Genomic DNA, 57,028 nt, shown 5'->3' with positions numbered 1-57,028 from the left:
GGCACGCCCGGGGTCGGCGTCGTCGCCGTCGAGCACGCGGCCCACCTCGTCGACCGTGAGCGCGAGGTCGTCGCCCGTGAGCACGTCGACGTCGACGCGGACCCGGGCCGCGGGCGCCTCGAGGGGGCCGGCGGAGCGGGTGGCGGCGACGACCCGCAAGGCGGGCACGGCCTCGACGAGCCGCACGACCTCGGTGGCGGTGGGCCCGTCGAGCGTGTCGGCGCCGTCGAGCACGAGGACGAGCGGACCGAGCCGGGTGAACCCGCGCACCAGGTGACCGTGGGCGTCGTGCGCCTCGCGCAGGCTCGTCGTGCCGCCCGCGAACGGGTGGTCGGCGGGCAGGCCCGCGTCGACGACCGCCTGCACGACCCGCCCCCAGAACGCGCGTCCCCGCACGTCGTGCACCGGCACCCACACGCCGCGGTCCGCGGTCGCGCGCGCCCACTCGGCGGCCAGCACGGTCTTGCCGCCGCCGGCGGGAGCGCGCAGCACCACGACGGGCCCGCCGTCCTGGACCCGGGCGACGAGGTGCGGGCGCGGCACGAGCCAGGACGGCAGGCGCGGCGCGCCGTGCACCGTGACGCCGTGCGGGCCGGTCACGTCGTCACCCGCTCGGGCGTCGGCGAGGTGGGGGCCCGGCCGGCGCGCCGGCTCGCGACGAGCGCGGCCAGCGCGACGACGCCCGCGGCGACGAACAGCGTCGGGTAGCCGCCGGCCCGCAGCACCAGGAGCCCCGCGAGCGCGGGCGCGAGCGCCTGCGGCACGTTGGTCGCGACGTTGAACACGCCGAGGTCGGTGGCGGGCGACGTCCCCGCCGCGGGCAGCACCTCCGTGACGAACGTCGTCGCGGCCGCCAGGTGGGCGCCCGACGCGAGACCCTTGAGCACCGCGAACACGGCCATGCCGGGCACGGTGGGCCACGCGAGGGGCACGAGCACCGCGACCGCGAGCAGCGCGCACGCCCCGACGAGGAACGGCGTGCGGCGGCCGAGCCGGTCGCTGCCGACGCCGGTGACGGCGGCGCCGACGAGCACCGCGACGAGGCTCACCGCGGTGAGCGTGCCGAGCACGACGGACGCGCGCGCGTCCGTGAGGCCGACGTGGTCGGTGAGCACGTACAGCTGGTACGTGTAGACGAGCTGGTAGGCCAGCACGAACCCGAACCGCGACGCGAACACCCGCGCGAACGCGGGCTCGCGGCGCGGGTCGACGAGCAGGCGCCGCCACGGGCGCGGCGCACCGGCGCGGGGCCGGGGCCGGGCCACGCCCGCGACGACGACGAACACCGCCGTCGCGACGAGCACGCCCGCGCCGAGCGCCGCGTACGCGCCCGCGGTGCCGTCGGGAGCCGCGCCGATGCCGGTCACCGCGACCGCGGCGCCGACGACCGAGGCCGCGCCGAGCGCCGCGAACGTGCGTCCGCGCCGTGCGGGCGGCACCTCGTCGGGCACGACGGCCGCGGCGGCGACGTCGACGCCGTTGAGCGCGACCTGCGCGACGACCCACAGCGCGCCCAGCAGCAGCAACGACGACGCGCGGCCGAGCGCGAGCAGCGCGACCGAGGCGACGAGCGCGCTGCCGACCATCCAGGGCACGCGCGGGCCGAACCGGCCGCGCGTGCGGTCGCTCAGCGCACCGACCACGGGCTGCGCGGCCACCGTGAACGCGAACGACACGGTGCTGACGAGCGCGAGGTTCTCGACCTTCGACGCCGCGTCGAGCAGCGCGACCTGCCGCGGCAGCAGCACCACGACCACGCCGGCGTAGCACGCGGCGAGCGCGGCCTGCACGAGCGCCAGGGGTGCCACGACGCGCACCGTGCGGGCGATCGTCGTGGTCACGCACGCCACGCTAACCCGGACGCCGGTCCATGTCGGCGTGCCCGTGCGGGTGAACGCGGACCGGGGCGGGCTGTGCACGGCGCCCGGTTCGTCCGGTCGCTCTCACCGGTTCCCACGGGTTCCCACTACGCTCGCACCCGTGCTGCTCTCCGACCGCGACATCCGTGCCGAGCTCGAGCAGGGACGGGTCGTGCTCGACCCGTACGAGCCCGCGATGGTCCAGCCGTCGAGCATCGACGTGCGCCTCGACCGGTTCTTCCGGCTGTTCGACAACCACAAGTACCCGGTGATCGACCCGTCGGCCGAGCAGCCCGACCTCACGCGCCTCGTCGAGGCGGAGGCGGGCGAGCCGTTCGTGCTGCACCCGGGCGAGTTCGTGCTGGGTGCGACGTACGAGCAGGTGACGCTGCCGAACGACGTCGCGGCGCGCCTCGAGGGCAAGTCGTCGCTGGGCCGGCTGGGGCTGCTGACGCACTCGACCGCGGGGTTCATCGACCCGGGCTTCAGCGGGCACGTGACGCTCGAGCTGTCGAACGTCGCGACGCTGCCGATCCTGCTGTGGCCGGGCATGAAGATCGGCCAGCTGTGCTTCTTCCGCCTGTCGTCGCCGACCGAGCACCCGTACGGCTCGCAGGAGTACGGCTCGCGCTACCAGGGGCAGCGCGGCCCGACGGCGTCCCGGTCGTGGCAGAACTTCCACCGGTCGGACGTGTGATGGCCGAGGCCGAGGCGCCCGCGCTCCCCGTCGAGGACCCGACGCTCGCGGACCGTCACCTGCTCGCGCTGCCCGCGGGGGTCTCCCCCGAGGAGGTCGAGGTGCTGGCGGCGAGCCGGTTCCGCGGCGTGCGCTGGGAGGACGCGCCCGCGTCCGAGGCGCCGACGCGCACGGGCGTGCTGCCCGCGGTGACGGCGGCGCTCGGCATCCGCGCGGTCGGGCGGCAGGCGGCGCCCGTGCGGGCGCTGCGGCTCGCGCGCCTGTCGACGCTGGCCGGCCCGTACCGCACGGACGCGGCGGGCGCCGTCGCGCTCGGGCTGCCGGCGACCACGGTCATGGTGTGGGTGCTGCACACGCCGCGCGAGCGCGGCGAGCGGCCGTACCCGGGCGGCGACCGCGACGGCCTCAAGCGCGCCTTCCCGGACGGTCTGCCGGTCCGCGAGGAGGGCCGCGTGGTGCAGTGGCTCGTCGCGGCGGCCCGCCGGCTGGGTGGTGCGGTCCGCACGCAGACGGGCGCGGTGCTGACGCCCGACCCCGACGCGTCGACGGACCTCACGGTGCTCACCGACCGCTGGGTGGAGCCCGCGACGGTGCTCGAGCTGGTGCAGCGCGTGCAGCCGCGCGCGTACCTGTCGGAGGCGATCCCCGGGTCGTGGAAGGGCCCGACCCTGCTCGCGGGCCGCTCGTCGCAGGGTGCGGTGGGCGGCGCCCCGGAGTCGGGCGGGTCGGGTCTGCGCTCGGCGCTCGAGCAGCACGGCGTGCAGGACGACGACGAGCGGCAGCGCCTCATGGCCGAGGCCGACGCGTTCGACGAGCTGATGCTCGCGGCGCCGCCGCCGTCGGAGTCGTTCGGCGTGCTGGTGGACCTGGGCGTGGACGGCATGCTCGCGGTCGAGGTGGCCGCGTGCGAGCAGCTGCCGCCGCTCATGGAGGACCTGCCCTGGACCAAGGACGGCGTGGTCGCGTACCGCGTGCGGTGGGAGCCGTTCGAGATCGAGCAGATCGAGCAGGAGAAGCCGTCGCTGCCGCACCGCGTCGCGCGCTCGCGCTCGGCACCGCTCGTGGCGCAGGTCGCGAAGGTGCTGCAGGCCGCCGTGGGCGGCGAGGTCGCCGACGAGGCGGACTTCCTGGTGGACCCGGCGGACCTGTAGGCACCGCACCGGGACGGAGGCCGCTCGTCTCTCGCGACGGCTGAGAGGACGAGATGTCGATGGGTGTGCGACATGTCGTGGTCGACGAGTCCATGCGTCGCGGCTACCTGCTGGTGGCGGCGGTGGTGATGCCGGACGACGTCACAGCCACGCGCCGTGGCGTCAAGAGCCTCGTCGAGCCCGGCCAGCGTCGACTGCACATGGTCAAGGAGTCCGACTCTCGAAGGCGCTTGATCCTGCAGCGCATGGCTGATCTGGGGTGCAGCGCGACCTTGTACGAGGCCGGGGCCGGCCACAAGTCGAACATCACCCGCCGACGCGCGTGCCTCGAGCGGCTGGTCCACGATGTCGTCGACACGGGCGCGGGTACCCGCCTGTGCTTGGAGACCGCCGAGGGTGTGGACAGGCGGGACCAGCAACAGCTGCTCGAGCTCGTGCGGCGTCTTCAGTGCCGCGACATCCTCGCCTACGAGCACGCTCACGCGAGCGCGGAACCGCTGCTCGCCGTCCCGGACGCCATCGCGTGGGCGTGGACCAGGGGCGGGGAGTGGAGACGTCGCGCGCAACCCTTGGTCTCGTCGGTGGTCACCGTCTGACCCCAGACATGCGTCGACCCGAGCGCCACAACCGTCCGGAAGGGTCTCGGGTCTTCGTCTTCCACCGGGATCAACTCCCAGGGCGCTGCCCAGCATACATTTCCCGTCGCGCGACTGTCTACCCCCTGGGCACCGTCATCGACCGCCCTGACCTGCGGGTTTGTCACGTGCCGAGCTCCAGGCGCGCCCCCGTCGGGGCCGGTCCCGGCGACGACGGCCGGCGCACCCCTGCTCGGGTGCGCCGGCCGTCGTCGTCAGGGCGCGGTGCGGCCCGGGCTCAGCCCAGGACCTCGGGGTACGGGACCGCGTCGTCGCCCGTGCGGCCCAGGACGTGCTCGGCGAGGAACGCCTCGACGGCGCCGTACCAGACCTTGGCGTGCTGCGGCGTGAGCACCCAGTGGTTCTCGTCCGGGTAGTAGAGGAACCGGTGGGGCGTGCGGCCCTCGTCGTCGGCGGGCAGGCCCGACGCGGACAGCAGCTCGTACCAGAGGCGCAGGCCCTCGCCGATCGGCACGCGGTAGTCCTTGTCGCCGTGGATGACGAGCATGGGCGTGACGATGTCGCCGACGAACCGGTGCGGCGAGTTCTCGAGCGCCATCTCGGGGGTCATCTCGCGCTGCCAGTAGAACGACGCGTCGGTGGTGGGTCCGAACTGGTCGAGGGCCCACAGGCTCGCGTGCGTGACGATCGCGCGGAACCGGTCGGTGTGCCCGGCGACCCAGTTGGCCATGTACCCGCCGAACGAGCCGCCCATCGCGGCGGTGCGCTCGGGGTCGACGTCGTCGCGCTCGAGCGCGGCGTCGGTCGCGGCCATGAGGTCGGTGTACGGCGCCGCACCCCACGCGCCCCAGCCGCGCTGGATGAAGTCCTGGCCGTAGCCGGTCGACAGCGCGGGGTCGGGCAGCAGCACGGCGTAGCCGCGCGCGACGAGGATCCACGGGTTCCACCGCCACGACCACGCGTTCCACGAGCCGAGCGGGCCGCCGTGGATCCACAGCAGCAGCGGGGCCTTGGCGTCGGGGCCGGCGCCGTCGGGCAGCGCGAGCCACGACCGCACGCGCTGACCGTCGGCGGCCGTGGTGACGACCTCCTCGAGGCGGCCGGGCAGCGGCACGTCGGCGGCGGGCGACACGAGCGGCGTCGCGGCGACGGGGCCGCCCGCGAGCGCGGCGGCGAGGTCGATGCGCACGGGGTGCGCGGGCGCGGCGTACGACGTGCGCAGCGCGTAGGCCGTCGCACCGTCGGGTGCGACCTGCACGTCGGAGAACGCGGCGTCGTCGCTGGTGACGCGCGTGACGGCGCCCGAGGTCAGTTCCACGTGGAACACCGGCGCGCGGCCGTCGTCGTCGGCGACGACGAGCAGGCCGTCGGAGGACGGCAGCCACACGAAGTCGGCGGGCCAGCGGTCCCAGTCGGCGCCGAGCCGGCGGGGCTCGCCGCCCTCGGACGGCACGACCCACAGCTCGACCGTCGGGGCCTGGTGCGGGGACGACAGGCTCTCGCGCGCGTAGGCGACCCAGCGGCCGTCGGGCGAGACGCGCGGGTGGCCCAGGTCGGCGTCCGCGTCGTCGACGAGCGTGCGCCGCTCGCCCGTCGCGACGTCGACCGCGACGAGCAGCGAGCGCAGGTCGCCGCGCGCGGCCGGGCGGTTCCACGCAGTGACGACCGTGCGGCCGTCGGGGCTGAGCTCGGGCTGCGTCTCGCGCAGCGCGACGCCCGCGTCGGGCGTGACGTCGCCGAGCTCGACGCGCGGGTCGCGCTCGCCGGCGCGCGGCGCCGCGACGTCGGCACCGACCGTGCCGACGAACGCGTGCGGCACGGCCGGGCCCAGGTCGTGGTCCCAGTACCGCACCGGGTAGCCGGTGTGCAGGATCGCCGCGACCTTCTTGTCCTTGCGCTCCTTGCGCAGCCGCTCGTCGTCCGCGTCGTCCGTGGCGGACGGCAGCACGTCCGACACGACGAGCACGGTCGGCACGTCGGCCGCGACCTTGACGCCACCGACGCCCGCGCCGCGGTCCGCGACCACGCGGGCCTCCGCGCCGTCGGCCGGCAGCAGCCACAGCGCGGGCTTCGGGTCGTCGTCGCCGTCGGCGTCCGGGTCGGGGCGCGCGCTGGTGAACAGCAGGTCGCCCGCGGGCGTGAACGCGGCCGACGACTCGCTCTTCGCCGAGCGCGTCAGGCGGCGCGCGGGCCGCTCGCCGTGCGGGTCGACCTCCCACAGCGCGGTCACGTAGGACGTGCGCTTGCGGTCGAGGGTCTGGACGGCCGTCACCAGGCGCTCGCCGTCGGGCGACAGGACCAGCCCGGACAGGCGCGGCAGCGCGACGTACGCGTCGAGGTCGTGGAAGGGCGTGGGGGTGTCCCCGCCGGGGGTGGTGGTCATGGCTACCGTCCTACCATCCCGGTGCGACGCGGGGCTGGTGGATTGGGTAGCCGCAGGGGACTTGCGGCTACCCCAACAGCCCTGGCCGATACCCATGAGCCCCGGCCGCCTTCCGCCTCTCGAGTGACCTGCCGACCGGGGCTTGCGGTGACGACGTACCCGTCCGGTGGATACAGCATCCAATGCCCGGCTTCCGGCTCATTGAGCGGCGTAACAGTCAACCGAATTCCCCGGGTGAACGGACCGTCCGCTTCGGGAGCCTCACTGCTGCCGGTCGCCCTTCCGGTCGTCACGCTGAGGGGGCACGGCAGTGATGCCGCGCTCTCGCAGGCGTGCGCGGATCGCGCCGAGGCCGGACGGTGGCGTCGCTTCGCTTGGTCCGAGGCTGCGGTTGTACATCACCCGCATGGAGGCTGGCGCCCGTGGCATCCGCGGTGGGAAATTGTAGGCCACACTTTAGTCAAGGGGGAGCAACGTGACTTTCGACCATCGGCACTACGTGCCTGTCGTCCTGACGAAGCGCGGCGAGAGGCGCGCACTCGGGGATCTCTCGCCGAGCGTCAAGAGTCATCTCACACCGTTGTTCGAGGTCGCGCCGATCGACTGGAACTTCGATCTCGATGAGCCCTCCAAAACGATCGATGGGCATCTCAGCACTCTCGGACCCGATCTTGCAGCCTGTTGGGGACACGACCGAGCCTTCGTTGACATGCAGTTCATTGCGCCGACAGAGCGGATGGCGGACGGCTCGCACCCCCTGGACTGGCTGATCGCGCAGGCGAATGCTGCGGGCGTGACGCTACTGCCGTCCGTTTCTCCGGGCCGAGATGTGGCCTACCGCGCCGCCGCCGCTCGCGCTGTCGCTCGTGATCGGCGGGGTGCCTGCATCCGACTGACAACCGGAGAGTGGCCCTCGGCCACTGGGGTAGCGCGACTGGACGAACTCCTGAGAGAGCTCGCTATCGCCCCCGCTGACGTTGACCTGATCCTCGACCTCGCCGAGGATGTGGCTGCTTCATCGGAGCTGGCCCTGACTGCGGTGCGGAACGAGTTGAACGCGCTTCCCTACGCGGCCGACTGGCGAACTGTGACCGTCTCCGGCGCCGGGTTCCCGAAGGACCTCTCGGGTGTCGGACGGGGGCTGAGTGCCGTTGAGCGAACGGAGTGGGTCCTCTACCAGGACTTGCTGGCTGGCTCCACCACGTCGGTTGTTCCCCAGTTTGGGGACTACGGCGTCGCCCATCCAGACCCGATTCTTAACATCGACCCACGTCTACTCAGCATCAGCGCGGCCTTCCGCTACACCATCGATCTAGCGTGGCTGGTGGCCAAGGGTGAGTTGTTCAAGGGCGCTGGAGGCTCCGGGAAGGGTGGCGCCGCTGCCCTTCCCGTCGCAGCAGCGATCGCTGCCGACCCGCGGTTCGCGGGGGCATCGCACTGCGCCGGGGACGCGTGGATAGCAGCGGTGCCTGGGTCTGGTGGGAATCCTGAAGCCTGGCGGCGCGTCGCGACCACGCACCATCTCACTCATGTGGCGGAGGCTGTCTCCAGGTTGCCCTAGCCTTCAGCCGCTCGCGGACGACACTGCGGAGTTCGTCAAGCTCAAGAAGCCGGGCAAGTCGATCCGAGAGCAGGCGCCTCGGCTTAGACCTCATGCCGCCAGCAGCGTCGCGCTCGTCGAGCTCGGACAACACCTCATCTCGCCACAGAAGCTGAGCGATTGCGAACGGATCGAGGCGCTCGCTCATCTCCGCGGCTCGCACTTCCTCGAGATGAACATCGCTGAGCCGTGGCGAGGCGACAATAATGCCCCATGACAGCGGAAGGTTGGGCATGCCGTTGGTGCGAACGTAGTGCTCTTCACCCACGACCAGCGTGGCGTGATCGAGCACCTTCGAGTAGTACTCGATCTGTGTGGGCAGCCGTCGTAGGGTGTCGCGATCGCTCTTCAACTCGTATCCCGAAAGGGTCCCGTTCACCACAGCGACGTCGACGCGGACGGTCCCGCACAGGCCGAGTTCGTCGACGTAGCGCGTCCCCACTCCACTTCCATGCTCGCTGCGCAACCGAGCATGGAGTGCGGATCGAATATCGGCGTCTCGCACCCTCTGACTCTACCCGTCGACCGGTTCGCCGCCCCTCGACGCGCGTATCGCGGCTGGACGATCGGATGAGACTTGCTGGGATGCGACGACTCTCGTGGACGCCAGCCCGCGTAGCACGCCCCTGCCTCCGGTAACGACTCCTGTCCTCGCGCGACCCGCCGCGCGGACACATCGGGCCTGAACCACGCGCTGTCCAGGGACGACTCCCGCCCTTCTCAAGGGTGGAACCACCCCCCGATCGCACGTGGAGCGCTCCCGGCGGAGCATAGGCTCAGGGCCTCGAACGCCCGGACACCGCAGGGGCTGGGGAGGTACTGAGGTGGCGGGCCAGCACCAGCCGCACCGCACCATGGCCGAGCGGCGCGAGCAGCTGCTGGACGCCACGGTCGCGGTGATCCGCGAGGGCGGTCTCTCCGCCGTGACGACCCGCACCGTGACGGCGCGCGCGGGCGTGCGGCCGAGCGCGCTGTACTACTACTTCGAGGACCGGGACGCGCTGATCGGTGCGCTCATCGACCGCGAGCTGTCGATCACGCTGTGCCACGTGTGGGAGACGGTCGAGCAGGCGGCGGGCGTCCGGGAGGGCGTGGAGTCGGCGCTGCTGGCGTACCTGGCGCACGTGCAGCGCGACGAGGCGTACCAGCTCATGGTCGCGGAGCTGACCGTGACGGCGTTGCGCCGCGCGGGCCCCGCGGGGGTCCGGACGACGTACGAGCGCCTGCTGGCCTCGGCGACGGACCTGGTGGAGCGGTGGTCGGCCGCGCGCGGCTCGACGTGGGCGCTGCCCGTCGAGGTGGTCGCGCGGGCCCTGGTGTCGCAGGGCTCGGCGATCGTGTCGTCGTGGCTGTGCACGCGCGACGACGCGGGCGTGCGCGCCGAGATCGCGGCGATGGCGCTGGCCATGAGCAGTCTCGAGACCCGCGCCGCCTGACCCCTGGGGCCGGCGCGGCGCCCGGGACGCCCCGCACGGGGTGACGACGGTGCGAGAGCGCCCCGCGGGGGGACAGGTGCAGGCGCCCTCGCACCGTCGTCGGCTCAGTAGGTGAACCGTGCGGTGCGGGCCCGCAGGTCCGCCGCGATCCGGGCCAGCTCGGCGACGGCCGTCGCGACCTGGTCCATGGCCTCGTTGGTCGAGGACGCCTGCGTCGCGACGCCCGTGATGGTGCCGGCGATGTCACCGGACCCGGTGGCGGCCTCGGCGACCGAGCGGGACATCTCGGCGGTGGTCGCGGTCTGCTCCTCGACGGCCGAGGCGATGGTGAGCTGGTAGTCGTTGATCGCCGCGATGATGCGCGAGATGTCGCCGATCGCATCGACGGCGCCGGTCGTGTCGCCCTGGATGGCCTCGACGCGCCGCGCGATGTCCTCGGTGGCCTTCGCGGTCTCCTGCGCGAGCTCCTTGACCTCCCCCGCGACGACCGCGAACCCCTTGCCCGCCTCACCGGCACGCGCAGCCTCGATCGTCGCGTTGAGCGCCAGCAGGTTGGTCTGCTCGGCGATGCTCGTGATCATCTTGACGACGTTGCCGATCTCCTGGCTCGACTCGCCCAGCCGGCTGACCTGCTCGTTCGTCGTCTTCGCGGCGTCCGTGGCCTGCCCGGCGACGCGCGCGGCCTCGGACGCGTTCTGGGAGATCTCGCGGATCGACGCGCCCATCTCCTCCGCACCGGCGGCGACGGCCTGGACCGAGCGCGACACCTGCTCGGCCGCGGCCGCCACCGACCCGGCGCGCTCACCGGTCTCGCGGGACGCGGACGCGACCTGCGTCGAGGACGCCGAGAGCTGCTCGGTCGCCGCGGCGACGGTCTGCGCGCCCTCGACGACCCCGGCGAGCGTCTGCCGCAGCGCGCGCTGCGCCTCGGTCAGCGCCGCCGTCATGCGGCCCAGCTCGTCGTCGTCCCAGACGGTCGCCTCGACCGTGAGGTCGCCGGCCGCCATCGCGACGACCGCGTCCTGCACGCCGCGCACGGACCGCAGGACGCGCCGCACGGTGACGACCGCGACGACGCTCACCAGCAGCAGCGCTCCCGCGACGACGCCCCAGAGCACCAGCACCGAGGTCCGCACGAGCGCGACGTTGCGCGCGGTGCTCTCGACCGCGCCGGCGTTGAGCTCCTCGACGGCCGTCGCGATCTCGGCGTCCGCGGCCACGCCCTGCTGCGCGAGGTCCTGGTTGGCGTAGCCGCGCGCCCGCGGGTCGTCGGCGTCGACCATGTCGAGGTACCGGTCCGTGAGGACCATGTACGGCTCGGTGGCGGCGGTGAGGCGCTGCGCGAGGTCGGGGTTGGTCCGCGCGACGTCCGCCTGGACGGTCGCGACGGTCTCGCGCTCCTCGGCGATCTTGGCGCGGGTCGCGGGGCGCTCGTCGGCGGTGTTGATCTGCAGCCGGACGTTGGCGAGACGCACCGCGGTGAACGCGCGCTGCAGGTTCGACACGTCACGCAGCGGGTCGATCGACTCGGTCTCGAGCTCCGTCTGCGCGGCGGCGAGCGCCTGCATCCGCACGGTGGCGACGCCCGCCACCGCGACGACGACGAGCGCGAGGAGCGCGAGGCACGCGCCGATCTTGAGCCCGAGCGGACGGTCGACGAACCAGCTCCACGCCGTCTTCTTCTTCGTGGCGGGCAGGTCGGGCATCGGGTGCTCCTCGGTCGACGGCGGTTCTCCTTCACCATCGGGCGCCCGGCGCTTGATTTGAGCGTTCGATCAAAATCTCGTCCCACGACTGCTCCGTGAACGCGTCCTCCCAGGTCAGCGCCGCAGCGCGGGTGTCACACCCGGGCCGCCAGGCACGCCACCGCCCGCACGACGCGCCCGGCCGTGGCACCCTGACGCATGCCCGTCCCCCGGGCCGCCGGTGCGACGGAGCCCGCCGGCGGGCGCGGCGCGGGCCGTCGCCGCCCGCACGGGCCGCGCGACGTCCGCGCGACGACGCGCCCGGGACAGGGCAAGGGAGGACCAGTGCCGAAGACCCCCACGGTGTACGACGTCGCCCGGCACGTCGGGATGTCGACCGCGACGGTGTCACGCGTGCTGCGCCGCCCCGAGGACGTGCGACCCGAGACGCGTGCGCTCGTGCACGCCGCGATCCAGGAGCTGGGGTACGTGCCGTCGGGCGCGGCGCGCGGCCTCGCGGCCCGCCAGACGGGCGTGCTGGGCCTGTGCTTCCCCGACGTCGACGGCATCGACGACCCGGCGTCGGTCCCGGCGCCCGTGCCCGCGGGCCAGGCGGTCGAGGTGGTCGTCGACACGGGCCAGGCGCCCGACGTGCACCCGGGCAACCTGTACATGGGCGAGGTCATGCGCGGCGCCGAGCTCGAGGCGTGGCGCACCGGGCTCGCGGTGATGATCGCTGTCGCGCGCGGTCCCGCGTCGGCGGCGACGGTGTCGGACCTGGCCGGGCGCGTCGACGGGCTCGCGGTGCTGTCCGCGACGGTGCCGGACGACGTGCTGGCGCACATCGCGCGCCGCATCCCGGTGGTGGTCATGGCGGGGCCCGGCATCGACGGCGACCCGCACGACCACATCAGCGTCGACAACGCGGCGGGCATGCGCGCGCTGACCACGCACCTCGTGGCCGACCACGGGCTGCGCGACCTCGCGTTCGTCGGCGGCTCGGCGGACTCCCCCGACGACGCCGAGCGCTTCCTCGGGTTCCGCGCGGCGCTCGCCGAGGCGGGCCTGCCCGTGCCCGACGCGCCGGCGGCGCGCGGCGACTTCACGCGGACGACGGCGCGCACGCTCGCGCGGCGCCTGCTCGCCGCGGGCGACCTGCCGCGCGCGCTCGTGTGCTCGAACGACCAGACGGCGCTCGGGTTCCTGGACGAGCTCGCGGCCGCGGGCGTGGACGTGCCGGGCCGCGTCGCGCTGACCGGGTTCGACGGCATCGACGCGGGGCTGACCGCGTCGCCGCCGCTGACGACCGTGCGGCAGCCGATGGTCGAGCTGGGGCGCGCGGCGGTCGACCGGCTGCGGCGCCGGATGGCGGACCCGAGCCTGCCGACGGCGACGATGAACCTGCCGGTGCGGGTGCTGCTGCGCAGGTCGTGCGGGTGCGCTCCCACCGCGCGCGCGACCCCGGGCCCGGCCGCGGCCGTCGCTCCCCCGGCCGGCTGACGCCGCCGGGGTGCGCCGGCGGGAGGTGTTGCCGTGTCCGATGTAAGCGCATACAGTCGACCGCGCGCACCCCCGGCGCACGGCCCCCGGGCCGTCCTCGACGTGGAGGAGAACGACTCATGACCCGCTCGCGCTGGACCCAGGCCGCCACGGCCCTGGCGACCGCGGCCGTGCTGGTGACCGCGGGCTGTGCGGCCCCGGTCCAGACCTCGGGCGGCGGCAACGCCGCCGACGGCACCACCTCGATGCTCATCGGCGCCGACAACGGCTCGCCGACCTTCGAGCGGAACTTCAACCCGTACTCGTCGAACAAGCGCAACACCGCGAGCTACATCTACGAGCCGCTCGTGATCGTCAACGAGATGTCCGGCGACGAGACGCCCTGGCTCGCCGAGTCCTACGAGCAGCCCGACGCGAGCACCGTGGTCTTCCACCTGCGCGACGGCGTCACCTGGTCCGACGGCGAGGACTTCACCGCCGACGACGTGGTCTTCACGTTCGACCTGCTGCTGCAGCACCCGCAGCTCGACCTGCGCGGCGTCGGCGAGCACATCGCCTCGGTCGAGGCCGACGGGTCCGACGTGATCGTGCACCTGTCCAGCGAGGACGTGCCCGGCGCCGTCATCATCGCGCAGACCATGATCGTGCCCGAGCACCTGTGGGCCGACGTCGACGACCCCGTGACGTTCACCAACGAGGACCCGGTCGGCACCGGCCCGTACACGCTCGGCGAGTTCACGCCCAACCAGTACACGCTCGTGAAGAACGAGACCTACTGGCAGGCCGACAAGGTCGCCGCCGACCGGCTCGTGCAGCCCGCCGCGAACTCCGAGCTCGACATCGTCAACAAGGGCTACGACTGGGCCTACGCGTTCATGAGCGACGTCGAGGACACCTGGGTCACGGCCGACCCCGAGCACAACACCTACTGGTACCCGGCCGGCGCGACCATCGCGCTCATCCCCAACATGACGAAGGCGCCGTACGACAACCTCGACTTCCGCAAGGGGATCGCGGCCGCGCTCGACAAGCAGGCCATCGCCGACAAGGCCGAGCAGGGCTACGTCGACCAGGCCAGCCAGAGCGGCCTCATGCTCCCCGCGCAGGAGAAGCTGCTCGACCCCGACCTGCCGAACCAGGGCGTCGTCGAGCAGGACGCCGACGCGGCGCTCGCGCACTTCGCCGCCGCGGGCTACACGCAGTCCGGCGGCAAGATGGTCGACGCGAACGGCCAGCAGCTGACCATCCGGATCACGACCCCCAACGGCTGGTCCGACTGGCTGCAGGGCGTCCAGCAGGTCAAGACGCAGCTCGGCGCGCTCGGCATCGAGGTCGAGGTCGTGCAGCCGCAGCCCGCGGCGTACCAGCGCGAGATGCGCTCGGGCGAGTTCGACATGGTCATGGGCACGGTCGGCGGCACCGGCCAGCCGTACCAGGACTTCAGCGGCATGATGGGCGCGCGATTCTACCAGGACGTCGGCACCACCGCGTCGGGCAACTTCGGGCGCTTCCGGTCGCCCGAGGCCGACGCCCTGCTCGACGAGCTCAAGGTCACCGTCGACGACGCGCGGCAGGCCGAGATCGCGCAGGAGCTGCAGACCATCGCCTACGAGCAGCTGCCGATGATCTCCCTGTTCTACGGCGGGTCGTGGGGCCTGTTCTCCACCAAGTCGTTCACCGGCTGGCCCAGCGCCGACGACCCGTACGCGTCCCCCAAGACGTGGGACCAGACGCCGCTGCTCATCCTCACGAGCCTCGAGCCGGCCTCCTGACGGCGGTGCCCGGGCGCGGCCACGACGCGCCCGGGCACCCCCCGCACGACCCACCCGACCCGACACGAGGAGGCTCCGGTGCGCTACGCCCTGCGCAAGCTCGGTCTGCTCCTGCTGACGCTGTGGGCGGCGGTGACGCTGAACTTCGTGCTGCCGCGGCTCATGCCCGGCTCGCCCGCCGACGCCGCCATCGCCCGGCTGTCCCAGAACGGCCCCGTCTCCCCCGCCGTGCAGCGCGCCATCGAGGTGCAGCTCGGCCTGCCCGACGGCAACCTGTGGGACCAGTACGTCAGCTACCTGCACAACGTCCTGACCCTCGACTTCGGGGTCTCGTACACGTTCTTCCCGCAGCAGGTCTCCGAGCTGGTCGCGGCCGCCCTGCCCTGGACGCTCGTGATGGTCGGGCTCGTGACGGTCGTCGCGTTCGTGCTCGGCACGCTCATCGGGGTCGGCGCGGCCTGGCGGCGCGGCACCTGGATGGACTCGGTGCCGACCATGACCGGCAGCTTCCTGTCCGCGTTCCCCTACTTCTGGACCGCGCTGCTCATCCTGTTCTTCGCCGGCTACGTCGCCGGCTGGTTCCCGACGTCGGGCGCCTACTCGGCCACCGCCGTCCCCACGTTCTCCGCCGAGTTCGTCGGCGACGCGCTGTACCACGCGGCGCTGCCCGCGCTCACGATCCTGCTGACGTCCCTCGGCGGCTGGATCCTCGGCATGCGCAACACCATGATCACGACGCTCGGCGAGGACTACGTGACGTTCGCCGAGGCCAACGGCCTGCGCGGCCGCACCGTGGCGCTGCGCTACGCCGCCCGCAACGCGATCCTGCCGAACCTCACGGGCTTCGGCATGGCCCTCGGCGGCGTGGTCGGCGGGTCCCTGCTCGTCGAGCAGGTCTTCAACTACCCGGGCGTCGGGTACCTGCTGTTCAACGCCGTGACCAACCAGGACTTCCCCCTGATGCAGGCGCTGTTCCTCATGATCACGGTCAGCGTGCTCGTGGCGAACTTCCTGGTCGAGATCCTCTACGGCGTCCTCGACCCCCGGACGAGGCGGTGAGCGACATGACCGAACCGACAGCCGTGACCGCGGCGGGCACCGAGCCGCAGGTGGTCCCCGGGCCGCCGCGCCGCACGAGCCGCACCCGCACGGGGCGCTTCTTCCAGGTCGTGGGCCGCGGGTTCGCGACCGTGTGGGCCAACCCCAAGGCCCGCGTCGGGCTCGTCATGCTGGGCGCGTTCGTCCTCATGGCCGTCCTCGCGCCCGTGCTCGCGCCGTACGGCCCGCACGACGACTCGTTCGGCCGCAACGAGGCCGGGTCCGCCGCGCACTGGCTCGGCACCACCGGCAACGGCGAGGACGTGCTCTCGCAGGTCATCTACGGCGCGCGGATCTCGCTGCTCGTCGGCTTCGTCGCCGGCGGCCTGTCGACGCTCGTCGCGGTCGTCATCGGCCTGTCGTGGGGCTACCTGCGCGGCTGGGGCGACGACGTCGTCAACTTCCTGGTCAACCTGTTCCTCGTGATGCCGGGCCTGCCGCTCATGATCATCATCGCGGCGTACCTGCAGAACGGCGGGCTGCCGATGATCATCCTGGTCGTCGTGCTCACCGGGTGGGCGTGGGGTGCGCGCGTGCTGCGCTCGCAGACCCGGTCGCTGCGCTCGCGCGACTTCGTCACGGCCGCCGTGTTCTCGGGCGAGCGCCCGGCGCGCGTCGTGTTCCGGGAGATCCTGCCGAACATGACGTCGATGATCGCGGCGTCGTTCTTCGGCGCGGCGACCGCCGCGATCCTCGCGGAGTCCGGCCTGTCGTTCCTCGGCCTGGGCGACATGTCGACCGTGAGCTGGGGCTCGATGATCTTCTGGGCCCAGAACTCCATGGCGATCCTCACCGGCCAGTGGGTGCTGCTGTTCGCGCCCGGCCTGTGCATCGCGCTGCTCGCCACCTCCATGACCCTCGTGAACTTCGGCGTGGACGGCCTGTCCAACCCGCGCCTGCGGGAAGGGACCGGCCGATGAGCCTGCTGCAGATCGAGGACCTCACGGTCGTCTACGAGCCGCGCGGCGCGCAGCCCACGACCGCCGTCGACCGCGTCAGCCTCAGCCTCGAGCAGGGCGAGTTCGTCGGCCTGGTCGGCGAGTCCGGCTCGGGCAAGTCGACGCTCGGCTTCGCGATCACGCGGCTCGCCAAGGCGCCCGCGCGCATCGCGTCGGGGCGGATCGTGTTCGACGGCACCGACATCGCCGGCATGGGCGCCGAGGAGCTGCGCGCGCAGCGCCGCGGCGGGTTCGCGATGGTGCTGCAGTCCGGCATGAACGCGCTCAACCCCGTGCGGTCCGTCGGGCACCACTTCGCCGACGTGTTCGCGGCCCACGGCCACGTGCCGGCGCCCCGGCGGCGTGCGCGCGCGGTCGATCTGCTCGACAAGGTGCAGCTGCCCGCGACCGTCCTGGACCGGTACCCCGGCGAGCTGTCGGGCGGCATGCGGCAGCGCGTGTCCATCGCGCTGGCCCTGTCGCTCGAGCCGCGCCTCATGGTGTTCGACGAGCCGACCACCGCGCTCGACGTGCTCGTGCAGCACGCCGTCATGGACACGATCCGCGAGCTGCAGAAGGCCGAGGGCTTCACCGCGGTGCTCATCTCGCACGACCTCGGAGTCGTGCTGGAGTCCGCCGAGCGCGTCGCGGTCATGCACGACGGTCGCGTCGTCGAGGACGCCCCCGCGCGCGAGCTGTACCGCCACCCGCGGCACGAGTACACGCGCATGCTGCTCTCGCACTACGCGGACCCGCGCGCCGAGGTCGTCGAGCTGCCGGGCCTGAGCTCGCGCACGGTCGACGCGGCGGGCGGCACCGCGGCGTCCGTGCGCGGCACCGCGGCGGGGCCCGACGCCGGCGCCGCGCGCGACGCGGTCGTCGTCGAGCACGTGTCCAAGGTGTACCCGGCGCCGCGGCGCGGCGAGCAGCCCGTCACGGCCGTCGACGACGTGTCGTTCACGCTCGAGCCGGGCGGCGCGCTCGCGCTCGTCGGCCAGTCCGGGTCCGGCAAGTCGACCATCGCCAAGATGCTCACGGGCGTCGAGCGGCCCACGAGCGGCACCGTGCGGTTCGGCGACCAGCGGGTCGACCGGATGCGCCGCCGCCAGCTGCGCCGCCTGCACGCCGACGTCCAGATGGTGTTCCAGGACCCGTACTCGGCACTCAACCCGCTGAGCACGGTCGAGTACACGCTCACCCGGCCGGTCGAGAACTTCACCGACCTGCGCGGCGAGGCCGCGCGGGCCCGCGTGCTCGAGCTGCTGGAGACCGTGGGCCTGACCCCGGTCGAGCAGTTCGCCGCCAAGCTGCCGCACCAGCTGTCCGGCGGGCAGCGCCAGCGCGTCGTCATCGCGCGCGCGCTCGCGTCGAACCCGCAGGTGCTGGTCGCCGACGAGCCCGTGTCGATGCTCGACGTGTCGCTGCGCGCGGGCGTGCTCGCGCTGCTGCAGGAGCTGCGCCGCGAGACGGGCGTCTCGCTGCTCTACATCACGCACGACCTGCTCTCGGCGCGCGTCATCGCCGACCAGATCATGGTGCTGCACCACGGCACGGTCGTGGAGCGCGGCGAGACGGTGCGCGTGCTGCGGTTCCCCGAGGCGGACTACACGACCCGCCTGCTGGCCGCCGTGCCGCAGCCCGCCCGACGGTTCGAGGCGTCGTGACGGCCCCTGAGCAGGTCCGACCGGACGTCGTGCCCGGCACCGGCGTCGTCACGCCCGGGCGGCCGTTCGGCGGCCTGGCGCTGCCCGCGGGCGTCGAGCCGCTGCGGCTGCGGCTGTCCGAGGTCGAGCTGACCGCGCTGCGCGCGCGGCCGGCGGGCGAGGTCCGCGCCACGGCGCTGCTGGTGCCCGGGTTCACGGGGTCCAAGGAGGACCACCGCGTGCTGCTGCCGCTGCTCGCGGCGCAGGGCGTCGACGCGTGGGCGATCTCGCAGCGCGGGCAGGGCGACTCCGGCGCGCTCCCCCGCACGGCGGACCACGCGCTCGACCGCCTGGTCGAGGACGTGCACGAGGTCGCAGCGCTGCTCGGGACCCCGGTGCACCTGCTCGGCCACTCGTTCGGCGGGACCGTCGCGGCCGCCGCGGCCGTGCACCACCCGGGCGCGTTCCGGTCGCTCACGCTGCTGTGCTCGGGCCCGCACGGCTGGCCGGGCCGCAAGGCGGACCTGCGCGCGCGGCTGCTCGCCGCGGGCGGCGCCGCCGACCTGTGGACCCTCGACAACCCCGACCTCGCCTGGCGCCTCGCGCAGGGCGAACCGGTCGAGCTCGACCCCGAGGCCGCGTTCCACCGCGAGCGCTCACGGGCCACGAGCACCGCGCAGCTCGTCGCGGCGATCGACATCCTCGCCGACCCCGCCGACGTCACCCCCGCGCTGGCCGCCACCGGGCTCCCGGTGCTGGTCGCGCACGGCGAGCACGACGACGTCGCCTGGCCGCAGACGTGGCAGCGCCGCACCGCCGAGCAGGTGGGCGGGCGCTACGCGGTGCTGCCCGGCGCGGCGCACTCGCCGAACCTCGAGACCCCCGAGGCCACGGCCGACCTGCTGGTCGGCTTCTGGTCCTCCTGCCCTGCAACCGAGTGAAGGACAGCCCTGTGGCACACACCCTGCAGTTCCCCGACGGATTCCGCTGGGGCGCGGCGACCGCCGCGCACCAGATCGAGGGCAACAACGTCACCAGCGACTGGTGGGTGCGCGAGCACGCGCCCGGCACGACGATCGTCGAGCCGTCGGGCGACGCCGCGGACTCCTACCACCGCTACGCGCAGGACATGCGGCTCCTCAAGGACGCGGGCCTGGACACGTACCGGTTCAGCATCGAGTGGGCGCGCATCGAGCCCGAGAAGGGCTTCGTGTCCCGCGCCGAGGTCGCGCACTACCGGCGCATGGTGGAGACGGCGCTCGAGCTGGGCGTCACGCCCATGGTCACGCTCATGCACTTCACGGTGCCGCGCTGGTTCTACCAGGAGGGCATGTGGCGGGCCGCCGACGCGGCGGACCGCTTCGCACGGTACGTCGAGGCGGCGCTGCCCGTGCTGGGCGACGACGTCGAGTGGGTCTGCACGATCAACGAGCCGAACATCGCGGCGATGATCGCGGGGGGCGAGGACCCGGCGAACCTGGTCGCGTACGGGCTGCCCGCGCCGGACCTCGCGGTGGCCGACACGCTGCTCGAGTGCCACCACCGCGCGCAGGAGGTGCTGTCAGGCGTCGGTGGCGTGCGGTCGGGCTGGACGATCGCGACGCAGGCGTTCCAGGCGGAGCCGGGATGCGAGGACGTCAAGCACGCGTACGGCTACCCGCGCGACGACTGGTACCTGGAGATGTCGAAGGGCGACGACTGGGTCGGCGTGCAGGCGTACACGCGCACGATCATCGGCCCCGACGGCCCGCGGCAGGTGCCCGAGGGCGTCGAGACGACCCTCACGGGCTGGGAGTACTACCCGCCGGCGATGGCCGAGGGCGTGCGCTCGGCGTGGGAGCTCACGGGCGGCGTGCCGGTGTTCGTCACCGAGAACGGCATCGCGACGGCCGACGACGCGCGCCGCATCGACTACACCGAGGCCGCGCTCACGCACCTGCACGCGGCGATCGCCGACGGCGTCACGGTCGAGGGCTACCTGCACTGGAGCCTGCTCGACAACTACGAGTGGGCCAGCGGCTTCCGTCCCACGTTCGGCCTGGTCGGCTGGGACCCCGAGACGTTCGAGCGCCGCCCCAAGCCGAGTCTGGCGTGGCTCGGCGAGCAGGCGCGGGCGAACGCCCTGACCGTCCGCTGACGGTCGGGACGACGCCGGCGCACGGGCCACCCCTCCCGTGCGCCGGCGTCGGCGTCCCGCCTCCCGCGCTCACCGGCCGTCGACGTCGCCGCCCTCGCTCGCGCGCTTCCACCGCGCGAGGTGGTAGCGCCACCCCTCCTCGTGCTCGTCGGGCAGCGAGCGCGGGGTCCGTGCGCGGACGAACCCCGTCTCGGCCAGGTCGACCACGGTGGACGTCCCGTCCGCGGTCAGACGGACCACGACCTCGAGCGGACCTTCCCACGTCGGTTCGGCCCACACGAACGCGAGCAGCCGCGGTGGGTCGCACCTGGTCACGCGGCCCGTGGCCGTCGCCTCGACACCGCCCTCGGTCCAGGTCTCGACGAGCGGCGAGCCGACGACGGCGTCGAAGCGCATCTCGGGCCACCACGCGTCCCGCCCGACCGTCAGGAGTCGCCAGACGACGTCGAGGGACGCGTCGACCCTCGTCCCCACCGTCACCGAGTCGCGCAGCACGCGAGCACGCTACCGACCCGGGACCGTCGTCGGAGCACCCGAGTACGTGAACCGCTGGTACGTGAACCCCTAGTACGTGAACCGGGCCGTCCGGGCGCGCAGGTCGGCCGCGATCCGGGCCAGGTCGGCCACGGACGTCGTGACCTGGTCCATCGCCTCGTTGGTGGACGTCGCCTGGGTCGCGACGCCGGTGATGGTGCCGGCGATGTCGCCCGAGCCCGTCGCGGCCTCGGTGACGGACCGCGACATCTGGGTGGTCGTGGCGGTCTGCTCCTCGACGGCCGACGCGATGGTCAGCTGGAAGTCGTTGATCGCGGCGATGATGCGCGAGATGTCACCGATCGCAGCGACCGCGCCCGCGGTGTCGCCCTGGATGGCCTCGACGCGGCGCGCGATGTCCTCGGTGGCCTTCGCGGTCTCCTGCGCCAGCTCCTTGACCTCGCCGGCCACGACCGCGAACCCCTTGCCGGCCTCGCCGGCGCGGGCCGCCTCGATGGTCGCGTTGAGCGCGAGCAGGTTGGTCTGCTCGGCGATGCTCGTGATCATCTTGACGACGTTGCCGATCTCCTGGCTCGACTCGCCCAGGCGACTGACCTGCTCGTTCGTCGTCTTCGCGGCGTCCGTGGCCTGCCCCGCGACGCGCGCCGCCTCCGCGGCGTTCTGCGCGATCTCCCGGATCGACGCGCCCATCTCCTCGGTGCCCGCCGCGACGGCCTGCACGTTGCGCGACACCTGCTCGGCGGCCGCGGCCACCGACCCCGCGCGCTGCTCGGTCTCGCGCGACGCGGACGCCACCTGCGTCGACGACGCCGACAGCTGCTGCGTCGCCGCCGCGACCGTCTGCGCGCCCTCGACCACGCCCGCCAGCGTCTCGCGCAGCGACCGCTGCGCCTCGGTGAGCGCGGCCGTCATGCGCCCGATCTCGTCCCGCTCGCGCACCGTGGCCTCGACCGTGAGGTCGCCCGCGGCCATCGCGACCACCGCGTCCTGCACGCCGCGCACCGAGCGCAGGATGCGGCGCACCGTGACGACCGCGACGCCCGCCGCCAGCAGCAGCGCCCCCGCGACCACGACCCACAGCACCACGACCGACGTGCCCACGAGACGCGACGTCGCGGCGGTGGTGTCGCCCGCGAGCGCGTTGAGCTCCTCGACGACGGCCGCGATCTCCGCGTCGGCGTCGGTGCCGCGCACCACGAGGTCGTCGTTGAGGAACACCGGGGCGCGCGGGTCGTCCATCGCGACCATCTCGTGGTACCGGTCGGTGAGGTCGAGGTACGGCTGGATCGCGTCCGCGAGCCGCTGCCCCAGCTCCTCGTCGACCGCGGTGAGGTCGGCCGTGACCGTGCCGACCTGCTCGCGCTCGTCCGCGATCGTCGCGAGCGTCGCCGGGCGCTCGCCCTCCGTCACCGTCATGAGCCGCACGTTGCCGAGCCGCACGGCCGTGAACGCGCGCTGCAGGTCGGAGACACCGCGCAACGGGCCGATGGCCTCCTGCTCGAGCCGCGTCTGCGCACCGGCGAGCGCCTGCATCCGCACGGTCGCGACGCCCGCGACGGCGACAGCCACGAGCGCGAGCAGCGCGAGGCACGCGCCGATCTTCACGCCCAGCGACCGGTCGACGAACCAGCGCCACGGCGTCGTCGTCACCCTGGCCCGTGGGACACCGGCCATGAGAAACCCTCCTTGGTCTTGCGCACGACCGTCCTTGGTCGCCGACTCGCTGCCCTCAGCATCGGGTGTGATCGATACACCTTGAGGGACCGGGTGAAGGTGCACCCGTGTGCCACGGGGCGCGGCGTGCCCGATGAGTCCGCGCGGCCCGCCGGGTCGACACCTGCACCGGCACGCACCCCTCGGGAGGACCGACCATGACCGCACGCCTCAGCCCCTACCTGGGCTTCCGCGACCAGGCCCGCGCGGCGATGGACTTCTACGCCGACGTCTTCGGCGGTGCCGCGACGTCCAGCACGTTCGACGAGTTCGGCATGGCGTCGGACCCTGCCGACGCGGGCAAGATCATGCACTCGCAGCTCGAGCTGCCCGGCGGCGGGACGCTCATGGCGTCCGACACCCCGGCGTCGATGCCCGCACCGGAGCGACCCGGCGCGGTCGCGCTGTTCGGCGACGCGACGGACGCCGAGACGCTGCGCGCGGCGTTCGCGCGGCTCGCGGACGGCGGCACCGACGTCATGCCGATGGCGGTCGCCCCGTGGGGTGACGAGTTCGGGCAGGTCACGGACCGGTTCGGCACGACGTGGCTGGTCAACGTGGCGGGGCAGCCGCAGGGCTGAGCCGCGCGCGACCGACGCTCAGGCCGACGGCTCGGCGCCCGCACCGCCGCCGCGCAGCGCCGCGACGGCCGCGAGCCCGTCACGGGCGGCGGTCACGTCCGCCGCGACGCCGATGCGCGTCCCCACGTCGAGCGCGAACGCGAACCACGCCTCGGCGTCGTCCGCGCGGCCCGCGGCGAGGTCGAGCGTGCCGAGCGCGTGCGCGGCCGTGCCCTGCACGAGCAGCACGCGCGCCGCGCGGCCGGCAGCGAGGGCCGCGAGCAGCTCGCGACGGCCCGCGTCGACGTCCCCCGTGGCGACGAGCGCGCGCCCCAGCAGGGCGCGCGCCTCCGCACCGACCGCGGCCTCGAGGTCGGCGCGGCCCGCGAGCGCGGCCCGCACCTGCGCCACGGCGGCGTGCGGGTCGCCGGCCGTGAGGTCGACGCTCGCGAGCGCGGTCCGCACCGCCGCCTCGAGGCTCGCGTCGCCCATCGCGCGCGCGTCGTCGAGCGCGGCGCCCAGCACGGTCCGCGCGCGCGGCAGGTCGCCCAGCGTCTCGAGCAGGGTCGCGTGGTTGAGCCGCACGATGCCCGCGTTGTTGCGGTCGCCGACGCGCTCGCTCAGCGCGAGGGCGCGCGCGTAGCCGTCGCACGCCTCGTCGTAGCGGCCCAGCAGGCGCAGCGTGTCGGCGCGGTTGCCGATCGCCCGGCCCTCGCTGACCGCGTCGCCGCCGTGCCGCGCGGCGTCCTCGGCGCGCGCGTACGCGGCCGCCGCGGCGTCGAGCCGCCCGAGTCGCTTCTCGACGTTGCCGACGCGGTTGAACGTCTGCCCCGGGCGCGCGTCGTGCCCGGACTCGGCGGCGCGCACGAGCTGCGCGAGCGCCTCGTCGTAGTGCCCGAGCCGCTCGTGCGCGCGGCCCAGGTCGCGGCACGCGCGCGCGACGGCGGCGGGGTCGCCGCCCGTGGCCGCCGCACCGTGCACCACGAGGGCGTCGCGCCAGCGCGCGACCATGTCGAACCACGGGCCGAGCGCGTCCGACAGGCCCTGCGCGACGTCCGTCAGCCCGAGGTCCGCCGCGAGGGGCGCCGCCGCGACGCACACCGCGCGGTGGGTCTCGAGCCACGCGTGCGCGGCCGCGACGGCGGCGTCGTCCGCGGCCTCGTCGCGGGTCGCGGGCGTGTCGGCGGCGTGCGGCGCGACGACCGCGACCCGCGCCGCGGCGCGCTCGGCCAGCCACGCGCCGAGCCGCCCGACGGCGGCGACCACGTCGCTGTGCGCGTCGACCGCGTCCGCCCGTTCGCGGGCGTACCGCCGGACCAGCGCGTGCAGGTGCACGGCACCGTCGGCTCCCGTGCGGACCAGGTGCACGTCGTCGAGCCCCGACAGCACGTCGCGCACCGACCGCTCGTCGGCCCCGACCAGCAGCGCGACGCACACGGGCGGCAGCGGCGCCGGCACGAGCGCGACCCGGCGCAGCACGCGCGCCTCGTCGGGGGCGAGCGCGTCGTACGCGGTGTCGAGCGCGGGCAGCGCGTGCGCCGACGCCTCGATGCGCCGCGCGTGGTCGGCCAGCGACCAGGACTCCTGCCCGGCGATCCGCCCGGCGGCGACGACGAGCGCGAGCGGCAGCCCCTCGCAGGCGGTCGCGACACGGCGCGCGGCATCGGGCTCGGCGGCGACGCGCTCCGGACCCGCCACGGCGGCGATGAGCGCGACCGCCGCGTCGGGGGGCAGCGGCTCGACGCGCACGTGCACGCCTGCGACCTCGGGCAGCGCGCGGCGTGACGTGACGACGAGCGCCCACCCGGAGGCCGCGTCGGCCACGGCTGTCACGACGTCCGCGTCGGGCACGTCCTCGACGAGCAGCAGCCCCCGCGGCACGGGGGTGGCGTCCCCCGTCCGCACCTCCGCGGGCTGGGCACCGGTGGGCACCGCACCGGCGGACGAGGCACCGGCGGACGACGCACCGGGAGCCGCGACGAGGTCGGCCAGCAGGTCGCGCGCCTCGACGCCGTCGCCGGGCGTCGGCACCACGAGCACGGGCCGGCTCGTGCCCGCCGCCCACGTGCGCGCGGCGCCGTGCGCGAGCGCGGACTTGCCCACGCCGGGCATGCCGGTGACGACGGCGACGCGGCCCGCGTCCCACGCCGTGGTGAGCGCGTCGACCTCCGCGGCGCGTCCGGTGAGGGCGGCGGGCTCGTCGGGCAGCGGGCGCAGGGTGGTGCGTGGCGCGGCGGCGGGCGACGCGGCCGGCCGGGCGTCGGCCGCACGCCCCGCGACGGCGGCGTGCGCGGCGCGCCACGCGCGCACGTCGTCCTCGCCGCCGCCCAGGGCCCGGACGACGTCGGCGACGAGCTCGACGTCGAGCCGCGCGCGGCCGTCGCGGAACACGTCGTAGACCGTGACGCGGCCCGGGCGCCGCTCGCCCGCCGGCACGCCGCGTGCGGCGCGGACGCGCTCGACGCGCTGCACGAGCTGCGCGAACGACGGCGACCCCGCGTGCGCGCGCAGGGCCCGCAGCGCGCTCGTCAGGTCGTCCCAGCCACGGGGGTCGCCCGGGACGACGGGAGAGGTCACCCGTCGAGACTAGTCATCGGACGTTCGGGTTCGTTCGGACGCCTCGGGCGGCCGGACGCGCGCCCGGCACGATGGGGACGACCCCGTCCTGACCCGCCGTCCCGGAGGTACCCCGTGGGATTCCTGTCGTCCCTCAAGAGCTTCTTCTCGTCGTCGTTCCACACGCTCGAGGGCGCGCGCCCGCTCTCGGACGCCGAGCAGCGCGGCCTCGCGCTGGGCGCCGTGCACGCGGCCGAGGGCAGCCTGCCCATGAACGCGCTCACGATGGAGGCCGACCAGCGCACGGCCGCCAGGCTCCTCGCGGGCGCGTGGGACGTGCACGGCCCGCAGGACGTCGAGAACACGTACGCGTTCCTGCTGACCGAGGGCCACCGCGGGTACTACGCGGTGGTCGGCCCCGCGGTCGAGGCGACGTTCGAGCAGCGCCTGGGCCGCCGCGAGTCGGAGGCCAAGGCCGACGAGGTCGCGGCGCAGGCCGCCGCGCGCGGGCTCGACGGCGCGAGGGCGCGCGAGTGGTACCTGGGGTGGCTCGCGGCGGCGAAGGTCGGCGGGCACGGCGAGCTGGTCGACCCGCTGCCGGCGTCGATCGTCGCGTGGGACGCCGCACGCGTCGTGCACGTGAGCCGGCTGCTGGTCGACGCGGGGTTCGTCGACGAGGCGCGCGCGTACGCGGCGATCGCGCAGGCCGTGGACCTCGCGCGCCCGGCGTACGCGTCGTGGAAGGACTTCGGCGACGCGTTCTGCGTGGGCCGGGCGTTCTGGAAGGCGTCGAACATGCGCGACCCGCTGGACTCCGAGATCGGCAAGTTCACCAGCGCGACCCGCTCGCTGCTGGAGCAGGAGGACTCGCCGTGGCTGACGGTCCGCTGGTGACCTCGCTCCGCCGCGGGCGCCCCGGGCCGGGGGTGCGCTGACGTGCGCCGCCGGCTCGGGCTGCTGCTCGTGACGCTCGTGCTGGTCGCGGTGGGCGTCTGGCTCGTCGCGACGTACGGCGAGGAGTGGCGGCCGGCCGTGCACGCGCTGCTGCGGCGGGTGTCGTCGGGGATCCTCTGAGCCCGCTGGGGTAGCGGACCTACGATCCCATGTAGTACATGTACTACATGGGACACAGAGCAGACCCCGCCATCGCGGTCGCCGGCCTGCGCAAGGCCTACGGCGACCGGACCGTGCTCGACGGCATCGACCTGGAGGTCGCGCAGGGCGAGGTCGTCGCGCTGCTCGGCCCCAACGGCGCCGGCAAGACCACGACCGTCGAGATCGTCGAGGGCTTCCGGCGCCGCGACGCGGGCGACGTCCGCGTGCTCGGGGTCGACCCCGAGCGCGGCGACGACGCGTGGCGCGCGCGCATCGGGGTCGTGCTGCAGTCGTGGCGCGACCACCGCCGCTGGCGCGTCGGCGAGCTCCTCGGCCAGCTCGCCGACGCGTACCGCCCCTACGGCACGCCCGACCGCCCGCGTCCCCGCCCGGTCGACGAGCTGCTCGCGCGCGTCGGCCTCACCGACGTCGCCGACCAGCGCATGGCGACCCTCTCGGGCGGGCAGCGCCGCCGGTTCGACGTCGCCGTCGGGCTCGCCGGCCGCCCCGACCTGCTGATCCTCGACGAGCCCACGGCCGGCCTCGACCCGGCCGCCCGCCGCGAGTTCCACGAGCTCGTGCACGAGGTCGTCGACCTCGACGGCACGGTCGTCCTCCTCACGACGCACGACCTCGCCGAGGCCGAGAACGTCGCCGACCGCATCCTGCTGCTCGCGGGCGGGCGCATCGTCGCCGACGGCAGCCCCGCCGCCGTCGCGCGCGACGTCGCCGGCCCGTCCGAGGTGCGTTGGGCCAGCGGCGGGCAGCGGCACGTGCACAGCACGCACGACCCCGTGGCGTTCACGCGCGAGCTGCTCGCCACCACGCCCGAGGTCACCGACCTCGAGGTCGCGCACGCGAGCCTCGAGGACGCCTACCTGGAGATCGTCCGCCGCCACGAGGCCGGCCAGCCGCTGGAGGTCACCCGATGAGCACGCCCGCGCCCCGCGTCCACGCCGTCCGCCTCGGCCTGCGCCGCGGCCTCGCCGACTTCCGCAACATGCTCCGCGCACCCGACGACATGGCCTGGAACCTCGTCATCGGCGTCGCGCTGCTGGTCTACCTCGTGACGCAGCGGCACGTCGAGGTCCCCGGTGCGGGCGGCGCGACGCTCCCCGACCTCGCGATGCCCGGCATCGTGGCGGCCGTCGTCGTCTTCGGCATGGTCATGGGGCCCGCGTTCGCGCTGTCCGCCGACGTCGAGGACGGCACCGTGCTGCGGCTGCGCACCACACCGCGCGGCACCACCACGTACACCGTCGGCGTCGTGCTCGCCCAGGTGCTCGGCGCGCTGCCCATGTTCGTCATCCTGCTCGCGCCGTGGGCGCTCCTGCTCGGCGACCCCATGCACCAGGGCGGCGCCGGATGGGCCGCCCTGGTCGGCTGGGTCGTGCTCGGGACCCTCGCGACGCTGCCCGTCGGGATCGTCGGCGGCGCGCTGGCCGGCCGCACGACCCGCGTGCTGCTGCTCGTCATGGCACCCGTCGTCGCGCTGTCGGCCGTCTCCGGGGTGTTCGGGCCCCAGACGGTCCCGGGGTGGGCGAGCGGCGTCGTGCAGGCGTTCCCGCTGTACTGGCTCGCGCACGGGCTGCGGTCCACCACGCTGCCCCCGGGTGCCGAGGGGCTCGAGGTCGGCGGGGCGTGGCACCCCGAGATCGCCGTGCTCGTGCTGCTCGCCTGGGCCGTCATCGGGCTCGTCGCCGCACCCGCGGTGCTGCGCCGCACGGCCGCGCGCCAGACCGCGGGCGCGCTGGCCGACCGCCTCCACGCCTTCCTGCAGCGCGGCTGACGTGGCGACCGAACCCACCCCGGGCCGCACCACCGCGGCCGAGACGGTCCACAACCGCATCGCCGTGCTGCGCACCGAGCGCGGCGTCAGCCGCCGCGAGCTCGCCGAAGCGCTCGGCGTGCACTACCAGACGGTCGGTTACCTCGAGCGCGGCGAGTACAGCCCGTCGCTGCACCTCGCGCTGCGCATCGCCGCGTTCTTCGACGTCCCCGTCGAGGTCGCGTTCTCGCTCGAGCCGTTCCCCCGCATCGGGGCGCCGCCGCCCCGCTGACCGCGGTGCCCGCCCGACGCCGGACGGGCGGGCACCCCGGGCCGCTCCTACAATGGGCGCGTACGTCCAGTCTCCGGGGGGGGGAGAGACCATGGCCGACGACCCGTACCGCGCGCTCGTGCTCGAGGACGACCCCGACGCGGCGGACCTGCTGCGCATCACGCTGGTGCGCGTGGGCCTCGACGTCGACGTCGTCGGCACCGCGGAGGCCGCGCTCGCCGCGCTCGCCCGCGCCCGGTACGACGTGCTCGTCACCGACATCCAGCTGCCCGGACGCTCGGGGCTGCAGCTGCTGCCCGAGGTGCGGCGCCTCGACCCGACGCTCACCGTCATGGTCGTCACGGCCTACCCGACGTTCGACCACGCCGTCGAGGCCCTGCGCGAGGCGGCCGACGAGTTCCTCGCCAAGCCCGTCGACCCCGACGAGGTCGCCCGCCGCGCGACCGAGCTCGCCCGCGTGGCGCGCTCGCGCCGCGGTGCGACCCACCGGCGGGTCCTCGCGGTCGGCGCCCACCCGGACGACGTCGAGATCGGCGCGGGCGCGACCCTCGCCGCGCACCACGCCGCCGGCGACGAGATCGTGATCCTCACCCTGTCCGGCGGGGCGGTCGGCGGCAGCACCTCCGTCCGGCAGGCCGAGTCCGCGGCCGCCGCCGCGGTCGTCGGCGCCCACCTCGTGCACCTCGACTTCCCCGACACGCGGATCGTCCCCGCCGACGGCGTCATCACGGCCGTCGAGCAGGTCGTGCAGGACGTGCGCCCCGACCGGATCTACACGCACGGCGCGCACGACCGGCACCAGGACCACCGGGCCACGCACGAGGCAGTCCAGGTCGCGGCGCGGCAGGTGCCGAACCTCTGGTGCTTCCAGAGCCCGTCCTCGACGGTCGCGTTCGCACCCAACCGGTTCGTCGACGTCACCGGGTTCGTCGACACCAAGCTCCAGATGCTGGCCGCGTACGAGTCGCAGGCGCACCGCGACTACATGCAGCCCGACGTGGTGCGCGCGGCGGCGCGGTACTGGTCGCGCTTCGGCGCGGGGCACGACGTCGAGCCGCTCGAGACGGTCCGCGCGAGCGAGACGCCCGCCGACGCGGCCGCCGCCCTGGCGTCCCCGCCCGACGCCCGGACGACGTTCGGGACGGACCACGGCACGGAGGGCTGATGGCCCGGCCCGGCGGGCGTGCGTCGACCCGACCCGACCCCGGCGGCCCCCGACCGGCCGACGCCGACCTCGTGGGACGGGTCACGGCACCCTGGCTCACCCCCGACGCCGTCGGGCTGCGGCAGGTGCCGACGACCGTGGCGCTGCTGCTCGCGGTCGCGCTCGTGGAGTCGTCCGTCGACCCGGCGCACCCGGCGCTGCTCGTGGCCGCCACCGTGCTCGTGGTGGCCGCGCAGGGGGTCGCGGCGCTCGTGCCGTGGGGGCGCGTCGCGCCCCCGTGGCGTGCCGTGGCCCCGCTCGCGCAGCTCGCGGCCGTCGCGCTGCTCGACCTCGGCACGGGCCTGCCGCGCGCCGACTTCGACGTCCTCGTGCTGCTGCCGGTCGGCGCCCTCGCGCTGCGCCCCGAACGGTGGGGCCCCGCGCTCGGGCTGGCCGGGAGCGCGGTCGTGCTGCTCGCGCCCGCCGTCGTCGACGTCGGTCGGGTCCGTCCCCTGCTGCACGCGGTCGTCACGTTCCTCGTCATCGCGGCGACCGCGGTCGGTGCGCACGGCATCGTGCAGGCCGCGCGACGGCAGGCCGAGGAGCTGCGCCGTGCGCGCGACGCGCTCGACGAGCGGGCCCGCCAGCTGCGCGCGTCGCGCGACACCCTGCGCAGCATCGTGCAGGCCGCGACCGCGCAGGCGATCGTCGCGACCGACCGCGACGGCGTGGTCCTCACCGCGAGCCCCGGTACCGAGCGCGCCCTCGGCCTGGCACCCGCCGAGCTCGTCGGGCACCCCGTGACGGGCGTCGTCACCCAGGACGGCCCGGGGCTGCGGCTGCTCGACGGCGCCGGCACGACGCCGCAGATGCCGCTGGCGCGGGTCGTCGGGCGGGCCGCCGACGGCGGCACGCACGCCGACGAGTGGCGGCGCGTGGGGCCCGACGGCGCCGTGCGGCACGTCGAGGTCGTCGTGACGCCGCGACCGGCCCTCGAGGGCGCGAGCCCCGAGCTGCCGGCCGGGTACCTGCTGGTCGGCACGGACGTCACGCCACGCCACGACGAGCAGCGCCGTCAGGACGAGTTCATCGGCCTGGTCAGCCACGAGCTGCGGACGCCGCTCGCGTCGATCCTCGGCTACGTCCGGCTGATCCGGACCAGCGGCCGGCCGCTCGACGACGAGGACCGCCGCTACCTCGACGTCGTCGAGCGCAACGCGCACCGGCTCGACGCGCTCGTCGACGAGCTGCTCACGAGCGCGCAGCTCGCGGTCGGCGCCGTGCTGTCGCCGCAGGAGGTCGACGTCGCGGAGGTCGTGCGGGCGTCCGTCACGAGCCAGGCCCCGGTGGCGCGCGCGGCGGGCGTGCAGGTCGACGTCGACGCCGACCCCGCCGTGCCCCTGCTGTCCGACCCGCAGCGGCTCGGGCAGGTCGTCGACAACCTGCTGAGCAACGCCGTGAAGCACAGCCTCGCGGGCGACCACGTGCGCGTCGCGGTCCGCGCCGGTGCGACGCCCGAGGGTGCACGGACGGCGCACGTGCGCGTCGCCGACGACGGGCCGGGCATCGCACCCGACGAGCTCGCCCGCATCACGCAGCGCTTCTACCGCACGCGCGACACGCGCCGCCGCCGCGTGCGGGGCGTCGGGCTCGGCCTGTCGCTCGTGCAGGCGATCGTCGACGAGCACGGCGGCACGCTCAGCATCGACAGCACCCCGGGTGCGGGCACCCGGGTCGACGTCGTGCTCCCGGACGTGCCGCCCGGTGCGCAGGCCGCGGACGCGACCTGACGACGCCCGTCAGCGCCAGAGGTCGGTGAGGGCCGCCCAGTCCTCGTCGGAGAGGAGGCTCGCCGGCGTGACGTTGACGTGCGTGGCACCGGCGGTCTGCGCGGAGCCCACGGCCTCCGCGAGCGCCGACGCGGGCAAGGCCCCCGGCGGATCGAGCGACGCGGGCGCCCACAGCCCCACGGACAGCACGAACCGCGACATGTCCTCACCGGCCGCCACCAGCGCCGCGGTGAACGTCCCGACCTCGGACGGGGGCCGCGCGGCGAACGTGTACGCCCACAGCACCAGCCGGTCCGCGGCCCTCAGCAGCACCGCGTACTCGTGGCCGGAGCTCGGCACGCCGCGCGGGGGGTCGGCCCAGTCGACCTCGACGTCCATCGCGAGGGCGACGCCCGACGCGCCGGCCTCGTCGAGCGCGGCGCGCATGCGCCGCAGCAGGTCGGCGATCACCTCGGAGCGCCAGGTGCCGACCGTCGGGTCCAGGCCGTCGGGGCGCCCGTCCTCGCCCCGTGGCCAGTCCGCCGCGCCCGTCGCCGCGCGGTACAGCGCGAGGTCGTCGTCGCCCCAGGAGTGGTAGAGGAACAGCTCGGTGAGCGCGATCTGGCTCGGCTGGTAGCGCGCGCCGAGCGCAGCGACGTACGCGACCAGGCGGTCCCCCACCGGGCCCTGCGCGAGCTGCGTGGCCGACGGGTTGTACGTCACCCGGTTCCCGTCGCCGTCCACACCGGCGACGGACGGGTCCTGCGCGATCCAGCGCGGCACGTACGCGTCGACGATCAGCCCGATCTGGCGCTGCTCGCCGTCGGCGGTGAGGCGCAGCGCGCGCGCCGCGCGCGCGAGGTGGTCGGTCCCGGGCTCGGCCGCGCTCTCCGGGTGCTCGGCCCAGTCGAACGCGGTGAACTCGACCCGCCCCGCGTTGAGGTCGACGCCCGTGGCTCCCGCGGCGTCCAGCCGCGCGTCGAGCGCCTCCCAGTCGGTCGTCGGGTCGGTGACGACACCGAAGTCGACGCTCACCGACCGCAGCGTGCGCGGCGGCTCCGGCGAGCGCATGCGCGGCGGCACCTCCTGCCAGGGGCGTGCGACGACGACGCCCGTCACCACGACCGCGAGCAACGCGGCCACGACGATCACGAACCAGGCCCGTCGTCCTCGACGAGCCCCGGGACCGACACGGTCCCGCTGCGTTCCAGCTTGTTCCACCGGTTCTCCGCGTTCCCGAGCTCGAGGCGCGCGGCGTCGAGCACGACGAGGGACATGAGCGCGGAGTAGGGCGGCCACAGCACGACCGTCCAGAGCTGGCGCAGGTCGCCGGGCGAGCGGTCGAGCAGCACCGCGACGACCAGCAGCGCGGCCGACAGCGGCAGCCCGACGAGCAGCAGCCACCCGGCCAGCGACGCGGGCAGCCGGTCCGGGCCGTCGACCAGCACGAGCACCGTCAGCACCACCGCACCGAGCACCTGGACGAACGGCCCCACCACCTGCGCCAGCGTGTTGTAGAGCAGGTAGACGCCGAACGCGCCGTGGTGCGGGTTCCCGATCATGCCCCGGTGCAGCGACGTCGCCTGGAGCAGGCCGCGCGCCCACCGCACGCGCTGCCGCCACAGCCCGCGGACCGTCGACGGGGACTCCGCGTGCACGACCGCATCGGGCGCGAACGTCACGCCGTAGCCCGCGCGGTGCACGCGCCACGTCAGCTCGAGGTCCTCGCCGAGGGTGTCGGTGCGCAGCGGGCCCACGCGCTCGAGCACGTCGCGGCGGTAGGCGCCGATGTTGCCCGACACGACCGGCAGGCACCCCAGCACGTCGAGGGCCCGGCGCATGAGCCCCGTGCCGACGTGGCTGATGAGCGCGAGCAGCCGCGTCAGGACGTGGTCGAGGTTCACGGGCCGGTCGTTGCCGCACACCGCACCGACGCGCGCGTGCCGGAAACCGCGCAGCAGCAGCGTCAGCGTGTCGGGCCGGAACAGCCCGTCCGCGTCGACGAGCACCACGACGTCGCCCCGCGAGGCGGCGATGCCGGTGTTGAGGGCGGCGCCCTTGCCGGCGTTCTGCTGCCGCAGCACCCGCACGCGCGCGTCGGTCTGCGCGACCTCCTGCATCCGGCGGTGCGTGCCGTCGGACGACCCGTCGTCGACGCACACGACCTCGAGACGCGGGTGCTCGCTGCGCAGGATCGACCGCAGGCAGTTGCCGATCAGCAGCTCCTCCTCGAAGGCCGGCACGACGACGCTCACCGCGGGCGGCTCGGCGAAGAGCGGGCCGCACCCCGCCGGGCCCGGGGTCGCGCGGCGCTGCCGCGCCTCGAACACGAACGCCGCGGGGACGGTCGCGAGCCGCACGAGCCCGATCACGAGCATCGACGCCCCCGCGACGACCAGCACCGACGTCAGCAGCGCGACGACCACCGACATGGGCGTCAGCCGGGCCAGTCGGTCAGCACCGACTCCAGGATCCGCGGTGCCGCGGCGGACAGCGCCCCGAACCGCGCGTTGACCTCGAGCACGACCGGTGTCCCGTCCGCCAGCCGCCGGACGTCCAGGTCGACGGGTCCGACGAGGTCCAGCGCCTCGACGGTGCGCACCGCGAGGGCCGCGACGTCCGGCGCCGCGTCGTCGGGCAGCGGCTCGACGGCGGTCGCGTTGCCGATCCGCCCCTGCTCGAGCGCGGCCTTCTGCAGGACCACCACGACGCTGCTGCCGGTGACGGGCGACCGGTACACCTGGGGGCTGTACTCGACGGCGGGCGCGAACACCTGGACCAGCCACGCGGCGTCGACGTGCTCCCACACGGGGTCGTCGGGGTCGTCGACGACGTGCACGCCGCGACCGCCGCGCGCGACCCGCGGCTTGACGACGACCGGGCCGCCGGCCCACGCGAGGGCGTCGGCCGCGGAGCCGAGCGCGTCGGCCGGCGCGAAGGCCGGCACGGAGACGCCGGCGCGCGCGAGCGCCCACATCGTCAGCAGCTTGTCGCCCGCGACGGCGGAGGCCGAGGCGGCCGACACGACGACCGTGCCACCGAGCCCCGCGGCGCGCGCGAGCACCGCGATGCGCGGCAGCTCCTCGGAGACCGTGGGCAGCACGAGGTCCGGCCCGACGCGCGCGAGCAGGTCCAGCGTCGCCCGCTCGTAGCGCGGGTCGCCGGCGGGCGGCACCTCCTCGACCGACCCGTAGCCCGGGACGGGGACGGGAGCCATGTCGGCACCGACCGCCCGTACGTCGTCCCGGGACGCGAGCTGCGTCCCCAGCGCTCGCCCCGCCGGACCGGCTGCACCGGTCACGACGACCTTGCGCGCTCCCCCTGCGCCCATACCCGGACGATAGGACCGCCGGGGCGGTCCCGCAACGCGACGCCCCCGACGCGCACCGTGGGCGGTCCCGGGGGCGACCCGGCGACGCGACGTAGCATCGCCCGCGTGACCATCGCGACCACGCACGCCGGTTCCCTGCCCCGCACGCCCGAGCTCGTCGCGGCCAACGCCGAGCGCGCCGCCGGCCGGCCCCGCGCCGACTGGGACGAGTTCCTGCGCGAGCAGGTCGTCGCGCTCGTGCGCCGCCAGGTCGAGCTGGGCATCACCGTGCCGGGCGACGGCGAGTACGGCAAGGCCATGAGCAGCAGCGTCGACTTCGGCGCCTGGTGGTCCTACTCGTTCGCGCGCACGGGCGGCCTCGAGCTCGACGAGACGATGGCGTGGGCGGTCGAGCGGCACCTGTCGACGCCGGGCGACCTGCGGACCACCGGGTTCGTGCACCGCCGCGACCACCAGCGGTTCGCCGCGGCCTACGACGACCCGACGTCGGGCGTCATGGCGGGCGAGGCGCCCACGACGTTCCCGCGCTGCACCGGCCCGCTGACGTACACGGGCCAGGACGCCGTCGCGTCGGACGTCGCGAACCTGCGGGCGGGGCTGACCGCGGCCGGCGCCGCCGACGGGTTCGTCACCGCGATCGCGCCCGGCTCCGCGGCGCGCCTCACGAACGCCTACTACGCGACGGACCGCGACTACCTGTTCGCGTGGGCCGACGCGCTGCGCGAGGAGTACGTCGCGATCCTCGACGCGGGTCTGACGCTCCAGGTCGACGACCCGTCGATCGCCGAGAACTGGGACCAGATCGAGCCCGAGCCCGCGCTCGACGACTACCTCGCGTTCACGGCGCTGCGCGTCGAGGCGCTCAACCACGCGCTGCGCGACCTGCCGAAGGACCGCATCCGGTTCCACCTGTGCTGGGGCTCGTGGCACGGCCCGCACACCACCGACCTGCCGCTGCGCGACATCGTCTCGACCATGCTCGACGTGCACGCCGGGCAGTTCTCGTTCGAGGCCGCGAACGTGCGCCACGAGCACGAGTACCGCGTGTGGGACGACGTCGCGCTGCCCGCGGGCGCCGTCATCCTGCCCGGTGTCGTGTCGCACGCGACGAACGTCGTCGAGCACCCCGAGCTGGTCGCCGAGCGCATCGAGCGGTTCGCCGCGCGCGTCGGCCCCGAGAACGTCGTCGCGTCCACGGACTGCGGGCTCGGCGGGCGCGTCCACGAGCAGATCGCGTGGGCCAAGCTCGAGTCCCTCGTCGAGGGCGCGCGGATCGCGTCGGCCCGGCTGGGCTGACGCGACGGGTCGGCCGCGCGACCCAGCACCAGCCTGCCCGGGACCAACGTCCGGGGTCGGTCCGGGGTGCCGCGCGGTGGGCTGGGGGCATGCGCCGCACGCCCGTCTACTACTACTCGTCCACGAGCGGGCTGGTCCGCGCGTTCGCCGAGCGGCTCGACCGGCCGGTGCACAACCTCGCCGAGCGGGAGCACCGGCGCAGCGAGGTCGACGGCCCCTGGGTGCTGCTGACGCCGTCGTACAAGACGGGCAACGAGTCCAACGACACGATCCCCGAGGCCGTGCGCCGGTTCCTGCGCTCCGAGCGCAACCGGCGGCTGCTCGTCGGGGTCATGGGCTCCGGCAACCGGAACTTCGGCACGTACTACCAGAAGGCCGCGCGCGAGATCGCGCAGCGGTCCGGGCGGCCCGTGCTGTTCGAGTTCGAGCTGGCCGGCACCCCGTGGGACGTCGAGGAGTGCGAGCGGATCCTCACCGACCTCGACGCCGCCCTCGACGCCCGGCACGCGGCGCAGGCCGGTTGAGCAGGTGCCGTCCCCGCCGCGGGACGGCAGGCTGGGTGACGTGGACGACGAGCGGCGCACGCGGTGGCGCGTCCGGCTGCTGACGTGGCTGGCCGCGGCCGTCGTGCTCGGGGTCGTCGTCGGCCTGGTCTACGCGATCCACCCGCTGCTGGACTGAGCGCGTCGCGCCGGCACCTGCACGAACGCTGTGCGGCGCCCCAGCCCCCGCACAGGGCGACCACAGCGCGGTCGGGCTCGATGGTGCCCTCCCTTCCCGCCCCTCTCCCCGGAGGCATCCCGTGCCCGACCTCGCCCTGCTCGTCGCCGACCTCGTCGCCGTCGCGGTCCTCACGTTCGTGCTCTACGTCCCGCGGCACCGGCGGCGCGACCTCGTCGTCGCGTACCTCGGCGTCAACGTGGGCGTGCTGGCGGTCGCCGCGGCGCTCGGGTCGAGCACGGTCGGCGCCGGCCTCGGCCTGGGGCTGTTCGGCGTGCTGTCGATCATCCGGCTGCGGTCCACCGAGCTCGCGCAGAGCGAGGTCGCGTACTACTTCTCGGCGCTCGCGCTCGGGCTCATCGGCGGGTTGGGCACGACGCCCGTGCCCGTCGCGGTCGGGCTGATGGCGCTGATCCTCGTGGTCGTCGCGATCGGCGACTCGCCGCGGCTGCTGCGGCGGTACCGCTCGCAGACCGTCGTGGTGGACCGCGCGTTCACGTCGGAGGCGGCGCTGGTGGCGCACCTCGAGGGCCTGCTCGGCGCTCGCGTGCACGCCGCGAGCGTGCAGCGGCTCGACCTCGTCAACGACACGACGTGGGTCGACGTGCGGTACTCGCTCACGCGCGAGCACGCGCCGGCCGCGGCCGCCGAGCAGCCCGTGACGACGGGCTCGGCGGCCCGGTGAGCGCCGCGCACCCGGTGGGCACGCCGAGCGGGGCCCTCGACCGGTTCGCGACCGTCGGGCTCGACGAGCTCACGGCGCGCGCGGCCCTGCAGACCCGCGTCGACCGCAAGTACGTGCTCCCGACCCGCGTGGTCGCCGCCCTGCTGGCCGGGCTCGACGACGGCACCCGCGTGCTGCGGATCGACGGGCGGCAGCAGCTCGCCTACGAGTCGGTGTACTTCGACACCCCGGACCTCACGAGCTACCTCGGCACGGCGCGGCGTCGACGCCGGCGGTTCAAGGTCCGCACGCGCACCTACCTCGACACGGCCGCGTGCTTCGTCGAGGTCAAGACCCGCGGTCCGCGCGGCGCGACCGTGAAGACCCGGCTGCCGTACGACGTCGACGCGCGCGACCGCCTCACCGCCGACGCGCGCGGGTTCGCCGACGACGTCCTCGGCGAGGCCGACGTCCCGGGACCCGCCGACCCGCGGTTCGCGCCCACGCTCGTCAGCCGGTACCGCCGCTCCACGCTGCTGCTGCCGGGCGGGCCGGGGCGCCCCGACGCGCGCCTGACCCTCGACACGGGGCTCGCGTGGTCGGCCGCCGGCGGCGGCGACGCGCTCGCGCTCGACGGCCTGGTGGTGGTCGAGACCAAGACCGGCGCGACGCCGTGCGCCGCCGACCGCCTGCTGTGGCACGCGGGGCACCGGCCCGTGCGGATCTCGAAGTACGGCACGGGACTCGCCGCGCTGGACCCGCGGCTGCCGTCGACGCCGTGGCGACGCGCGCTCGACCGGCACGTCACGCCTGCTCCCGCCCCGCGCTGACCGGCGTCCCGCCGGGTCAGTCGCGTGCCTCCTGCCGCACCGGCACGTCCACGATGCGGAAGTCGGTGTCGAACACGCTGCCCGAGCCGACCTGGAACGTCACGGCGTCGGTCGCCATGCGCGGGTAGACGAACGAGTAGACGCGGCTCTGCCCGCCGTCGATCCGGGTCGCGCCGCGCAGGTCGGTCAGCGTCAGCCACTCGCCGTCGGGCGCGCGCTCGGTGGTGCCGATCCGGTAGTCCATCGGGTAGAGCTTGGTCGCGCCGTCGAGGATGACGGCGCGACCCGCGACGTCCAGCGGGGTGTCGGTGCCCTGCCCGCGGTGGGACGACCACCCCCGCAGCGAGGGGAGCACCATGCCGGTGCCCGCGTAGTCGTCGACGCCGCGCACGGTCAGGTCGACGACCACGTGCCCGTGCACGGTGCGCGCGGACGCCTGCACCTCGTGCCGGCGGCTCGAGCTGTCGACGAGGAGCGGCTCCTCCCCCTGCCCGACGAGCCCCTTGTCGCCGAACGGCGGCAGCTCGCCCGTCGCGGTCACGTCGGTGCGGGTCGTGACGGTCGACGTCAGGCTCACGGCGACGCGACGGTTGAGCGCGCGGTTCTCGTCCGAGTCGTTCGCGACGAACGGCTCGGCCTCGCCGCGCCCGTCGACCTGCATGCGGTAGCCGGGGCCCACGAGCGGACCCAGCGCGTCGGCGACGGCCTGCGCGCGCCGCCGCGAGAGGTCCAGGTTGTACGCGTCGTCGCCCTGGTCGTCGGTGTGCCCGACGACGCTCACGGTCCCCGGCTCACGCTCGGCGATGCGCGCCGCGACCAGCGCGATCGCCTCACCGGCCGCGGGGGTCAGCGTCGCCTGGTCGAACTCGAACAGGACGTCGGCGCCCAGCTGCACGTCGACGCGCTCGGTCGACTCCACGGTCTTGACCGCACCCTCGAGCTCGGCCGAGGCCGAGTCCAGCGGGAACACCGGTGCCGCGACGATCCGGTCGACCGCGATGCGCTCGGGCTCGGGCTCGGGCGAGGGGGTGGCCGTGCTCGTCGCCGTCGGGCGCGGGGCGTCCGGGCGCACGCTCGACGGCACGTCGCCGTCGATGACCGGCACGGACGCGACCAGGGGCGCACCGGGCAGGAACAACGACATCTCGGTCACGTCGGCGTCGGGGGCCGCGTACGGGATCTGCAGCCGTGTGCCCCCGGGCCCGCGCAGCCGCTCCCACCCCTTCGGTGCGACGACCGGCTCCGTGTCGGCGTCCACCGCGGCGTGGTGCACGACGTCCCGCTCGAGGTCCACGAGGCGGACGTTGGCCGGGTCGGACAGCCTGAGGTTCGTCGCCATCGGGCCGCCGAAGCCGTGGAGGGTGACGGACCCGTCCTCCCCGAGGTCCTCGAGCGGCGTGAGATCGAGCGTGAGCACCGCCAGGTCGCCGTCCCGCACCACGGGGTGCACGTCGACGCGCACCTCGGTGCCGCCCTCCGGCACGACGGGCGACGCGACGACGTCCTCCGGCCCGGGCCCGGGGTCGACCGTCGCCGACGACGCGGGCGACGGATCCCCGCCGCCAGCGGTGCAGGCGGTGAGCAGGACGACGAGGGCGGCGGTGAGCGCACCGGCCGCCCGCGCGCGACGAGCACGCACGTGGGACCTCCGAGGGGTGGGGAGCCACCCATGATGCCGGACTTGTCCGATGCGACCCGCGCTTGAGACGTCCGCTCACCCGATCGCGCCGCGTCGGCGTCACCCGGCCGGACGCGGCGCGGGCCTCAGCGTGCCGTGACGGACCACCGGCCGGCCGTGAGGTCGGCCAGCCGCGGCAGGATCACGTCGCCCGCGACGCGCAGGCCGTCGTGCAGGTGCTCGTTGGTGACCCACACCTGGCTGCTCCCGAGCCCGGACGCGGTCGCGAGGGCCAGGTCGAGGTCGACGTACGGGTCGTCGTAGTACTGGACGGCCGCGACGGGGACCTCGTTGGCCGCGAGCCGGTCGGTGTCGTAGAGGTCGGGCCACGACGTGCGGGCCGCGAGCTCCTCGGCCGCCGCGCGGAACGGCCGCAGCGCCGCGACCTGCTCGAACATCCACGGGAAGGCGGCCTCGCCCGTGAGCTGCAGCGGCCGCGCACCGGCGGCGAACGCCGCGTGGCGCGCGTGCTCGGCGGCCGCGGCCCACCCGGGCTCACGCTCGCCGCAGTGGTAGATGACCTCCTGCAGCACGAGGTACAGCGGGTTGGTGTCGAAGCCCGTGCGGGCGGCGACCTGCGCGAGGAACCCGGGCGCGGGCTCGCCGCGGCGGTCGAGCGCGGTGTCGAGCAGCCAGTGCAGGTCGTCGACGCCCGTGCTCATGCCGAGCGGCATGCCGAGGGTCTGCAGCCGCTCGACCGTGAGCACGTCGCCCGTCGGCAGGTGCACGTCGCCCGCCGCGACCCGGTCCGCGAGCCGTCCCAGCAGCTCGACGTCGCCCGGGAACGCGCGGTGCAGCGCGGCGTTGCGCGCGAGCTGACGCGGGTAGGTCGCGGCGTAGACGTCCGCCGCGGTCGCGCCGACGGGCGGCAGGCCACCGGTCACCCAGCACGCGTCGAGCGCGCCGGGGTGCCGCGACAGGTACGTGAGGGTGCAGAAGCCGCCGTACGACTGGCCGAGGGTCGTCCAGCGACGACCGCCGAAGACCGTGCGGCGCAGGTGCTCGGCGTCCTCGACGATCGCGTCGGCGCGGAAGCACGCGAGGTAGTCGGCGGCGGTGCGCGGGTCGTCGAACGCCGCGACGTCGGCGGCGTCGACACGGGTCGACCGGCCCGTGCCGCGCTGGTCGAGCAGCACGACGCGGTGCGTGCGCAGCGCGGCCGCGAGCCAGCCGCCGGGCGTGGGGCGCGGGGCCATGCCGCCGGGGCCGCCCTGCAGGAACAGCAGCAGCGGCAGGTCCTCGGCGTCCCGCGCGGGGTCGACGACCTCGCGCGCGAACACCTCGAGCGCGCCGAACCGGTGCGGGTCTGCGTGGTCGACGGGGACCTCGACGCGGTGCTCGCGCACCCGGAACCCGGTCATGGCGTACTCGTGCGTGCTCACGCGTCCCACCCTAGGCGCGCCGGCGATCATTTCGGGCTTCGCCGATTGCAAGTTCGATCACCCGAAACTAGCCTCGCCGACATGTCCCGCCCCCGCGCCCTCGCCGCCCTCGCGCTCGCCGTCGCGCTGCTCGCGGCGTGCTCGCCGGGCGCCGCGGGCACCACCCCCGGCGACGACCCGGACGACGACCGCCCCGTCGTCCTCACGACGTTCACCGTGCTCGCCGACATCGCGCGCAACGTCGCCGGCGACCACCTGCGCGTCGAGTCGATCACGCGCGTCGGCGCCGAGATCCACGGCTACGACCCCACCCCCGGCGACGTCGCCCGCGCGCGCGACGCCGACCTCGTGCTCGACAACGGGCTGGGCCTCGAGGCGTGGTTCGCGCAGTTCCTCGACGGCGTCGACGTGCCGCACGTCGTCGTCTCCGACGGCGTCGACGTCCTCGACGTCACCGAGGACGCCTACGCGGGACGCCCCAACCCGCACGCGTGGATGAGCCCGCTGCGCACGCAGGTGTACGTCGCGAACGTCGCCGACGCGTTCGCCGACCTCGACCCCGCGCACGCCGCCGACTACCGCGCGAACGCCGCGGCGTACTCCGGCGAGCTGCAGGCCGTGCACGACGAGCTCGTCGCCGCCGTCGCGACCCTGCCCGAGCGGCAGCGCGTGCTCGTGACCTGCGAGGGCGCGTTCACCTACCTCGCGCACGACGCCGGCCTCGACGAGCACTACCTGTGGGCCGTCAACGCCGAGCGGCAGTCCACGCCCCGCCAGGTCGCCGCCGTCATCGACGTGGTCCGCGAGCGCGACGTGCCCGCCGTGTTCTGCGAGTCCACGGTCTCGGACACCGCGATGCGGCAGGTCGTCGACGCGAGCGACGCGACGTTCGGCGGCACGCTCTACGTCGACTCGCTGTCCGAGCCCGACGGCCCCGTGCCGACCTACCTCGACCTGCTGCGGCACGACGTGCGCACGATCGTCGACGGCCTGACGGGGCGTGCGTCGTGACCGGCCCCGCCGCGGCCGCACGCGCCGACGCGACGACGCCCGCCCTGGACGTCCGCGGCCTGCACGTGCGCTACGGCGACGTCACCGCGCTCGACGGCGTCCACCTCGCGCTCGCGCACGGGCGGGTGTGCGGCCTCGTCGGCGTCAACGGGTCGGGCAAGTCGACGCTCTTCAAGTCCGTCATGGGCGTGGTCCGGCCCGACGCGGGGACGGTACGCGTCGACGGCGGCGACCCCGCCGACGCCCGCCGCCGCGGCGCCGTCGGGTACGTGCCGCAGAGCGAGGACGTCGACTGGTCGTTCCCGCTCGCGGTGCGCGACGTCGTCATGACCGGCCGGTACGGGCACCTCGGGTTCACGCGGCGCCCCCGCCGCGCGGACCACGCAGCCGTCGACGACGCGCTCGCGCGCGTGGGCCTCGCCGACCTCGCCGACCGGCAGATCGGTCGGCTGTCGGGCGGGCAGCGCAAGCGCGCGTTCGTCGCGCGCGGCATCGCCCAGGGTGCGACCGTGCTGCTGCTCGACGAGCCGTTCGCGGGCGTCGACAAGGCGTCCGAGGCCATGATCACGCGCCTGCTGCGCGAGCTCGCCGCCGACGGCGCCGCCGTCCTGGTCTCGACCCACGACCTCGCGGCGCTGCCCGCGCTCGCCGACGAGGCCGTGCTGCTGCACCGGCACGTCCTCGTGCACGGGACCCCGCAGGACGTGCTGCGCCCCGAGAACCTCGCCCGCGCGTTCGGGCTCGACCCGCTCGGAGGTGCGCGGTGACCGTGATCGACCTGCTCACGCAGCCGCTGACGTACGACTTCATGGTCCGCGCGCTGGTCACCGTGCTCGTCGCGTCCGTGGTGTGCGCGGTGCTGTCGTGCTGGCTCGTGCTCGTCGGGTGGTCGCTCATGGGCGACGCGGTGTCGCACTCGGTGCTGCCGGGCGTCGTGCTCGCGTACGTCGTCGGTGCCCCGTTCGCCGCCGGGGCGGTGGTGTTCGGCGTCGTCGCGGTCGTGCTCATCGGGTTCGTGCGCGACACCAGCCGCGTCAAGGAGGACGCCGCGATCGGCATCGTCTTCACGTCGCTGTTCGCGCTCGGCCTCGTGCTGGTCTCGGTGACCCCCAGCCAGACCGACCTCAACCACATCGTGTTCGGCAACCTGCTCGGCGTCTCGCGCGCCGACCTCGTGCAGGTCGCCGCGCTCGGCGCGGTCGTGCTCACGCTGCTGCTGCTCAAGCGGCGCGACCTCACGCTCTACGCGTTCGACCCGACCCACGCGCACGCGATCGGCCTGCACCCGCGGCGCACCGGCGCCCTGCTCCTGGGGCTGCTCGCGCTCACCGCCGTGGTCGCGCTGCAGGCCGTCGGCGTCGTGCTCGTCGTCGCGCTGCTCGTCATCCCCGGTGCGACCGCGTACCTGCTGACCGACCGGTTCGCGCGCATGCTCGTGATCGCACCCGTCATGGCGGCCGCGTGCGGCGTCGTCGGGCTGTACGCGAGCTACTACGCCGACACCGCGTCGGGCCCGACGATCGTCCTCGCGCAGGGCGTCGTGTTCGCGCTGGTCCACCTGTTCGGTCCCCGCCGCGGCGTCGTGACGACCCGGGTGCTGCGCCGTCGCGCGACGCACCCGCGCCACGGTCAGGGCGCCGTCACGCGGAACGCCGTGGCGACGACACCGCCCTCCGGGTCCTCGATCCCGTAGCTCGTGGCGACGCGGGGCCACGCGCGCACCACCTCGTCGACCTCGTGCACGATGCCCCGCACGACGTCGGACGTCAGTCCGAACGCTCCCGCGCTGTCCACCAGCTCGGTGACGTCCCGCCGGGTCCGTGAGCCACCCGCCGCGACAGGCGTGGACTGCTCCGGCCACTCCCGGGGCCACGGGTTGACGTCGAACATCGGCGCCAGCCGCCATCCCCGCGTCCCCCGCAGCAGGCCGTGGTTCCTCATGTGGTCGTCCACGTCGTTGACGGCGAGCACGAACGCGACCCGGCGCGCGAGCTCGGCCCGTTGCGCCGGCGCGTCCTGGGCGACGTCGCCCATCGCCTCGACGAGGTCGACGTAGGAGACCACCTCGTCGGGTCTCTGCTCGAGCAGCGAGTGGGCCGACAGATAGCCGACGCGCCCGGTGGCCGCTCGGTCGAAGCGGTCGAGGACGAGGACGGACGCCTCGGGCCCCACGCGGTGCAGCGCGAACCCGGGAACGGTGATGCCGGCGTCACGTGCCAGCTGCAGCACCACGGCCTCCCATGCCTGGACGTCCCACCGGTCGTCGGCCGCGGGCAGCTTCGCGAGCGCCAGCCCACCCTGGGGCGTCCGGACGCTCGTCTTGGGACGCGCACCGCCCAGGGTCGTCCCACCGGCGACGAGCAGCCGGAGCGCGGCGTCGTCCACCGGCTCGTGCGCCGTGGCCGCACGGGCGGCCGCGACGAGGTCCGGAAGGTCCACCAGAGTCGGCAGGTCGTCCTCCGGCGGTGCGAGGTGGGCCCCGGTGGCCGGGTCGACGTACCGCAGGTTGCCGAGCCGCGTGCGGTCGTCGGCGAGGACGACGTAGTCGGCGTCGGTGAACGACGGCATCGCGGCGCCGCCCGCCCTCGCCGCACGTCGCGCAGCGTCGAACAGCAGGGTGCGGCCCCACCGGTCGGGACCGGTGTCCGAGATCGCACCTGGGAGAAGACGCGGTCCGGTGCTGCGGCGCGACCCGGTCACCAGCGGCAGCTCGGGACACAGGGCGTAGCACGCCGGGTGCCGCAGCCACGCCTCCGTGTACCGGAAGGTCGTCGAGATCAGCGCACCTCCGGCGTTCGTCTCGAACGCCAGCTCCCCGGCAGGCACCTCCTCGCCCGGCAGGGCGACGTGCACCCGGACGTCGCGGGTCACGCGCGTACCCTCCGCAGCCCGGTCCGTGCGGCGTTCAGTCGACCGAACTCCGTGCTCAGCGGGTCGAGCGCCGCCACCAGCTGCTCGTTCGAGCCCAGCACACGTGCCACGGCGAGCAGCGCCTCGATCCGCGTGCCGCCCTCTCCACGCTCGAGGTTGCCGACGGTCGCGCGGGTCACACCGGCGCGCTCGGCGAGCTCCTGCTGCGTCAGGCCGTGCACCTTGCGCGCTGCGGCGAGGTGGCTCCCGAGCGTGCGCAGGTCTCGACGCGTCCGGGACGACTGCACCTTCATGCGTCACTCCTGATGCTCGACAGAGCACTCCTTAGAGCCTCTGCTGCTTGGTATACCGATCACTGTAGCGCGAAGTCACGCGACACTGCTCTCACGCCGGCCCCGGGACGTCCGGCTGCACCCGCGTGCACCCGGTGGCGGGCGGAGGGGAATGCACGACGCGGGGAGGAGGTTGTGCCGGGCATGCCTCTGAGCGGTGAGTACGCCCCCAGCACGTCGCAGTTCGCACGCGAGCAGGTCGAGCTGATCGAGAGCTCGGGCGGCACGCGCGGCACGACGCTGAACGGCCGGCCCGTCGTCGTGCTGTGGACCCTCGGGGCGACGAGCGGCAAGATCCGCAAGACGCCGCTCATGCGCGTCGAGCACGACGGCGAGTATGCGGTCGTCGCGTCGATGGGCGGCGCGCCCACGCATCCCGTCTGGTACCGCAACCTGCTCGCGCACCCGCTGGTCGAGCTGCAGGACGGCCCCGTGCGCCGCGACTACGTGGCCCGCGAGGTCACGGGCGCCGAGCGCGACACCTGGTGGGCGCGCGCGACCGCCGTGTGGCCGGACTACGACACCTACACGACGCGCACCGACCGGCAGATCCCGGTCGTCGTGCTCACGCCCGCCTGAGCCTCGGGCGAGCCCGCGCACGACGAGGCCCCGGTCACCGGATCGCTCCGGGCCGGGGCCTCGTGCCGTGCGGCGGCCGTCAGGCGGTGTGGTTCGCACCCGTCGACGACCCGGCGACAGCCTTGCCGGCGATGCTCGCGACGAGCGTGTTGAGGTCGAGGCCCGTGAGGGACTTGATGACCTCCTGGCCCTCGCCCAGCACCTGCCCGACCGTCTTCGTCACGGCCGACGCGCCGTCGGTCGAGACGACCGTGAGCTGGTCGATGCCGCTGATGGGCTCGGCCGCGGCGCGGACGATCTCGGGCAGCAGCGCGATGACCTGCTGCGCGAGGACCGCCTCGCCCTGCTCTCGCAGCGCCTCGGCCTGCGCGCGCGTGGCCTCGGCCTGCGCGAGACCCTCGGCCTTGGCGGCCGCGGCACGGGCCAGACCCAGCGCCTCGAGCGCCTTGGCCTCCGCGAGCTGACGGTCGCGCTCGGCGTTGCCGGCGCGGATCGTCGCCTCGGCCGCGGCCTCGGCGTCCTGCACGGTCGCGATCTTGTTGGCCTCGGCGACCTTCATGCGGCGGAACGCCTCGGCCTCGGCGGCCGCGTTGGCGGCGTCACGCTCGGCGTTGGCCTGCTGCACCGCGGCGTACGCGGACGCCTCAGCGGGCTTGCGGACGTCGATGTCGAGCTGCTCCTCGGTGACCTTCGCCTTCTCGGCGAGGGCCTCGCGCTCCTGCGTCGCGACCAGGCGGTCCTGCTCGGCGCGCGCGAGCTGTCCCGCCGCGTTGGCCTCGGCGTTCGCCTTGTCGGTCTCGGCCTTGATGCCGGCCTGCTTGAGCGCGAGGTCGCGCTGCCGCTCGGCGATCGACTCCATGGCCTGGATCTTCGCGAACTCGGAGACCTGCTGCGCCTCGGCCTCCTTGACCTCGGCGACCTGGCGGGCGCGTGCGGCCTCGGCACGGCCGAGGTTCGCGAGGTAGTCGGAGCCGGGCGTCGAGATGTCGGAGATGTTGAGCAGGTCGACCTGCAGACCCTGCTCTGCCAGGTCGGTCTTGGTCGAGTTGACCACCGCGTCCTGCAGCGACTTCCGGTCGCTGATGATCTGCTCGATCGTCATGTCGCCGATGATCGAGCGCAGCGAGCCCTCGAGGGACTCCTTGATGACGTCGGTGAGCGTGGCCTGCTGCGACAGGAAGCGCTGCGCGGCGCGCCGCACGCCCTCCTCGTCGCCCCGGACCTTGAAGTTGATGGACGCCTTGATGGCGAGCTTGATGCGGTTCTTGTCGACGCCCTCGACGGTGATGCCGATCTGCCGCTGCTCGAGCGAGATCGGGAAGCCCTGCTGCAGCACGGGCCACACGAAGACGCGCCCGCCGACGACCACGCGCTGGCCCGCGTCGGCCGACGCGTTCCGGCCGGCGCCGCGCCCGACGATGATGAGGGCCTCGTTCGGGGGCACCCGGCGGATGCGCTTGGTGATGAGGGCGATCACCGCGACGAACGCGACGATGAGGGCGCCGACGGCCAGCACGGTCGAGCCGCTGCCCTGCGTGAAGTCGAACATGGTGGGTCCCGGCCGGGCCGGGCTCCTTCCTCTCGGTCCTGCTCGGGTGGTGCGGCCGCCGCACGCGGCGGCGGGGTGGAGCGGGGGTGGGGCGGGGTCGGCGCGTCAGCTCGCGCGGACGACCTGCACGCGCGAGCCGGAGACGCCGACGACCACGACGCGCGTGCCCGCGGGGATGTCCTCGTGCGACCACGCCAGGCGCGCCTCGAGGTCGCGCACGCCCTCGAGGCGGACCTCGCCGCCGCCGGGGCCGGTCGTCGCGGTCGTCATGCCGTACGCGCCGTCGAGCGGCGGCGGGGGTGCGTCCTCGGTGTCGGAGAGCCGCTTGATGAGGAGCTGCGCGACCGCGCCCGCGACGATCGCGAAGCCCACGCCGATGACGTACGCCCACACGGTCGCGAGGTGGGAGTTGAGCACGATGACGCCGCTCGCGCCGAAGACCACCGAGCCCACGCCGGCGGCGATGCCGGAGAACCCGCCCTCGCCGACGCCGATCGACTCGAACACGTCGCCGAAGACGAGCGACGCGAGCAGGACGACGAGGCCGAGGCCCCCGACGACGAGGAAGACGGTCACGTGAGGGGGTCCCTTCGGTGGCTTGCGCGCCAGTATGCCGCAGGTGCCACCGCGCCGACCGGGCCCCCGGGCCCAACCGGACGCGCGTCCGGGTGAACCCGCGGTGCGGTCACCCGCAGGTCAGGGGCACGCCGACGGCTCAGCCGTGCGCACCGCCCTCGAGCTCGGACTCCGTCAGCGCGACGGGCCGGCCGCGTCCGAGCATCGAGTTCCGGTACGAGAACGTCGCGTAGACGACCGCCCCGACCGCGACCCACACGAGGAACCGCAGCCACGTGAGCGTCGTGAGGTTGAGCATGAGCCACAGGCACGCGACGCCCGCGAGCACCGGCAGCACGGGCGACCACGGCACGCGGAAGCCGCGCGGCAGGTCGGGCCGCGAGCGCCGCAGCAGCGGGACGCCGAAGCTGACCAGCACGAATGCGGACAGCGTGCCGATGTTGATCATCTCCTCGAGCAGCTCGACCTCCGACAGCCCGGCGATGAGCGCGACGACGACCCCGGCGCCGATCTGCAGCCACATCGGCGTGCCGAACCGCGGCGACGTGCGGGACACGGCCCGCGGCAGCAGGCCGTCGCGGCTCATCGCGAACACGACGCGCGTGAGCCCCAGCAGCAGCACCATGAGCACGCTCGTCAGGCCCACGAGGATGCCGACCGAGATCACCTTGCCCGCCCAGTCGGCCCCGACCAGCACGAACGCGGTGGTGAGGGACGGCGAGTCGGACGCCGCGAGGTCGCGGTAGCTCACCATCCCGGTGACGACGACCGTCACCAGCACGTACAGCACGGTGACGAGCGCGAGCCCGCCGAGGATCCCCTTGGGCACGGCCCGCTGCGGGTCCTTGGTCTCCTCCGCGGTGGTGGCGACGACGTCGAACCCGATGAACGCGAAGAACACCAGCGCGGCGCCGGACAGGATGCCCATGACGCCGTACGTCGTGGGCTCGAAGCCCAGCAGGAAGCCGGTGAGCGGCTGGTGCAGCCCGCTCGTGCCGGCGGGCGCCGGCTCGGCGGGCGGCACGAACGGCGTCCAGTTCTCGGCCTTGACGTAGAAGAACCCGGCGATGATGACGAACAGCGTGATGCCGACCTTGATGATCGTGAACACGCTGTTCACGCGCGTCGACAGGCGCGTGCCGACCGCGAGCAGGGCCGTGAACACGGCGACGATCAGCATGGGGCCCCACGCGACCTCGACGCCGCCGAGGCTGACGACCGTCGGCACGTCGACGCCGAACAGCCCGAACGCGTCCGACAGGTACACGCCCCAGAACTTCGCGATGACGGCCGAGGCCAGCAGCATCTCGAGGATCAGGTCCCAGCCGATGATCCACGCGACGAACTCGCCCATGGTCGTGTACGAGTACGTGTACGCCGACCCCGCGACCGGCATGGTCGACGCGAACTCGGCGTAGCACATGATCGCGAGCCCGCAGACGACGGACGCGATGAGGAACGAGACGATGACCGACGGCCCGGCGTGCCGCGCGGCGGCCGTCGCACCGACCGAGAAGATGCCCGCGCCGACGGCGACGGCGACGCCGAGCACGGCGAGGTCCCACGCCGTGAGGGTGCGGCGCAGCTGCCGCGACGGGTCGTCGACCGCCGCGAGCGCGTCCTCGACGGACCTGCGCCGCAGGATGCCGCGGGGACCCCGGCCCCCCGGCGCGTCCTGTGCTGCCGTCATCGCTCCCCCTCGGGTGTCGTGCGCGTCACCGGGTGAGCATGACGCGCGAGCGCCCCACGGTCCACCGGACGTACGTCCCGGCACCCGCGTCCGGCGTCGGGCGTCGTCGCGCCCACCTGCCCGGGCGGTGGAGGGCGCCGGGCGTGCGGTCGGCGCGCGGCGGCCGCAGGGTGGGTGCCATGGCTGAGCGCACGCGCGACGACGGGCCCGACGACCGGCACCTGCCGCCCCCGGGGGTGGACGACGCGACGGTCGAGGCCGTCGGCGGCGTGACCGCCGCGTTCGAGGTGGTGGAGCACGCACGCGGCATGCTCTACGCGTTCCACCGGCTGGTCGGGCGCGCGGACATGGAGCTGCAGGAGGCGCTGGACCGGCTCGAGGAGGCCGGGCACGGCGAGCTCGCGGACCGCGTGCGGGCCGACGTGGTGGGCCGCGACGTGCTCCCGGGCCGGTGGACGTTCCAGGTGGTCGAGGAGTTCGACGACGGCTACCACCGCGCGTTCGCCGACGCCGAGCGGCTCGTCCGTGACGAGCTCACGGCGGGGCGGCGGCACGTGTACGAGGCGCAGCTCAAGGAGCGCGAGCGGACGCACGGCCGCCCGGGGCACGAGGCGCTGCCGGAGGACGTCGAGGACTGACCGCGCCCCCGGCACGCGGGCGACGCGAGCGGGGCGACCGGGCGCCGCCGTGTCCGCGGGCACGCGGGCGTGACCCGCCCCGGGCGGAGGCGACCCACCCCCAGGCGGTCGTGGTGCGTGCCACGTCGCCGCCCGCGCGCGTCGGCGCGCGCGCTGTCGGACCCGTCCGGCAGGGTGTGCGCCCGTGACCTCGCTCGACGCCCTCGTCCGCGCCGCCTCGCCCCGTCCCGCGCCCCGGTCCGGGGGCCGTCGCCGCCGGCGCGCGTGGCCCTGGACGCTGCTGCTGCTCGTGGCCCTCGGTGCGGGGCTGGGCGGACCGGTCTGGCTCGACGCGCGCGCGGCGGCCCGCTACCCGGTGACGGCGGCCGACCTCGCGGCCGGGCACGCCGCGCTCGACGGGCTCGCGGTCAAGGGGCGCGCACCGCGCACGGGCTACGCCCGGGAGGAGTTCGGGCAGGCGTGGGCGGACGTCGACCGCAACGGCTGCGACACGCGCAACGACGTCCTCGCGCGGGACCTGGTCGACGTGACGACCGACCCCGCGACGCGCGGGTGCGTCGTGCTGACGGGCACGCTCGACGACCCGTACACGGGCACGACGATCGCGTTCGAGCGCGGCGAGCGGTCGTCGCAGGTGCAGATCGACCACGTCGTGGCGCTGTCGGACGCGTGGCAGAAGGGCGCGCAGGGCTGGACGGCCGAGCAGCGCCGCGCGTTCGCGAACGACCCCGCCAACCTGCAGGCCGTCGACGGCCCGACCAACCAGCGCAAGGGTGCGGGCGACGCGGCGACGTGGCTGCCGCCGAACTCGGGCTACCGGTGCGTGTACGCGCTGCGCCAGGTGGACGTGAAGGCCGCCTACGGGCTGTGGGTCACGCGCGCCGAGCGCGACGCCCTCGACCGCGAGCTGGGGCGGTGCGTGGTCGCGGACTGAGGGCGCGCGCTCCGCTCTCCCGCCACCGGGCCGCCCGGGGCAGGCGGGGATCCGGGTGGGTCAGGACGCCAGCCGCTGCCGCGCGCCGCGCGGCGCCGCGTCGACCCCGGGCTCGGCGATCCGCGCCCACAGCTCGTCGAGCGAGAGCCCGAGCACGGCGGCGAGCGCGGCGATCGTGGGGAACGACGGCGTCGCGACGCGGCCGGACTCGATCTTGCGCAGCGTCTCGGGGGACACGCCCGCGTCGAGCGCGGTGTCGAGGATCGTGCGGGGCCCGCGGGCGTCGCGCAGAAGGGCGCCGAGGCGCTTCCCGCGCTCGACCTCGGCGGGCGTGAGCGGCAGGCGGACCATGGGGCGATGATAGTACCGGTACTGTCTTCCCGGTATTGTTATCCGAGCGCGCCGGCCTCCCGGACCCCCGCCCCACCCCGCACCTCCCGCGAAGGACCCCCCGCATGATCGAGATCCTGTCCCCGTCCGAGCTGGCACGCGCACGCGTGACCGGGCGCCTCGTCGGCGACATCCTCGCCGAGCTGCGGCGCCGCACCCGGGCCGGGACCAACCTGCTCGAGATCGACGCGTGGACCGCCCAGCTGATCCGCGAGTCCGGTGCGCAGTCCTGCTACGTCGACTACGCGCCGTCGTTCGGCCGCGGGCCGTTCGGCCACTACGTGTGCACGTCGGTCGACGACGCCGTGCTGCACGGCCTCCCGCACGACCGCGTGCTCGCCGACGGCGACCTGCTCACGCTCGACCTCGCGGTCCTCAAGGACGGCGTCGCGGCCGACGCCGCGATCAGCTTCGTCGTCGGCGAGCGGCCGTCGCCGCAGGCCGACGTGCTCATCGAGGCGACCCGCACCGCGCTCGCGGCGGCGATCGCGGAGGTCCGGCCCGGCGCCCGCATCGGCGACCTGTCGCACGCGATCGGCACCGTCCTCACCGGCGCCGGGTTCCCGGTCAACACCGAGTTCGGCGGGCACGGCATCGGCTCGACCATGCACCAGGACCCGCACGTCCCCAACACCGGCCGGCCCGGGCGCGGCTACACGCTGAGACCCGGGCTGCTGCTCGCGCTCGAGCCGTGGGTCATGGCCGACACCGACGAGCTCGTCACCGACGCCGACGGCTGGACCCTGCGCAGCGCGACGGGGTGCCTCACGGCCCACACCGAGCACACCGTCGCCGTCACGGAGGACGGCGTGGAGATCCTCACGCTGCCGACCTCGACGGACTGAGACGCCCCGGCGCCGCGGGCGCACCCGTGCGCCGCTCCGGTCCCGGACCGGGCAGCGGGTCCGCGGTCGGGGCCGACGGGTCCGGAGACGTCGCCGTCAGGCGCCGCGGCGCGCGTGCACGTCGACGCCCGGCCCCGCGACGCCGCCGAGGTGCCGCGTGACGGTCCGGGCCGCGTGCACGACCGCGCGGGCGTGCTCCTGCACGACCGCCGCCGGCATCCGCGCGGCGGGTGCGACGACCGAGAGCGCACCGACCACGTCCCCCGTGTGGTCGAGCACGGGCGCAGCGACCGCCCGCAGGTCGGGGTCGAGCTCGCGGTCGTCGACCGCGAAGCCGCGCCGCCGCGTGCGCATCAGCTCGGCGCGCAGCTCGCCCGGGTCGGTGATCGACCGCGGCGTCGCCGCCTGCAACCCGGCCGCGACCGCACGGTCGACCAGCGACGGCGCCGCGAACGACAGGATCGCCTTGCCGCTCGCGGAGCAGTGCATGGGCACGCTCGCGGGCACGCGGCCCGCCGCACGCCCGGCGGCCCCCGGCGCGGGGCGCCGACCGGCGACCCGGACCTGCAGCCCGTCCGGCACGGACAGGATCGACGTGCAGCCGCTCGTGCGCGCGAGGTCGTCGAGCGGGCCGGCCGCGACGGTCTCGACGTCGAGGCTCGCGAGGTACGCGTGGCCCAGGCGCAGCGCGCCCGGCCCGAGGCGGAACCGGCTGGTGCTCGCGTCGCGTCGCAGCAGCTCGGCCTCGAGCAGCGGCGCCGCGAGGCGCAGGACCGTGGACTTGTGGACGTCGAGCCGGCGGCCGATCTCGGCGGCCGTGAGACCCGCGGGGTCGGAGTCCTGCGCGCACACGTCGAGCAGGGCGAGCGCACGTCGCAGCGAGAGCGACTCGTTGCGCGCCGGGCGGGCCTCATCGTCCGGTGTTGTGCTCACCGCATCACTCTGGCAGACCTGGACGCACGTCCGGTGGGACGTCGGGCCGATGTCGCCCCGTGCACACCGACGCGCACCCATGTCCCACCGACGGGTGACGCCGCAGGTCAGGCGCCCGGCCACGCCGCGAGCAGCCACGCTCCCCCCGCGACGAGCGCGGTGAGGCACACCAGCAGCAGGATCGCGACCCACACGACCGCCGGCAGGTGCGTGAGCCCCGCCAGCAGACCCGCGTCCGAGGTGTCGCGCCCGCCGCGCCGCGCGAGGCGGGCGCGCTGGGTCTGCATCTCGAGCACGGCCCGCGGCGCGCCGAGCAGCAGGAACCACGTGATCCCCGCGGCGACGACCGTCTGCGCGCCCGCCGGGGCCCACCCGGTGACGCCGACGAGCACCGCCCCGCTGACGAGCACGGCCCACAGCCCGTACCAGTTGCGGATCTGCAGCAGCACGAGGACCACGACGACCAGCAGCAGCCACAGCACGCCCAGCGCGTACCCGCGGGACAGCAGCCACGCCGCCGCGACGCCCAGCAGCGCGGGCCCGGGGTAGCCGGCGGCCACGGTCGCCACCATGCCCGGCCCGCGCGGCTTGCCGCGCGACACCGTGAGCCCCGACGTGTCGGAGTGCACGCGGATGCCCGACAGCCGCCGGCCCACCAGCACCGCGACCGCGGCGTGCGCGGCCTCGTGGACGATCGTCAGGCCGTGGCGCAGCAGGTGCCACAGGCCGGGCACGAGCAGCGCGACCAGCACCGCGGCGCCGACGACGAGCACCGTCGTGCGGTCGGGCGCGGGCTGCGCGGTCGTCACGCGCTGCCACAGGTCGGCGACGCCCGAGACGTCGGGGGCGGCCCCGAGCCGCGCGGTCGTCACGGGGACTGCTCCAGCACGACGTCGGTGCCGCCGGCGACGAACCGGACGCCGTCGCGCACGACCGCGACGCTCTCGAGCACCACGCCCTCGGGCAGACCGCCGAGCGGGACCTCGAGCCCGGTGAGCCGGTCGGCGATCGCGTCGGGCAGGCGGTCCACCTGGAGCGCACCGACCCCGAGCGTGACGTCGCGCAGGTCGACGAGCAGGCGCCCGTCCTCGACGCGCGGCACGAGGCCGGCCGTCAGCGGGGCGCCCAGCACCTGGCCGGACGCGCGCAGCACGTCGCCGTCGACCGTGACGTCGACGACGAGGTTCGCGCGGTCGGCGACGGCCCGCTCGATCGACTCGGGGGGCAGCGTCGCCTGCAGCCGCGCGTGCCCGACCCGGTAGGGCGACTCGAGCGACACGTCCGTCGCGTCGAGGACGACGTCGGTCGCGCGCACGCCCTCGAACACCACGCCCGCGGCGGTGGCGCCGACGTCGTCGAGCGAGCGTGCCAGGAGCTGCGTGAGGAACGGGAACCCGTCGATCCGCACGTCGGGCTCGCCGTCGACCTGGAGCTGCTGCGTGACGACCTGCGCGGCGCGCTCCTGCGCGGCGTCCCGCGCGAACCGGTCACCGACGTACGCGCCGACCCCTACGAGTCCGAGCGCGACGACCCCCGCGACGACCCCTCTGGCTCCCATCGGCTCCCCGTCCTCGTCGTGCCCGGCCCGTCCGGGCCGGTGCCCCGGCCCCACACGGTAGGCGCCCGAGCCCGGGAGGTCCCGTGGTGCGCGTGCACGAGCGGCCCGCGCACCGGGACCACGCCCGATCCTGTGGCGCACGTCACAGCGGCTGCCTAGGCTCGTGGCAGGGCTTCGACCAAGGACGCGCGATGACCTGGTTCCTGCTTCTGGTGGTCTCGGTGGCACCGAGCGTCGTGCTGCTCGGCGTCTGGTCGCTGTTCCCGTCGCCGGACGAGCCGCCGCGCTGGCGCACGTGGCTGGCGGCGCGGCTCGAGGTGGTGGCCGCCAGGCTGCGGCACCCGGAGCCCGAGCCGTACGACCCGTTCCGGACGCTGCGCGTGCAGCAGCGGCTCGGCGCGGTCGCGGACCACGTGCGCCGGCTCGAGGTCGACGTGCACGCGTACGCCCGCGCCGAGCGGATCATCGCGTCGCGGCTCGCGTACGACGCGCTCCTGGCGGAGGCGTGCGGGCTCGCGGGCGTCGAGGTCCGGCCGGCGGCCCTGGGCGACGCGCAGGAGCGGTTCCGTGAGGAGGTCGAGCTCGCCGCGCGGGGCTGGACGTGGTGAGGCCGGACGTGGTGAGGCTCCACGAGGCTCGGCAGGACGTGGTGCGGCCGGACGTGGTGCAGCAGGGCCCGGCGCCGTCGGACGGGCGCCGTCAGCCCGCCAGGACGCGCAGCGTGCTCGGTCCCTCGGGGGTGGGGCGGATCTCGATGCGGTCGGCGACGGCCTGCTTGAGCGCTTCGACGTGCGAGACGACGCCGACGACGCGACCGCCGCTGCGCAGCCGGCCGAGCTCGGCGAGCACCTGGTCGAGCACGTGCGGGTCGAGCGCACCGAACCCCTCGTCCACGAACAGCGTGCCGAGCTCGACGCCGCCGGCCTCGGCGGTGACGACGTCGGCCATGCCGAGAGCGAGGCACAGCGACACGTAGAACGTCTCGCCGCCGGACAGCGTGCGCGGGTCGCGCGCACGCTCGGTGCGGTGGTCGACGACCCGCATCGACAGGCCGGTCGTGCGGGTGCGCACGTCCTCCTTCTCGTCGGAGCGCACGAGCTCGTAGCGGCCGTCGGACATCACGGCGAGCCGGTCGTTCGCGGCGGCGACGACGTCCTCGAACCGGCGTCCGAGCACGTACGTCGCGAGCGAGAGGGCGTGCGCGTTGTCGCTGCCGGTGCCGGCCGCGAGGTTGGCCATGCGGGTGACGGGCGCGGCCGCGGCGACGGCCGTGTCGAGCGCGTCCGCGGCCGTGCGGACGCGTGCCGCGGCGTCCGCGGCGGCGGCCGCGCGGG

At 74.9% G+C, this 57,028-nt stretch carries 55 protein-coding genes (1 of these 55 cut by a window edge); 32 read left to right on the top strand and 23 right to left on the bottom strand.

Annotated elements, in window-relative coordinates:
* Both CS2_RS05265 and CS2_RS05260 read right to left on the bottom strand, forming a co-directional pair.
* Positions 1-600 carry the beginning of a LuxR C-terminal-related transcriptional regulator gene (locus CS2_RS05265; protein WP_070319168.1) on the bottom strand. It extends 1,998 nt beyond the left edge of the window, so 600 of the gene's 2,598 nt are visible here — the first part of the coding sequence; its start codon is at positions 598-600; its stop codon lies off the left edge, out of view.
* Positions 597-1,841, bottom strand: coding sequence for an MFS transporter (locus tag CS2_RS05260; protein ID WP_167748899.1), 1,245 nt, complete (start codon positions 1,839-1,841; stop codon positions 597-599). The genes CS2_RS05265 and CS2_RS05260 overlap by 4 nt, the downstream gene beginning before the upstream one ends.
* Before the next feature lie 139 nt (positions 1,842-1,980).
* On the opposite strand from CS2_RS05260, the gene dcd reads away from it, so the two are divergent.
* The 3 genes from dcd to CS2_RS05245 all read left to right on the top strand — a co-directional run bounded on the left by dcd (position 1,981) and on the right by CS2_RS05245 (position 4,303).
* Entirely contained in the window at positions 1,981-2,556 is a 576-nt protein-coding gene (gene dcd, locus CS2_RS05255; protein ID WP_070319166.1) for a dCTP deaminase, read from the top strand.
* Positions 2,556-3,707 carry a hypothetical protein gene (locus tag CS2_RS05250; protein WP_046529794.1) on the top strand — a complete coding sequence of 384 codons (1,152 nt, stop codon included), beginning with the start codon at positions 2,556-2,558 and terminating at the stop codon, positions 3,705-3,707. The genes dcd and CS2_RS05250 overlap by 1 nt, the downstream gene beginning before the upstream one ends.
* 77 nt (positions 3,708-3,784) lie before the next feature.
* On the top strand, positions 3,785-4,303 hold the full coding sequence (locus tag CS2_RS05245) for a hypothetical protein (RefSeq protein WP_217997363.1): 519 nt from the start codon (positions 3,785-3,787) through the stop codon (positions 4,301-4,303).
* A gap of 277 nt (positions 4,304-4,580) precedes the next feature.
* Here CS2_RS05245 and CS2_RS05240 read toward each other — a convergent pair whose 3' ends face one another.
* Positions 4,581-6,686 (bottom strand): S9 family peptidase, encoded by a 2,106-nt coding sequence (locus tag CS2_RS05240; protein ID WP_070319165.1) that lies wholly within the window; start codon positions 6,684-6,686, stop codon positions 4,581-4,583.
* A 475-nt stretch (positions 6,687-7,161) separates the two neighbouring features.
* Between CS2_RS05240 and CS2_RS05235 the strand changes: the two genes are divergently transcribed.
* The gene (locus CS2_RS05235) at positions 7,162-8,247 is read left to right on the top strand and encodes a beta family protein (RefSeq protein ID WP_070319164.1); all 1,086 of its coding nucleotides are present in this window, start codon (positions 7,162-7,164) and stop codon (positions 8,245-8,247) included.
* On the opposite strand, the gene CS2_RS05230 is transcribed toward CS2_RS05235, so the two are convergent.
* The gene (locus tag CS2_RS05230; protein WP_070319163.1) at positions 8,210-8,791 is read right to left on the bottom strand and encodes a sce7726 family protein; all 582 of its coding nucleotides are present in this window, start codon (positions 8,789-8,791) and stop codon (positions 8,210-8,212) included. The two genes, CS2_RS05235 and CS2_RS05230, sit on opposite strands and share 38 nt — an antisense overlap.
* 319 nt (positions 8,792-9,110) lie before the next feature.
* Between CS2_RS05230 and CS2_RS05225 the strand changes: the two genes are divergently transcribed.
* Complete coding sequence (locus CS2_RS05225) at positions 9,111-9,722, top strand: TetR/AcrR family transcriptional regulator (protein WP_046529792.1); 612 nt, start codon at positions 9,111-9,113, stop codon at positions 9,720-9,722.
* 104 nt (positions 9,723-9,826) lie between these two features.
* Here the strand turns inward: CS2_RS05225 and CS2_RS05220 are convergent, their stop codons facing one another.
* On the bottom strand, positions 9,827-11,428 hold the full coding sequence (locus CS2_RS05220) for a methyl-accepting chemotaxis protein (RefSeq protein WP_070319162.1): 1,602 nt from the start codon (positions 11,426-11,428) through the stop codon (positions 9,827-9,829).
* 324 nt (positions 11,429-11,752) lie between these two features.
* Between CS2_RS05220 and CS2_RS05215 the strand changes: the two genes are divergently transcribed.
* The 7 genes from CS2_RS05215 to CS2_RS05185 all read left to right on the top strand — a co-directional run bounded on the left by CS2_RS05215 (position 11,753) and on the right by CS2_RS05185 (position 20,495).
* Positions 11,753-12,907: a LacI family DNA-binding transcriptional regulator gene (locus CS2_RS05215; protein WP_217997362.1), complete on the top strand. Its 1,155-nt coding sequence runs from the start codon at positions 11,753-11,755 to the stop codon at positions 12,905-12,907.
* Between the two features lie 119 nt (positions 12,908-13,026).
* Entirely contained in the window at positions 13,027-14,679 is a 1,653-nt protein-coding gene (locus CS2_RS05210; protein WP_070319161.1) for an ABC transporter substrate-binding protein, read from the top strand.
* A 78-nt stretch (positions 14,680-14,757) separates the two neighbouring features.
* Positions 14,758-15,738 (top strand): ABC transporter permease, encoded by a 981-nt coding sequence (locus CS2_RS05205; RefSeq protein WP_046529789.1) that lies wholly within the window; start codon positions 14,758-14,760, stop codon positions 15,736-15,738.
* Positions 15,739-15,743: 5 nt separating this feature from the next.
* A complete protein-coding gene (locus CS2_RS05200) occupies positions 15,744-16,697 on the top strand; it encodes an ABC transporter permease (protein ID WP_046531015.1) in 954 nt (317 codons plus the stop codon).
* Positions 16,694-18,379 (top strand): ABC transporter ATP-binding protein, encoded by a 1,686-nt coding sequence (locus tag CS2_RS05195; RefSeq protein ID WP_070319160.1) that lies wholly within the window; start codon positions 16,694-16,696, stop codon positions 18,377-18,379. Before CS2_RS05200 ends, CS2_RS05195 begins: the two co-directional genes overlap by 4 nt.
* Positions 18,376-19,299, top strand: coding sequence for an alpha/beta fold hydrolase (locus CS2_RS05190; protein ID WP_082739893.1), 924 nt, complete (start codon positions 18,376-18,378; stop codon positions 19,297-19,299). The genes CS2_RS05195 and CS2_RS05190 overlap by 4 nt, the downstream gene beginning before the upstream one ends.
* Before the next feature lie 11 nt (positions 19,300-19,310).
* On the top strand, positions 19,311-20,495 hold the full coding sequence (locus tag CS2_RS05185) for a glycoside hydrolase family 1 protein (RefSeq protein ID WP_070319158.1): 1,185 nt from the start codon (positions 19,311-19,313) through the stop codon (positions 20,493-20,495).
* Between the two features lie 69 nt (positions 20,496-20,564).
* Here CS2_RS05185 and CS2_RS05180 read toward each other — a convergent pair whose 3' ends face one another.
* Together CS2_RS05180 and CS2_RS05175 are read right to left on the bottom strand one after the other, a co-directional pair.
* Positions 20,565-20,990, bottom strand: a complete 426-nt coding sequence (locus CS2_RS05180) for an SRPBCC family protein (protein WP_233421079.1) — start codon at positions 20,988-20,990, stop codon at positions 20,565-20,567.
* 69 nt (positions 20,991-21,059) lie between these two features.
* The gene (locus CS2_RS05175; RefSeq protein WP_070319157.1) at positions 21,060-22,664 is read right to left on the bottom strand and encodes a methyl-accepting chemotaxis protein; all 1,605 of its coding nucleotides are present in this window, start codon (positions 22,662-22,664) and stop codon (positions 21,060-21,062) included.
* A gap of 197 nt (positions 22,665-22,861) precedes the next feature.
* Here CS2_RS05175 and CS2_RS05170 point away from each other — a divergent pair, with 197 nt between their 5' ends.
* A complete protein-coding gene (locus CS2_RS05170) occupies positions 22,862-23,284 on the top strand; it encodes a VOC family protein (protein ID WP_070319156.1) in 423 nt (140 codons plus the stop codon).
* An 18-nt stretch (positions 23,285-23,302) separates the two neighbouring features.
* On the opposite strand, the gene CS2_RS05165 is transcribed toward CS2_RS05170, so the two are convergent.
* Positions 23,303-25,840 (bottom strand): tetratricopeptide repeat protein, encoded by a 2,538-nt coding sequence (locus CS2_RS05165; RefSeq protein WP_070319155.1) that lies wholly within the window; start codon positions 25,838-25,840, stop codon positions 23,303-23,305.
* A gap of 114 nt (positions 25,841-25,954) precedes the next feature.
* Between CS2_RS05165 and CS2_RS05160 the strand changes: the two genes are divergently transcribed.
* The 7 genes from CS2_RS05160 (at position 25,955) to CS2_RS05135 (ending at position 31,908) form a co-directional block, all read left to right on the top strand.
* Positions 25,955-26,713: a DUF1266 domain-containing protein gene (locus CS2_RS05160; protein WP_070319154.1), complete on the top strand. Its 759-nt coding sequence runs from the start codon at positions 25,955-25,957 to the stop codon at positions 26,711-26,713.
* Positions 26,714-26,755: 42 nt separating this feature from the next.
* On the top strand, positions 26,756-26,893 hold the full coding sequence (locus tag CS2_RS18755; RefSeq protein WP_156442002.1) for a hypothetical protein: 138 nt from the start codon (positions 26,756-26,758) through the stop codon (positions 26,891-26,893).
* 47 nt (positions 26,894-26,940) lie between these two features.
* The gene (locus tag CS2_RS05155) at positions 26,941-27,846 is read left to right on the top strand and encodes an ABC transporter ATP-binding protein (protein ID WP_217997361.1); all 906 of its coding nucleotides are present in this window, start codon (positions 26,941-26,943) and stop codon (positions 27,844-27,846) included.
* Complete coding sequence (locus CS2_RS05150; protein WP_070319152.1) at positions 27,843-28,703, top strand: ABC transporter permease; 861 nt, start codon at positions 27,843-27,845, stop codon at positions 28,701-28,703. The genes CS2_RS05155 and CS2_RS05150 overlap by 4 nt, the downstream gene beginning before the upstream one ends.
* A 1-nt stretch (position 28,704) precedes the next feature.
* Positions 28,705-28,974 carry a helix-turn-helix transcriptional regulator gene (locus CS2_RS05145; protein ID WP_070319151.1) on the top strand — a complete coding sequence of 90 codons (270 nt, stop codon included), beginning with the start codon at positions 28,705-28,707 and terminating at the stop codon, positions 28,972-28,974.
* A gap of 91 nt (positions 28,975-29,065) precedes the next feature.
* Positions 29,066-30,139, top strand: a complete 1,074-nt coding sequence (locus CS2_RS05140) for a PIG-L family deacetylase (protein WP_070319150.1) — start codon at positions 29,066-29,068, stop codon at positions 30,137-30,139.
* Entirely contained in the window at positions 30,139-31,908 is a 1,770-nt protein-coding gene (locus CS2_RS05135; RefSeq protein ID WP_070319149.1) for a sensor histidine kinase, read from the top strand. Before CS2_RS05140 ends, CS2_RS05135 begins: the two co-directional genes overlap by 1 nt.
* Before the next feature lie 9 nt (positions 31,909-31,917).
* On the opposite strand, the gene CS2_RS05130 is transcribed toward CS2_RS05135, so the two are convergent.
* From CS2_RS05130 to CS2_RS05120, 3 genes are read right to left on the bottom strand one after another with little or no spacing between them, the layout of a single operon-like run.
* Entirely contained in the window at positions 31,918-33,039 is a 1,122-nt protein-coding gene (locus CS2_RS05130; RefSeq protein ID WP_233421078.1) for a hypothetical protein, read from the bottom strand.
* Entirely contained in the window at positions 33,036-34,319 is a 1,284-nt protein-coding gene (locus tag CS2_RS05125) for a glycosyltransferase family 2 protein (RefSeq protein WP_070319148.1), read from the bottom strand. Before CS2_RS05125 ends, CS2_RS05130 begins: the two co-directional genes overlap by 4 nt.
* 5 nt (positions 34,320-34,324) lie before the next feature.
* Positions 34,325-35,104 carry an ATP-grasp domain-containing protein gene (locus CS2_RS05120; RefSeq protein ID WP_233421077.1) on the bottom strand — a complete coding sequence of 260 codons (780 nt, stop codon included), beginning with the start codon at positions 35,102-35,104 and terminating at the stop codon, positions 34,325-34,327.
* Between the two features lie 210 nt (positions 35,105-35,314).
* Here CS2_RS05120 and CS2_RS05115 point away from each other — a divergent pair, with 210 nt between their 5' ends.
* The 4 genes from CS2_RS05115 (at position 35,315) to CS2_RS05100 (ending at position 38,728) form a co-directional block, all read left to right on the top strand.
* Positions 35,315-36,514, top strand: a complete 1,200-nt coding sequence (locus CS2_RS05115) for a cobalamin-independent methionine synthase II family protein (protein WP_174524293.1) — start codon at positions 35,315-35,317, stop codon at positions 36,512-36,514.
* 89 nt (positions 36,515-36,603) lie between these two features.
* Positions 36,604-37,038, top strand: coding sequence for a class Ib ribonucleoside-diphosphate reductase assembly flavoprotein NrdI (gene nrdI, locus CS2_RS05110; protein WP_046529778.1), 435 nt, complete (start codon positions 36,604-36,606; stop codon positions 37,036-37,038).
* Positions 37,039-37,316: 278 nt separating this feature from the next.
* Entirely contained in the window at positions 37,317-37,919 is a 603-nt protein-coding gene (locus CS2_RS05105; RefSeq protein WP_070319145.1) for a DUF4956 domain-containing protein, read from the top strand.
* Entirely contained in the window at positions 37,916-38,728 is an 813-nt protein-coding gene (locus CS2_RS05100; protein ID WP_082739892.1) for a polyphosphate polymerase domain-containing protein, read from the top strand. The genes CS2_RS05105 and CS2_RS05100 overlap by 4 nt, the downstream gene beginning before the upstream one ends.
* Before the next feature lie 16 nt (positions 38,729-38,744).
* Here CS2_RS05100 and CS2_RS05095 read toward each other — a convergent pair whose 3' ends face one another.
* Positions 38,745-40,367: an OmpA family protein gene (locus CS2_RS05095; protein ID WP_070319144.1), complete on the bottom strand. Its 1,623-nt coding sequence runs from the start codon at positions 40,365-40,367 to the stop codon at positions 38,745-38,747.
* A 125-nt stretch (positions 40,368-40,492) separates the two neighbouring features.
* On the bottom strand, positions 40,493-41,767 hold the full coding sequence (locus CS2_RS05090; RefSeq protein WP_070319143.1) for an alpha/beta fold hydrolase: 1,275 nt from the start codon (positions 41,765-41,767) through the stop codon (positions 40,493-40,495).
* A 102-nt stretch (positions 41,768-41,869) separates the two neighbouring features.
* Here CS2_RS05090 and CS2_RS05085 point away from each other — a divergent pair, with 102 nt between their 5' ends.
* From CS2_RS05085 to CS2_RS05075, 3 genes are read left to right on the top strand one after another with little or no spacing between them, the layout of a single operon-like run.
* Entirely contained in the window at positions 41,870-42,799 is a 930-nt protein-coding gene (locus tag CS2_RS05085) for a metal ABC transporter substrate-binding protein (protein WP_070319142.1), read from the top strand.
* Positions 42,796-43,566 carry a metal ABC transporter ATP-binding protein gene (locus CS2_RS05080; RefSeq protein WP_070319141.1) on the top strand — a complete coding sequence of 257 codons (771 nt, stop codon included), beginning with the start codon at positions 42,796-42,798 and terminating at the stop codon, positions 43,564-43,566. Before CS2_RS05085 ends, CS2_RS05080 begins: the two co-directional genes overlap by 4 nt.
* 41 nt (positions 43,567-43,607) lie before the next feature.
* Positions 43,608-44,492: a metal ABC transporter permease gene (locus CS2_RS05075; protein WP_082131750.1), complete on the top strand. Its 885-nt coding sequence runs from the start codon at positions 43,608-43,610 to the stop codon at positions 44,490-44,492.
* On the opposite strand, the gene CS2_RS05070 is transcribed toward CS2_RS05075, so the two are convergent.
* Together CS2_RS05070 and CS2_RS05065 are read right to left on the bottom strand one after the other, a co-directional pair.
* The gene (locus CS2_RS05070) at positions 44,429-45,670 is read right to left on the bottom strand and encodes a type II toxin-antitoxin system HipA family toxin (protein ID WP_070319139.1); all 1,242 of its coding nucleotides are present in this window, start codon (positions 45,668-45,670) and stop codon (positions 44,429-44,431) included. The genes CS2_RS05075 and CS2_RS05070 overlap by 64 nt on opposite strands.
* A complete protein-coding gene (locus CS2_RS05065; protein ID WP_070319138.1) occupies positions 45,667-45,963 on the bottom strand; it encodes a helix-turn-helix transcriptional regulator in 297 nt (98 codons plus the stop codon). The genes CS2_RS05070 and CS2_RS05065 overlap by 4 nt, the downstream gene beginning before the upstream one ends.
* Positions 45,964-46,146: 183 nt before the next feature.
* Between CS2_RS05065 and CS2_RS05060 the strand changes: the two genes are divergently transcribed.
* Positions 46,147-46,581, top strand: coding sequence for a nitroreductase family deazaflavin-dependent oxidoreductase (locus tag CS2_RS05060; RefSeq protein ID WP_070319170.1), 435 nt, complete (start codon positions 46,147-46,149; stop codon positions 46,579-46,581).
* 79 nt (positions 46,582-46,660) lie between these two features.
* Here CS2_RS05060 and CS2_RS05055 read toward each other — a convergent pair whose 3' ends face one another.
* The 3 genes from CS2_RS05055 to CS2_RS05045 all read right to left on the bottom strand — a co-directional run bounded on the left by CS2_RS05055 (position 46,661) and on the right by CS2_RS05045 (position 50,396).
* Complete coding sequence (locus CS2_RS05055; RefSeq protein ID WP_070319137.1) at positions 46,661-48,130, bottom strand: flotillin family protein; 1,470 nt, start codon at positions 48,128-48,130, stop codon at positions 46,661-46,663.
* A 105-nt stretch (positions 48,131-48,235) separates the two neighbouring features.
* Positions 48,236-48,706 (bottom strand): NfeD C-terminal domain-containing protein, encoded by a 471-nt coding sequence (locus CS2_RS05050; protein ID WP_046529770.1) that lies wholly within the window; start codon positions 48,704-48,706, stop codon positions 48,236-48,238.
* 139 nt (positions 48,707-48,845) lie between these two features.
* Positions 48,846-50,396 carry an amino acid permease gene (locus CS2_RS05045; RefSeq protein WP_070319136.1) on the bottom strand — a complete coding sequence of 517 codons (1,551 nt, stop codon included), beginning with the start codon at positions 50,394-50,396 and terminating at the stop codon, positions 48,846-48,848.
* A gap of 179 nt (positions 50,397-50,575) precedes the next feature.
* On the opposite strand from CS2_RS05045, the gene CS2_RS05040 reads away from it, so the two are divergent.
* Positions 50,576-51,034: a hypothetical protein gene (locus CS2_RS05040; protein ID WP_070319169.1), complete on the top strand. Its 459-nt coding sequence runs from the start codon at positions 50,576-50,578 to the stop codon at positions 51,032-51,034.
* A 184-nt stretch (positions 51,035-51,218) separates the two neighbouring features.
* Positions 51,219-51,968 (top strand): HNH endonuclease family protein, encoded by a 750-nt coding sequence (locus tag CS2_RS05035; protein ID WP_082131566.1) that lies wholly within the window; start codon positions 51,219-51,221, stop codon positions 51,966-51,968.
* 60 nt (positions 51,969-52,028) lie between these two features.
* Here the strand turns inward: CS2_RS05035 and CS2_RS05030 are convergent, their stop codons facing one another.
* Positions 52,029-52,319 carry a helix-turn-helix domain-containing protein gene (locus CS2_RS05030; protein ID WP_046529767.1) on the bottom strand — a complete coding sequence of 97 codons (291 nt, stop codon included), beginning with the start codon at positions 52,317-52,319 and terminating at the stop codon, positions 52,029-52,031.
* Between the two features lie 104 nt (positions 52,320-52,423).
* On the opposite strand from CS2_RS05030, the gene map reads away from it, so the two are divergent.
* On the top strand, positions 52,424-53,203 hold the full coding sequence (gene map / locus CS2_RS05025) for a type I methionyl aminopeptidase (RefSeq protein ID WP_070319135.1): 780 nt from the start codon (positions 52,424-52,426) through the stop codon (positions 53,201-53,203).
* A 96-nt stretch (positions 53,204-53,299) separates the two neighbouring features.
* Here map and CS2_RS05020 read toward each other — a convergent pair whose 3' ends face one another.
* The 3 genes from CS2_RS05020 to CS2_RS05010 form a co-directional block, all read right to left on the bottom strand.
* Entirely contained in the window at positions 53,300-54,136 is an 837-nt protein-coding gene (locus tag CS2_RS05020) for an IclR family transcriptional regulator (RefSeq protein ID WP_070319134.1), read from the bottom strand.
* A gap of 107 nt (positions 54,137-54,243) precedes the next feature.
* Positions 54,244-55,008 (bottom strand): M50 family metallopeptidase, encoded by a 765-nt coding sequence (locus CS2_RS05015; RefSeq protein ID WP_070319133.1) that lies wholly within the window; start codon positions 55,006-55,008, stop codon positions 54,244-54,246.
* Positions 55,005-55,694: an LmeA family phospholipid-binding protein gene (locus CS2_RS05010; RefSeq protein ID WP_070319132.1), complete on the bottom strand. Its 690-nt coding sequence runs from the start codon at positions 55,692-55,694 to the stop codon at positions 55,005-55,007. The genes CS2_RS05015 and CS2_RS05010 overlap by 4 nt, the downstream gene beginning before the upstream one ends.
* A gap of 191 nt (positions 55,695-55,885) precedes the next feature.
* Between CS2_RS05010 and CS2_RS05005 the strand changes: the two genes are divergently transcribed.
* Positions 55,886-56,302 (top strand): hypothetical protein, encoded by a 417-nt coding sequence (locus CS2_RS05005; RefSeq protein WP_070319131.1) that lies wholly within the window; start codon positions 55,886-55,888, stop codon positions 56,300-56,302.
* Positions 56,303-56,393: 91 nt separating this feature from the next.
* On the opposite strand, the gene CS2_RS05000 is transcribed toward CS2_RS05005, so the two are convergent.
* A partial coding sequence (locus CS2_RS05000; RefSeq protein ID WP_267886477.1) for an SbcC/MukB-like Walker B domain-containing protein occupies positions 56,394-57,028 on the bottom strand: 635 nt, incomplete at its 5' end.

The sequence above is a fragment of the Cellulomonas iranensis NBRC 101100 = JCM 18110 genome (genome assembly GCF_001552375.1).
GTDB classification, from domain to species: domain Bacteria; phylum Actinomycetota; class Actinomycetes; order Actinomycetales; family Cellulomonadaceae; genus Cellulomonas; species Cellulomonas iranensis.
The sequence above is the reverse complement of the archived record's forward strand: the minus strand, read 5'-3'. Positions and strand labels throughout refer to the sequence as shown.

Coding starts and splice junctions, on each gene's coding strand:
- CS2_RS05125 (WP_070319148.1), bottom strand. CDS start 34,319: ATGTCGGTGGTCGTCGCGCTGCTGACGTCGGTGCTGGTCGTCGCGGGG.
- CS2_RS05210 (WP_070319161.1), top strand. CDS start 13,027: ATGACCCGCTCGCGCTGGACCCAGGCCGCCACGGCCCTGGCGACCGCG.
- CS2_RS05055 (WP_070319137.1), bottom strand. CDS start 48,130: ATGTTCGACTTCACGCAGGGCAGCGGCTCGACCGTGCTGGCCGTCGGC.
- CS2_RS05135 (WP_070319149.1), top strand. CDS start 30,139: ATGGCCCGGCCCGGCGGGCGTGCGTCGACCCGACCCGACCCCGGCGGC.
- CS2_RS05195 (WP_070319160.1), top strand. CDS start 16,694: ATGAGCCTGCTGCAGATCGAGGACCTCACGGTCGTCTACGAGCCGCGC.
- CS2_RS05170 (WP_070319156.1), top strand. CDS start 22,862: ATGACCGCACGCCTCAGCCCCTACCTGGGCTTCCGCGACCAGGCCCGC.
- CS2_RS05040 (WP_070319169.1), top strand. CDS start 50,576: ATGGCTGAGCGCACGCGCGACGACGGGCCCGACGACCGGCACCTGCCG.
- CS2_RS05010 (WP_070319132.1), bottom strand. CDS start 55,694: ATGGGAGCCAGAGGGGTCGTCGCGGGGGTCGTCGCGCTCGGACTCGTA.
- CS2_RS05250 (WP_046529794.1), top strand. CDS start 2,556: ATGGCCGAGGCCGAGGCGCCCGCGCTCCCCGTCGAGGACCCGACGCTC.
- CS2_RS05030 (WP_046529767.1), bottom strand. CDS start 52,319: ATGGTCCGCCTGCCGCTCACGCCCGCCGAGGTCGAGCGCGGGAAGCGC.
- map (WP_070319135.1), top strand. CDS start 52,424: ATGATCGAGATCCTGTCCCCGTCCGAGCTGGCACGCGCACGCGTGACC.
- nrdI (WP_046529778.1), top strand. CDS start 36,604: ATGCGCCGCACGCCCGTCTACTACTACTCGTCCACGAGCGGGCTGGTC.
- CS2_RS05120 (WP_233421077.1), bottom strand. CDS start 35,104: ATGGCTCCCGTCCCCGTCCCGGGCTACGGGTCGGTCGAGGAGGTGCCG.
- CS2_RS05150 (WP_070319152.1), top strand. CDS start 27,843: ATGAGCACGCCCGCGCCCCGCGTCCACGCCGTCCGCCTCGGCCTGCGC.
- CS2_RS05005 (WP_070319131.1), top strand. CDS start 55,886: ATGACCTGGTTCCTGCTTCTGGTGGTCTCGGTGGCACCGAGCGTCGTG.
- CS2_RS05220 (WP_070319162.1), bottom strand. CDS start 11,428: ATGCCCGACCTGCCCGCCACGAAGAAGAAGACGGCGTGGAGCTGGTTC.
- CS2_RS05060 (WP_070319170.1), top strand. CDS start 46,147: ATGCCTCTGAGCGGTGAGTACGCCCCCAGCACGTCGCAGTTCGCACGC.
- CS2_RS05175 (WP_070319157.1), bottom strand. CDS start 22,664: ATGGCCGGTGTCCCACGGGCCAGGGTGACGACGACGCCGTGGCGCTGG.
- CS2_RS05065 (WP_070319138.1), bottom strand. CDS start 45,963: ATGAAGGTGCAGTCGTCCCGGACGCGTCGAGACCTGCGCACGCTCGGG.
- CS2_RS05140 (WP_070319150.1), top strand. CDS start 29,066: ATGGCCGACGACCCGTACCGCGCGCTCGTGCTCGAGGACGACCCCGAC.
- CS2_RS05200 (WP_046531015.1), top strand. CDS start 15,744: ATGACCGAACCGACAGCCGTGACCGCGGCGGGCACCGAGCCGCAGGTG.
- CS2_RS05075 (WP_082131750.1), top strand. CDS start 43,608: ATGGTCCGCGCGCTGGTCACCGTGCTCGTCGCGTCCGTGGTGTGCGCG.
- CS2_RS05085 (WP_070319142.1), top strand. CDS start 41,870: ATGTCCCGCCCCCGCGCCCTCGCCGCCCTCGCGCTCGCCGTCGCGCTG.
- CS2_RS05155 (WP_217997361.1), top strand. CDS start 26,941: ATGGGACACAGAGCAGACCCCGCCATCGCGGTCGCCGGCCTGCGCAAG.
- CS2_RS05045 (WP_070319136.1), bottom strand. CDS start 50,396: ATGACGGCAGCACAGGACGCGCCGGGGGGCCGGGGTCCCCGCGGCATC.
- CS2_RS05240 (WP_070319165.1), bottom strand. CDS start 6,686: ATGACCACCACCCCCGGCGGGGACACCCCCACGCCCTTCCACGACCTC.
- CS2_RS05090 (WP_070319143.1), bottom strand. CDS start 41,767: ATGACCGGGTTCCGGGTGCGCGAGCACCGCGTCGAGGTCCCCGTCGAC.